The organism is Ihuprevotella massiliensis (assembly GCA_900095835.1).
GTDB lineage: Bacteria > Bacteroidota > Bacteroidia > Bacteroidales > Bacteroidaceae > Alloprevotella > Alloprevotella massiliensis.
In genome coordinates this window covers 1,864,074-1,921,744 of the sequence record LT608321.1, presented here as the reverse complement: position 1 = coordinate 1,921,744, position 57,671 = coordinate 1,864,074, and the positions used below count along the sequence as shown (strand labels likewise).

36 protein-coding genes and 1 pseudogene (2 of these 37 cut by a window edge) are annotated in these 57,671 nt (G+C 49.2%); 25 read left to right on the top strand and 12 right to left on the bottom strand.

Annotated elements, in window-relative coordinates; all coding sequences use genetic code 11:
- Both BQ2633_RS11600 and BQ2633_RS07800 read left to right on the top strand, forming a co-directional pair.
- A pseudogene (locus tag BQ2633_RS11600) lies at positions 1-455 on the top strand (N-acetylmuramoyl-L-alanine amidase family protein); its annotated part reaches 298 nt to the left of the window's first position; the annotation flags it as partial.
- 1,024 nt (positions 456-1,479) lie between these two features.
- Entirely contained in the window at positions 1,480-2,424 is a 945-nt protein-coding gene (locus BQ2633_RS07800; protein WP_083233997.1) for an MlaD family protein, read from the top strand.
- A gap of 305 nt (positions 2,425-2,729) precedes the next feature.
- On the opposite strand, the gene BQ2633_RS07795 is transcribed toward BQ2633_RS07800, so the two are convergent.
- Complete coding sequence (locus BQ2633_RS07795) at positions 2,730-3,359, bottom strand: cytidylate kinase-like family protein (RefSeq protein ID WP_075566257.1); 630 nt, start codon at positions 3,357-3,359, stop codon at positions 2,730-2,732.
- A gap of 108 nt (positions 3,360-3,467) precedes the next feature.
- Positions 3,468-4,874, bottom strand: coding sequence for an MATE family efflux transporter (locus tag BQ2633_RS07790; RefSeq protein ID WP_075567299.1), 1,407 nt, complete (start codon positions 4,872-4,874; stop codon positions 3,468-3,470).
- A 342-nt stretch (positions 4,875-5,216) separates the two neighbouring features.
- Here BQ2633_RS07790 and BQ2633_RS07785 point away from each other — a divergent pair, with 342 nt between their 5' ends.
- Positions 5,217-6,506, top strand: coding sequence for an inositol-3-phosphate synthase (locus BQ2633_RS07785; RefSeq protein ID WP_075566255.1), 1,290 nt, complete (start codon positions 5,217-5,219; stop codon positions 6,504-6,506).
- A gap of 1,463 nt (positions 6,507-7,969) precedes the next feature.
- Here the strand turns inward: BQ2633_RS07785 and BQ2633_RS07780 are convergent.
- Positions 7,970-9,796 carry an HAD-IC family P-type ATPase gene (locus BQ2633_RS07780; protein WP_083233996.1) on the bottom strand — a complete coding sequence of 609 codons (1,827 nt, stop codon included), beginning with the start codon at positions 9,794-9,796 and terminating at the stop codon, positions 7,970-7,972.
- A gap of 207 nt (positions 9,797-10,003) precedes the next feature.
- Here BQ2633_RS07780 and BQ2633_RS07770 point away from each other — a divergent pair, with 207 nt between their 5' ends.
- From BQ2633_RS07770 to BQ2633_RS07715, 12 genes are all read left to right on the top strand, one after another.
- Positions 10,004-10,600, top strand: coding sequence for an IMP cyclohydrolase (locus BQ2633_RS07770; RefSeq protein WP_075566249.1), 597 nt, complete (start codon positions 10,004-10,006; stop codon positions 10,598-10,600).
- A gap of 92 nt (positions 10,601-10,692) precedes the next feature.
- Positions 10,693-11,730, top strand: a complete 1,038-nt coding sequence (locus tag BQ2633_RS07765) for a rod shape-determining protein (RefSeq protein ID WP_075566247.1) — start codon at positions 10,693-10,695, stop codon at positions 11,728-11,730.
- A 173-nt stretch (positions 11,731-11,903) separates the two neighbouring features.
- Positions 11,904-12,755, top strand: a complete 852-nt coding sequence (mreC, locus tag BQ2633_RS07760; RefSeq protein ID WP_075566245.1) for a rod shape-determining protein MreC — start codon at positions 11,904-11,906, stop codon at positions 12,753-12,755.
- 73 nt (positions 12,756-12,828) lie between these two features.
- Positions 12,829-13,344, top strand: coding sequence for a rod shape-determining protein MreD (gene mreD, locus BQ2633_RS07755; protein WP_075566243.1), 516 nt, complete (start codon positions 12,829-12,831; stop codon positions 13,342-13,344).
- 240 nt (positions 13,345-13,584) lie between these two features.
- Positions 13,585-15,435 (top strand): penicillin-binding protein 2, encoded by a 1,851-nt coding sequence (mrdA, locus tag BQ2633_RS07750; protein ID WP_075566241.1) that lies wholly within the window; start codon positions 13,585-13,587, stop codon positions 15,433-15,435.
- On the top strand, positions 15,416-16,882 hold the full coding sequence (gene rodA / locus BQ2633_RS07745; RefSeq protein WP_075566239.1) for a rod shape-determining protein RodA: 1,467 nt from the start codon (positions 15,416-15,418) through the stop codon (positions 16,880-16,882). The genes mrdA and rodA overlap by 20 nt, the downstream gene beginning before the upstream one ends.
- Before the next feature lie 69 nt (positions 16,883-16,951).
- Positions 16,952-17,656, top strand: coding sequence for a prolipoprotein diacylglyceryl transferase (locus BQ2633_RS07740; protein ID WP_075566238.1), 705 nt, complete (start codon positions 16,952-16,954; stop codon positions 17,654-17,656).
- 86 nt (positions 17,657-17,742) lie between these two features.
- Positions 17,743-18,348, top strand: a complete 606-nt coding sequence (locus BQ2633_RS07735; protein ID WP_075566235.1) for an HD domain-containing protein — start codon at positions 17,743-17,745, stop codon at positions 18,346-18,348.
- A gap of 220 nt (positions 18,349-18,568) precedes the next feature.
- The gene (locus BQ2633_RS07730; RefSeq protein WP_075566234.1) at positions 18,569-21,508 is read left to right on the top strand and encodes a putative LPS assembly protein LptD; all 2,940 of its coding nucleotides are present in this window, start codon (positions 18,569-18,571) and stop codon (positions 21,506-21,508) included.
- Positions 21,509-21,669: 161 nt separating this feature from the next.
- Positions 21,670-22,470 carry a BACON domain-containing protein gene (locus BQ2633_RS07725; RefSeq protein ID WP_075566232.1) on the top strand — a complete coding sequence of 267 codons (801 nt, stop codon included), beginning with the start codon at positions 21,670-21,672 and terminating at the stop codon, positions 22,468-22,470.
- A gap of 192 nt (positions 22,471-22,662) precedes the next feature.
- Positions 22,663-24,996 carry a S8 family peptidase gene (locus tag BQ2633_RS07720; protein WP_075566230.1) on the top strand — a complete coding sequence of 778 codons (2,334 nt, stop codon included), beginning with the start codon at positions 22,663-22,665 and terminating at the stop codon, positions 24,994-24,996.
- A gap of 213 nt (positions 24,997-25,209) precedes the next feature.
- Positions 25,210-27,513, top strand: coding sequence for a S8 family serine peptidase (locus tag BQ2633_RS07715; protein ID WP_176720104.1), 2,304 nt, complete (start codon positions 25,210-25,212; stop codon positions 27,511-27,513).
- Positions 27,514-27,691: 178 nt separating this feature from the next.
- On the opposite strand, the gene BQ2633_RS07710 is transcribed toward BQ2633_RS07715, so the two are convergent.
- The 5 genes from BQ2633_RS07710 to BQ2633_RS07685 form a co-directional block, all read right to left on the bottom strand.
- The gene (locus BQ2633_RS07710) at positions 27,692-28,096 is read right to left on the bottom strand and encodes a hypothetical protein (protein ID WP_075566226.1); all 405 of its coding nucleotides are present in this window, start codon (positions 28,094-28,096) and stop codon (positions 27,692-27,694) included.
- A gap of 11 nt (positions 28,097-28,107) precedes the next feature.
- The gene (locus BQ2633_RS11660; RefSeq protein ID WP_428829835.1) at positions 28,108-28,506 is read right to left on the bottom strand and encodes a cysteine peptidase family C39 domain-containing protein; all 399 of its coding nucleotides are present in this window, start codon (positions 28,504-28,506) and stop codon (positions 28,108-28,110) included.
- Between the two features lie 2 nt (positions 28,507-28,508).
- Positions 28,509-30,491, bottom strand: a complete 1,983-nt coding sequence (locus tag BQ2633_RS07695; protein ID WP_141700163.1) for an outer membrane beta-barrel protein — start codon at positions 30,489-30,491, stop codon at positions 28,509-28,511.
- 12 nt (positions 30,492-30,503) lie between these two features.
- On the bottom strand, positions 30,504-31,394 hold the full coding sequence (locus BQ2633_RS07690; protein WP_141700162.1) for a hypothetical protein: 891 nt from the start codon (positions 31,392-31,394) through the stop codon (positions 30,504-30,506).
- Between the two features lie 80 nt (positions 31,395-31,474).
- A complete protein-coding gene (locus BQ2633_RS07685) occupies positions 31,475-31,756 on the bottom strand; it encodes a hypothetical protein (RefSeq protein WP_075566222.1) in 282 nt (93 codons plus the stop codon).
- A gap of 1,590 nt (positions 31,757-33,346) precedes the next feature.
- Between BQ2633_RS07685 and BQ2633_RS07675 the strand changes: the two genes are divergently transcribed.
- Together BQ2633_RS07675 and BQ2633_RS07670 are read left to right on the top strand one after the other, a co-directional pair.
- Positions 33,347-35,143, top strand: coding sequence for a BspA family leucine-rich repeat surface protein (locus BQ2633_RS07675; RefSeq protein ID WP_083233995.1), 1,797 nt, complete (start codon positions 33,347-33,349; stop codon positions 35,141-35,143).
- A 539-nt stretch (positions 35,144-35,682) separates the two neighbouring features.
- Positions 35,683-37,110: an alkaline phosphatase gene (locus BQ2633_RS07670; RefSeq protein ID WP_075567295.1), complete on the top strand. Its 1,428-nt coding sequence runs from the start codon at positions 35,683-35,685 to the stop codon at positions 37,108-37,110.
- A gap of 217 nt (positions 37,111-37,327) precedes the next feature.
- Here the strand turns inward: BQ2633_RS07670 and ndk are convergent, their stop codons facing one another.
- On the bottom strand, positions 37,328-37,795 hold the full coding sequence (gene ndk, locus BQ2633_RS07665; protein WP_075566218.1) for a nucleoside-diphosphate kinase: 468 nt from the start codon (positions 37,793-37,795) through the stop codon (positions 37,328-37,330).
- Positions 37,796-38,160: 365 nt separating this feature from the next.
- On the opposite strand from ndk, the gene BQ2633_RS07660 reads away from it, so the two are divergent.
- Together BQ2633_RS07660 and feoB are read left to right on the top strand one after the other, a co-directional pair.
- On the top strand, positions 38,161-39,213 hold the full coding sequence (locus BQ2633_RS07660) for a metal-dependent transcriptional regulator (protein ID WP_346048405.1): 1,053 nt from the start codon (positions 38,161-38,163) through the stop codon (positions 39,211-39,213).
- Positions 39,214-39,383: 170 nt separating this feature from the next.
- Complete coding sequence (gene feoB / locus BQ2633_RS07655) at positions 39,384-41,540, top strand: ferrous iron transport protein B (RefSeq protein ID WP_075566214.1); 2,157 nt, start codon at positions 39,384-39,386, stop codon at positions 41,538-41,540.
- A 251-nt stretch (positions 41,541-41,791) separates the two neighbouring features.
- On the opposite strand, the gene BQ2633_RS07650 is transcribed toward feoB, so the two are convergent.
- From BQ2633_RS07650 to BQ2633_RS07640, 3 genes are all read right to left on the bottom strand, one after another.
- Positions 41,792-45,100: a glycoside hydrolase family 84 protein gene (locus tag BQ2633_RS07650; protein WP_083233994.1), complete on the bottom strand. Its 3,309-nt coding sequence runs from the start codon at positions 45,098-45,100 to the stop codon at positions 41,792-41,794.
- Between the two features lie 127 nt (positions 45,101-45,227).
- A complete protein-coding gene (locus BQ2633_RS07645) occupies positions 45,228-47,375 on the bottom strand; it encodes a GEVED domain-containing protein (RefSeq protein ID WP_075566210.1) in 2,148 nt (715 codons plus the stop codon).
- Between the two features lie 18 nt (positions 47,376-47,393).
- Positions 47,394-48,890: an alpha-L-fucosidase gene (locus BQ2633_RS07640; RefSeq protein WP_075566208.1), complete on the bottom strand. Its 1,497-nt coding sequence runs from the start codon at positions 48,888-48,890 to the stop codon at positions 47,394-47,396.
- 1,329 nt (positions 48,891-50,219) lie between these two features.
- On the opposite strand from BQ2633_RS07640, the gene BQ2633_RS07630 reads away from it, so the two are divergent.
- From BQ2633_RS07630 to BQ2633_RS07605, 6 genes are all read left to right on the top strand, one after another.
- The gene (locus BQ2633_RS07630) at positions 50,220-51,017 is read left to right on the top strand and encodes a hypothetical protein (protein ID WP_075566206.1); all 798 of its coding nucleotides are present in this window, start codon (positions 50,220-50,222) and stop codon (positions 51,015-51,017) included.
- Positions 51,018-51,186: 169 nt separating this feature from the next.
- Positions 51,187-51,975, top strand: coding sequence for a hypothetical protein (locus tag BQ2633_RS07625; protein WP_075566204.1), 789 nt, complete (start codon positions 51,187-51,189; stop codon positions 51,973-51,975).
- 196 nt (positions 51,976-52,171) lie between these two features.
- A complete protein-coding gene (locus BQ2633_RS07620; RefSeq protein ID WP_083233993.1) occupies positions 52,172-53,137 on the top strand; it encodes a DUF4249 family protein in 966 nt (321 codons plus the stop codon).
- Between the two features lie 360 nt (positions 53,138-53,497).
- Positions 53,498-54,292 (top strand): hypothetical protein, encoded by a 795-nt coding sequence (locus BQ2633_RS07615; protein ID WP_141700161.1) that lies wholly within the window; start codon positions 53,498-53,500, stop codon positions 54,290-54,292.
- Positions 54,293-54,474: 182 nt separating this feature from the next.
- Positions 54,475-55,437 carry a DUF4249 domain-containing protein gene (locus BQ2633_RS07610; protein ID WP_083233992.1) on the top strand — a complete coding sequence of 321 codons (963 nt, stop codon included), beginning with the start codon at positions 54,475-54,477 and terminating at the stop codon, positions 55,435-55,437.
- Positions 55,427-57,671, top strand: the 5' portion of a protein-coding gene (locus tag BQ2633_RS07605; protein ID WP_176720103.1) for a TonB-dependent receptor. Its footprint extends 83 nt past the window's final position; the window shows 2,245 of its 2,328 coding nt (coding positions 1-2,245); the start codon lies at positions 55,427-55,429; the stop codon falls past the right edge of the window. Before BQ2633_RS07610 ends, BQ2633_RS07605 begins: the two co-directional genes overlap by 11 nt.

Below are 57,671 nucleotides of genomic sequence, written 5' to 3'. Positions count from 1 at the left end.
TGCACACCAACTCTTCGCCCGTGGGGAAAGCGGCTCCGATGGGGGCAGAGACTTACACCTTGGGTATGCACCGCGCAGCGGACAATCTCGAGGTGGCAAAGCGAGAAAACAGTGTCATCACGCAAGAAAACAACTACAAACAAACCTATCACAATTTCGATCCTCGCAAGTCGGAGAGCTATATTATCTTCGAATTTATGCAAGATCGCAATATGCAGCAAAGTGTAGACCTTGCGCGCGCCATCCAGCGGAACTACACCTCATCGGGTCGCCACAATAAGGGCGTGCATCAAGCTGGTTTTCTCGTGCTCCGTGCCACTTCCATGCCTTCGGTGCTCACCGAATTGGGTTTCATTTCCAATGCCGAAGAAGAAAAATTCCTACACTCTCGCCAAGGGGTGGAAACTCTGGCACGCGCCATCTTCGAAGGGTTTAAGGCTTATCGCCAAAAGCATCATGCCGAAAATGTGCTTTCTCCCGAAAACACGAACGATGAAGGCGAAGCCCAACCTTTGGTGGCAGAAACAACTCCCATAGCAGAGCCTGTGTCTCCACGAGATGCCGTGCGCAACTCAGTGGCAGTGCCCCAACCCGTGGATGTTTCCACACTCAAAGCCGAGGTGGTGCCCGTGCCCACGCGCCCTTTTGGGCAACCGGCAACTCCAGTGGAGAAAACGCATGAAGAAACTGCTAAGGTCATCTCCTTGCCCGAACTTCCCCCTGCTGTTGCCACATCCACACCTGCCAAGGCTGGAGCGACGGTTCACCAAGATTCATTGGTGCCCGTGCTTCCCGTGGAGGTCACCACTCCGCAACTCAACACCACCACTCCCCTTGTGGCAGAACAGACCTCCCAGCCCATCGACATCATGGTGCCTCCTCCCACCCAAAAGCTCGCCAAGACTGCATCAACAGCCGCTAAGACTGTAGAAGCGCTCTCCGTCGCGGCGAACCAAGACCACAAAACAATGAACCAAGAGGTCAAGGTGGTCGAGCAAACAGTCAAAACTCAGAAGCAAGAAGTCAAAACTGCAAAACAGGAAGTCAAAGTAGTTCAACAAGAAACAAAGAGAACTCAACCTGAGATTAAGACGCAAAAGCAAGAAACTAAGACTGAAAAACAAGAATCCAAAACAGTCACAAAGGAGACCAAGGAGAAGCAGAAAAAAGAAGCCCAGACTGCTCCCAAAGTCCCAGAAAAATCCAATAACCAACGCGTAGTATTTAAGCTACAACTCTTCACCATCGACCGCGCACTTCGCAGTGACGACCGACATTTCAAGGGACTTTCTCCCGTGGAATACTACGAAGAAGGTGGACGCTACAAATATACTTACGGCGCAACTACAAACTATGACGAGGCAAAGCGCCTGCAAAAAGAAATTGCAGATCGTTTTCCAGATGCCTTTGTCGTAGCATTTCTCAACAATCAACGCACAGAACTTGCCGAAGCAATAAAGCTCTCTAAGCTTACGCCAAATGGCAAAAACTAAACTTCTCCACATGTTCAAGATTACTCGCGAAATCAAAATCGCACTCACCGCTATCGCTGCGGGCATCTTGCTCTTTGTAGGCATCAACTTCCTCAAAGGCATCAATATTTTCGAGTCGAGCAATTCCTACTATGTCAAGTTTAAGGACATCAAAGGGCTTGCTGTCTCCAATGCCGTTTATGCTAACGGCTATCCTGTGGGCATCGTCCGCGACATCAACTATAATTATAGTGACAACGATGGCGTAGTCGTACGCATCGAGTTGGACCAAGACATGGCTGTGCCCCAAGGTACGACAGCGGAACTCGAAGTGGCGCTCATGGGTGGTGTGACAATGAACCTGCTCCTTGGCGCTAATCCTACTGCCGTGGTTGCACCTTTCGACACCATCTCCGGCGGACTCCACCAAGGCGCCATGGAACAAGCTAGCGCGATGCTCCCACAAGTACATCAAATGTTGCCCAAGATTGACAGCATCCTCACCAACCTCAACCGCTTGACTGCCACAGCAGAACTCCAACAAACGATTGTCAATGCTGCCGAAATCACGGAGCACCTCAAGCACACCACCGCACGTCTGGATGGACTTATGGCGAAGGACGTACCTTTGATGATGGCACATCTCAACCGCACTGCAGGCAATGCCGCTACCTTGAGTGGCAATTTGGCAAAGGTAGATGTGGACGGCACGATGCAAAACGTCAATGGGACGCTCCAAGATGTGCGACACATGACGGGACAACTCACCAACGTGATGAGCGATATGCAGCAGAAGCTCAATTCTAAAGACAACAATCTCGGTGCCTTCCTCCATGACCGCGCACTCTATGATCGCCTCAACCAGGCTGTACTCAACGCAGACTCTCTCCTTTATGATGTGAGAAAGGCCCCCAAACGCTACGTCCATTTCTCTATCTTCGGACGTAAGTAAACTTCCACCTCGCAGACTGTTGTGAGTGCATCTTCTGCTATTGCAGATGCCTACTTTACCTTGTTTCGCAACAATCCAGCACACGCTGCGATACATCGCAACAAAGCAACAATCCCACCTCAAGACGCTTTCTTGAGGTGGGATTATTTTTGTAAAAAAGGTCCCTTTGGCACCCACTTTTTCCCAAGGCAAGTAATGGCTTTCAGCAGGTTCTAGGGAACACTTCCCAAAGTCCAACAACGGCCATACAGAAAGTAGGGAAGTGTCTTCCTAAAACACGAAAAGTCCGTGCGATAGGGTGGCTTTTATTCTTGGGAAAAACCCAGATGTTCAATGAAGTTGGCAATAAAATCCACCGTACCTTCTATGCCCAAAAGGGAAGAATTCACGCAAAGGTCATAGGTATCTGCTGCGCCCCACGTGCCAGAAGAATAGAAGTTGTAGTAAGTGGCGCGTTCATCGTCGGCTTCTTCGATGATGCTTTGGGCAGCTTTGGGCAAGACATTGCGACGCTGTGCCACACGACGTATGCGGTCATCGAGATTAGCAGTAATGAAAATGTTCACATGACGAGGGTGCTCGCGCAGAATGTAGTCGGCAACACGTCCGATGAACACACAAGAGCGTTCAGAAGCGATGCGTTGGATGACACGACTTTGGATGATAAAAAGGTTTTCCTCGGAGAGTTGGTTGTCGTAGAAGTCACCACCGCCCCCGAAAAAGGGCTGTACCACGTGGAAAATGCTACGAAAAAGACCTTTCTTCTCATCACTCCGTTCGAAGAGTCCTTGACGCAGTCCACTCTCTTGGGCTGCCAGCGACAGAATCTCCTTGTCGTAATAAGCAATGTTGAAACGCTCGGCAAGGCGCTTGCCAATTTCACGGCCTCCACTACCAAGTTGGCGACCAATGTTAATGACGAAAGGGGTAGACATTATAGATACAGCAATTAGAAGTTATACATGATTTGATAAAACATTCTGGCATTCCACAAAATGGGGCAGACCATCCATAGAAATTATAGCCAAACGACGGCAAGGAGATTAGAGGCGCTCAGCACTTTTTTGGCGCAATTTGCGAATTTGTGCCACAAGCATCACCACAGAAATCAGTGCTGCCACACCATCCGCTGCAGGGAGCGAATACCACACTCCGTCGATGGGTGCAGCTCCAGAAAGGAAATTGGGTAAAATGCGAGGCAAAGTGAGTACCAAGGGGATGAGGAAAATGAGTTGACGCGTGAGCGAGAGGAAAATACTCTTTGCTGGAGATCCAATGCTCTGAAAGAAGGCAGAGGAAACAATCTGCATCCCTATCACGGGCCAAAAGATACTCACCACACGTAGCCCATGTTCGCCTGCCGCAGCGAGTTCGGGAGCATCTTTCACGAATAGTCCTACCAAGGCTCCGGGGAAGAGATGGCTGGCGGCAAAACTTAAGGTAGTGACCACCGTGGCAGCCACGAGGGTGTATTTGACCACACTTTCCAAACGATGAAACTTCTGTGCCCCAAAGTTGTAACCTGCGATGGGGAGCATGCCTTGGTCGAGTCCCATCACCACAAAAGCCATGAACATGGCTAGGCGATTGACGATGCCATACGCACCAACAGCAGTGTCCCCTCCATATTCTGCCATAGAGCGCATGATGGTGATGGCGACAAGACTTGTGGTGGTGTTGATGAGAAATTGGGGAAGTCCGATGGTGAGTACCTCTTTCATGATGCGCCCTTGCGGACGAAGATAGCGACGCAATAGACGCACAGGACTATCCTTCCTACTAAAGAGCCAGAATTGCCAACACAGGGCGCACATCTGTGCGATGAGGGTGCTCCACGCTGCCCCTGCAATGCCCCACCCTAGGCGCATCACAAAGAGATAAGCCAAGACGGTATTTATCGCCACCGTGCCGATGTTGGCATACATGGCATACATCGGGCGACTGGTCGAACGCAGTTGAGCATTTAAGCCATAATACATGTGGGTAAACACATTACCGAAGAGCAAAATTTGCATGTAAGCTCTAGCATGTGGGAGTGTGCGATCGGAAGCACCAAATAGGCGGAGGATGGAATCAAGATTTAGCTCCAGCACTAAGCCGAGTGTAAGTCCAATCATCACATTGAGCACAATAACATTGCCCAAGATGGCATGCGCCGCTTTGTAGTCTTTCTGTCCCAAACGGATGCTCATGAGCGTAGACCCACCGATACCGACCATTGCTCCAAAGGCAGCCGAAATCGCCATGAGCGGATTGGTCAGTGCCAAACCAGAGATGGCATCCGCTCCCACTGCTTGTCCGATGAAGATGCCGTCGATGATGTTGTAGAGCGACGACACCACCATGGCAATAATGGCAGGGAGGGAGTATTGCACCAAGAGTTTAGGGATGGACTTTTCGCCAAGTGCATTGAATTTATTGGAAGTGTCTAGAGAAGTCTGTGAGGTCATAAAAGGAAAGATGCGTGGGGCTGGAATACAAATGCCAATCACTGCGCGATATGTCGCACAGCTGTAGTAGACCACCATCAAATGGTTACTGCAAAAGTACGATATTTTTTGAGGGCAGTCCGATAGTTTGCCGCAAAATTGCGCTCCTTTTGCTCAAATAGGGAGAGAAGGGTCTTTTTTAGTATGCAATCTACACCTAGGATTGTGCATTTTCGCCGATTTTCTTCGCACTACCGCAAAAGAATGTGTAACTTTGAACTTTGTAAACACGGCTCATCCTCCTTGATATGAGCCACAGACTTGTAGAACGCTCTGAAAACTCTACAAAATTCATCTCGACACATGAAAGAAGCTACTGGAAAACTCGGCGTAATGATCGTTGGTCTTGGCGCCGTTAGTACCACTTTTATTGCTGGTGTGCTCTCAGCACGCAAAGGACTCACCAAACCTGTGGGCGCACTCACCCAATATGATAAAATCCGCGTTGGCACAGGCGAAACCAAACGCTACCTCTCTTATCCAGAAATCCTCTCACTTCCTTCGCTCAACGACCTGGAGTTTGCCGCGTGGGACGTATATCCCGACAATGCTTTCGAGAGTGCAGTAAACGCTGATGTGCTCCGCGCCAAAGACCTATTGCCCCTTCAAGCCGAACTTGAGGCGATTCGTCCGCTCCGTGCGGCTTTCGACCGTCACTATGCCCAACGTCTAGACGGCACCAACGTGCTGCCCGAGATGACGCGATGGGAGATGGTGGAACACTTGCGCCAAGACATCCGCCAATTTAAGACTGAACGTGGTGTGGATCGTGTGGTAGTGCTGTGGGCTGCTTCTACCGAAATCTATGTACCTGTGGACAAGGTGCACGAATCTGTGGCTTCACTCGAAGCTGCCATGCGTGCCGATGACCGCGAACATGTGGCTCCCTCCATGTGCTATGCCTATGCTGCCCTCATGGAAGGCGCGCCTTTCGTCATGGGTGCGCCCAACACCACCGTGGACATCCCAGCCATGTGGCAACTGGCAGAACAACAACGCGTGCCCATCGCAGGTAAGGATTTCAAGACTGGACAAACCCTCGTGAAGAGTGGCTTCTCGCCCATCCTCAGCACACGCTGTCTGGGACTCAACGGTTGGTTCTCCACCAACATCTTGGGCAACCGCGATGGTCTTGTCTTGGACGAACCTGAAAACTTCAAGACGAAAGAGGTGTCTAAACTCTCTACCCTCGAGACCATTCTCCGCCCCGAAGATCAGCCCGACCTCTATGGCGACTACTATCACAAGGTGCGCATCAACTACTATCCCCCACGTGGCGACGACAAAGAAGGCTGGGACAACATCGACATCTTCGGATGGATGGGCTATCCCATGCAGGTGAAAATCAATTTTCTCTGTCGCGACTCCATCCTTGCCGCACCACTCTGCCTCGACTTGGTGTTGCTCATTGATGCCGCTGCGCGCGATGGGCGCTACGGCACACAACGCTTCTTGAGCTTCTACCTCAAGAGCCCTCAACACGACTATACCGTGGGCGAAGAACCAGAAAACAATCTCTATCGCCAATACGTACATCTCAAGAATGCCATCCGCGAAATGGGTGGCTATCCTGCCGATGAACTCGTAGACTAATGCACTTTTCACATTGACCCTCAGAGATTTGCAGAAAGGCGACAGACAAACCTGTAATTTTCTGCACTTTACTCTCAACCCCAATTCGGGAGAAGAAAGGCTTTTTGTATTGTCCGAGAAACTATATGAGTTTCTAAAAGGAAGCTTGTCTCTGGTATAGGATGAGGAATCCTTCTTCTTTTAAGATCGAAAGCGAAGGAATGTCCAAATATAACCCCCAATCGGTCGTTAGACCGTTATAGTGCAATTCGTTATAGAGAAGATATCTTCTGGTCCTCTTTCATTCTCTTGTTGGCTCTTGTTTCTCGTTTGTTCTCGACGTGGCACGCTACACCAAAGGCTAATGAGAAACAATCTGCTCAACGATGGAATGAAATCTGGTCAGGATCTAATGACCGATTGGAGTTTTAAGGAATTCCTTTGCGATTTTGAGAATATGTTGGGTTGGCTCTTGCCGTGAAAGTAGATGAGTAGGGGAGGGGGCTCGTCCTATGCAGAGCGTGTAGCGTTGATGACGCCCCCTATCAGTATATGGGAGGATAAGTGTCCAAAGTGAGAAAAAATCGCAGAAAACTGCACTTTTTTCTTTAGTGATAAGTTATTTTGCTATGTGTAGTTGTCAGTATCTGATTTTGGGTTGCTTTCTTTCTTATTTCTCGATGGGATTTGACTTTAACGGAAGTGGCAGTTTGAGGTTGTTATTTGAGGTTGTTGGCGTGTATTGATCAGAAAAGGGCGATGATGCCTCTTGGTCTTGGGCAGTTTGCTCGTACGCGCATGACCCGCGCGCGCATTCCCTGGAAATTCTGATTTTTTGCTTTCACAACCTTCACAATATCCTTCGTTTTTGGGGAGAAATGTAGGGCGGAAGATTGCTTTTGGTAAGGAAAGAAAAAGGGCTCAACTAGGGCAAAATCTGCGTGAGAATACGAATTTCGTTAAAATATGTCCGAAATACGCTCCTTATTCCCTGAAGGACAAGTCGTTACACAGAAATCCGTGAAGGTTGTGAAAGCAAAAAGTGCAAAATCGCTGTAGTGTGCGCGCGTACGCACGCACGAGGAATGTCATTGAAAGCCTTTTTAACAATGAATAATTCCGCTCGTTGAAAGGAGTTTGCTGGCGCTGCTGTTATCATCTCCGACGCGTCTAAAAAAGACTCCCACGTTTCTGGAAAAACGTTGGACATTTTCAAAATTATCTCCAACGTTTTTTGAAAAATCTCCCACGTTTTTTTTAAGCCACTCGGAGCTCCTCTTTCTTTCGCACGATAAACAACTCACTTTAAGCCATTTACCCTTTCCAACTCTATAGCACAGATTTCTTACACAAGCGAGGATAGAGCGCAAAGGGCAACACATCGCTCCACTCCCTGCCCACTGCGCTGGGAAAACAAAAAAGGGTGCAAACCATCTGACAGAGATGATTTGCACCCTTTGAGGGAAAAAAGAGTAAGCCTTGCGCTATCGTCGAGGACGAAGCACATTGAGCACGCAGAGCAATACAACACCTGTGTCGGCAAACACGGCAGCCCACATGCCGGCTAAGCCGAAAGCGGAGAGCAACAACACGATAGTTTTAATGCCAATCGCCAAGATGACGTTTTCCCACACTAAGCGGCGGGTGCTACGACCGGCACGAATGGCATCTGCCACACGGAGTGGATCATCGGTGGCGAGGACTACATCGGCAGTTTCCACCGCAGCATCTGTGCCACCAGCTCCCATGGCAAAACCGACATGAGCACGAGCCAACACTGGCGCATCGTTGATGCCATCACCCACAAAGGCAACCTTGCGCCCTTCGCTCATGAGGCGTTCCACATGATGTAGTTTGTCTTCGGGCAACAAGCGCGAATGCCACTCATCGAGCCCTAACTGTTGCGCCAGTGCATCCACCGCTTCGGTATAGTCGCCTGAGAGCATCACGGTGTGAATGCCCATCTGTTGGAGCGTCTCTACCGCAGCTTTGGACGTGGCACGCGCCTCATCATTGCTCACCGAGAAGGCTCCTTCTGCACCGCTGTCCATGCCGTCTTGCAAAGTCACAATACCTGTGGTGAGGGTACCTGTTTTGTCGAAGACCACTGTGTCGATTTGCGTCACCGCATCTAGGTGCAAACCACCCTTGAAGAGGACACCACGCTTGGAAGCTCTACCAATGCCGGCAAAATAGCTCAAGGGGATGCTCAGCACCAAGGCGCAGGGACAAGAAGCCACGAGGAAGACGAGGGCACGATACACCCAATCGCTGAGGACGATGTCGGACTGAGGTACAACCCATTGCACCAAAGCTGGCACCACCACGAGCAAGGCAGCGAGTGCCACCACCACGGGAGTGTAGATGCGTGCAATTTTGGTGAGCATCTGTTCGGCTGGAGCTTTGCGCGTTGCGGCATCTTCCACCATTTGGAGGATGCGCGAGAGGGCATCTTCGCCCAAAGTGCGGTCGGTGCGGAGATAGATGGATCGATCCATCACAATGTAGCCCGACATCACGCGCTCACCTACAACCACTTTGCGCGCCACGCTCTCTCCGGTGAGAGCTGCGGTGTCGAATTGTGCCGCAGTATAAGGATTCCCCTCCGTGATGACAGCAGGAACTTCGCACAACACCCCATCCAGAGGAACGCGTGCGCCGCGCTCTACATGGAGCAAACTGCCGAGCGCTACATCTTTAGGGCAGCACATTTGCGTGACGCCCGAGGTTTCATTGACCAAGGTGCAGGTGTCGGGACGCAAAGCCACGAGCGATGCGATGCTCTTACGCGCACGCCCCACGGCTAGACCTTGCAGGTTTTCACCCAACAAATAGAACAACATCACGCCCACCGCTTCGGGATAATCCCCAAGGGCAATCGCTCCCACAGTGGCGATGAGCATGAGAAAGAACTCGTTGAACACCTGACCTTTGCGCAGTCCATTCCAAGCTCCCTTGAAGACGGTTTGCGCAGCGAAGAAATAAGCCACTAAATAACCATAACGCGTCCACTCACTGTGGGGAAAGACGAGAAAATGATGCTCTACCAGGCTTTGGAGTATCCAGGTGACGAGCGCCACGGTGGCAGCAATGGCAAAAAGCACCCATTGCCGCGCTGCTCCGTGGGCATGGTCGTGACCGTTTTGCGCGTGACATCCACAGGCGCAGCCGCAGCTGTCGGATTCTTCGTGATGAGGATTGTGTTCATCGTGGTGATTGCAACAGCAATGGTCGTGGCAGCCACATTCCTCTTGGTGAGAGGACGATGTAGCGGTATTTTCTTCATGATGAGAGTGACAATGCTTATCCATAATTCAGAGAATGTGTGATGATTTTGATGCTGCAAAGATATAGAAATTCGCGTGCAACTGGGTTGCAAATAGAGCAAATTGGGCAGTTTATAGCAAAAGTGGAAATAAAAAGGGCTAAACTCACGCGGTATCACAGAGATTTATGGGGATAATCCAAAACTTTATTGTAATTTTGCGCACACGTATTATTTTTCCTCGAACAACCCTATGGCTACTACGCGCAAAATCAAAACTGCTCTCGTGTCGGTGTTCCACAAAGATGGGCTCGATGCACTTCTCAAAGCCCTTCACAACGAAGGTGTTCAATTTCTTTCCACTGGTGGCACGCACGACTTCATCGTGTCGCTCGGACTTCCCTGCCAACAAGTGGAAGATTTGACGTCTTATCCTTCTATCCTCGGTGGACGTGTGAAGACACTTCACCCCAAAGTATTCGGTGGTATTCTCGGCAGACGCGATTTGGCAGACGATCGTGAGCAAATGGCGCACTACGAAATCCCCGAAATTGATCTCGTGATTGTCGACCTTTATCCCTTCGAAGCTACGGTGGCTTCTGGTGCTTCTGATGCCGACATCATCGAAAAGATTGACATCGGTGGTATTTCTCTCATCCGCGCAGGTGCGAAAAATCATAAGGATGTGGTGATTGTTTCCTCTAAAGCAGACTACCAACCCTTGCTCGACATCGTGAAGGCGCAAGGTGCGGAAACCACTTTGGAACAACGCAAACAATTTGCAACCAACGCTTTCGCTACTTCTAGCCACTACGACACGGCTATCCACGCGTGGTTTAGCAAAAACTAAACGAGGACAAACGTATCTAGTTTAGATTTCTCCTTACACAGTGCCCAAAGGGATGCGTCCTATTGGGCAATGAATCAAGCAAAATATTGACAATGGGAATTTTTTCTTCCTTTTTCTCTATGAAGCGTGAGCTTGCCATGGACCTCGGCACAGCAAACACCATCATTATCTCTGATGGTGAGATTGCCGTGAACGAGCCTTCTGTTGTGGCACTCGACCCAACCACTGAGAAGACTATCGCAGTGGGTGAGCGTGCGAAGCTCATGTATGAAAAGACCAGCGAGAAAATCCGTGTGGTTCGCCCTCTGCACGATGGCGTGATTGCGGACTTTAACGCCTGCGAACAAATGATGCGCGGCCTCATCAACATGGTGCGCACCAGTCGCCACCTTTTCACCCCCAGCATCCGCATGGTGATTGGTGTACCTTCGGGTTCTACTGAAGTGGAGCTCCGTGCAGTGCGCGACAGTGCCGAACACGCTGGCGGCCGCGATGTATATCTGATTTTCGAACCTATGGCAGCTGCCATCGGTATTGGTCTTGATGTAAACGCCCCCGAAGGCAATATGGTGGTGGACATCGGTGGTGGTACTACCGAAATCGCGGTGATTTCTATGGGTGGTATCGTATCGAACAACTCCATCAAGATGGCAGGCGACGACTTTACTGCCGACATTCGCGAATATATGAGCCGTCAGCACAACGTATCTGTCTCTGAACGTATGGCGGAACGTATCAAAATCAACGTGGGTAGTGCCTTGGCTGAATTGCCTCCTTCCGAAGCTCCCGAAGACTACGTGGTGCATGGACCTAACCGTATCACTGCGCTCCCGATGGAAGTGCCCGTGTGCTATCAGGAAATCGCCCACTGTCTCGAACGTTCTGTGGGACTTATCGAAACGGCGGTGCTCAATGCGCTCTCTAACACTCCACCTGAACTCTATGCCGACATCGTGAAGAACGGTATTTATCTCACCGGTGGTGGTGCCCTCCTTCGTGGTTTGGCACAGCGTTTGAGCAATAAGATCAACATCCCCTTCCACGTAGCTGAAGAACCGCTCCTCTGTGTGGCAAAAGGTACGGGCAAGGCGCTCGCCAACATCGACGAATATCCCTGCTTGATGCGATAAGTCCATGTGCCTTTTAGGCTTTTGTCATGATGACCTCCCTGCTTTCTGAATGAATTCTCGCTGAACACAGCGTTCGTCCTTTGGAGAGCAGCCCGCATCCTTGCAGTAAATACTGCGCAACCTTCGCCCTGTCTCTTCTGTAGGCAGGGCTTTTGCCCATCATATCCCCAACGATGCAAATACTCCTCGACTTCCTTCGCCGCTACAACTATCTCTTTCTCTTCATTCTCTTGGAGGGTATTAGTTTGACGCTCCTTTTCCAGTTCAACAACTACCAAGGGAGCGTGTGGAACACTGCGGCAAACGAAAGCGCAGCAAAGACCAATGAGACCTATGCTGCGCTCGAAGCCTATTTCAAACTCGGAGATATCAACGCGATTCTCACCACAGAGAACACGAAACTGCAACAAGAAAATGCGGTGCTGCGCGCTGCACTAGACTCTGCAACGCACGACACCACATTTACCGAACGTAAGGTGCGACAAGAACTTGCGGGCTTCCAGTTGCTCCCAGCGCGTGTGGTGAGTAATGGAGTGCGCCGTGGGCATGATGGATATTTGGTGATCAACCGCGGACGAAAAGACGGTATCCGCCCAGAGATGGGTGTTGTGGGCGGTGGAGGTGTCATAGGGATTGTCTACCTCGTAGGCGAAAACTATGCTTTAGTACTCCCAGTGACGCACACCAAATCGAGCATCTCTTGTCGGGTGCGTGGAAAGAACTATTTTGGTTATCTGCAATGGGACGGCGGTAGCACTCGCATGGCGCAACTCGATGATGTGCCACGCTATGCCAAGGCGCGCGCAGGAAATGTGATCGAAACTTCGGGATATTCTTCGGTTTTTCCTCCCGGCATCTTCGTGGGTCGCGTGCACAAGGTGAGCAACTCATCCGATGGACAGAGCTATCGCTTGGACATTGTCCTTGGCACTGACTTTGCCAATTTGCGCGATGTCAATGTTGTGGTAACTCCTTACAAAGCAGAAATCCAACAATTACAAGAGAAAGCCGATAGTCTTCAATAAATACCAAGAGAAGGTCCATCATCTCTTGTCTGCTCTTGCCAACCCCGAACCAAGCTATAACGACGCATATCAAATGTTTAACGTCATCCTCCCTCGCATCCTTTGGATATTGGGTCTCATTCTCGCCCAAACCTTAGTGTTCAACCATATCCACTTGTTGCAATATGCCACTCCAATGCCGTATGTCTATGCCCTCATCATGCTACCTCATGGCACTGCGCGATGGATATACGTAGTGTTGGGCTTCGCCCTAGGGCTCGTTGTCGACACCTTGAGCAACACCGTTGGCGTCGCTGCTGGTGCTCTGACACTCGTAGGGCTCATCACACCACTTTTATTGCGTGCCTTTGCGCCTGACGACAAACTAGAAGAGGAGTTCACGCCCTCCATCCGCACCATGCAATGGAGCGGCTTTCTGAAATTCGCTATCTCTGTGACGTTTCTTCACATGCTGGTCTTTTTCCTCCTCGAGACTTTCTCGCTCTTCGACCCACTTCGCCTGCTGATTGAAGTGTTGAGTAGCACGGCATTGACCGTGATATTCATGGCAACTTTTGAGAAACTCAGAAACACATCTCGAAGTGTCTAGCGCACGAAAAGCCCTGCAACACAAGGAAAAAGTCACGCTGTGCAAAAATTATCGCTAAGCAGGCGAAAGAAGCAAGCGATGCTACACACTGATAAAGCCATGTAGCGTTAGTTTCTCATGAGCCGAAAGGCTACAGGATAAGCATTATTCCTTATATTTCACGGATTTCACCTTCGGTTTTACGAAGAGCAATAGCGGAAACGCTCGAAAGTCTAATCTCTAACGACCAACGTCTAAATTATGTCCCAAGATTACAGTTATGAAAAGCGAAGATTTGTAGTAGGCGCGGTGGCGGCAGTCATCATCGCGGTCTACCTCATTCGCTTATTCACGCTGCAACTCATGAGCGATGACTACCGCAAGAGTGCCGACTCCAACGCTTTTCGCAAAGAAATCATCTATCCCTCTCGCGGTCTCATCATGGACCGCAACGGCAAACTCCTCGTCTATAACGAGCCTTCTTACAACATCCTTGTGACGATGCAAGACCAACATGGCATCGACACCCTAGACTTCTGCACCACCGTTGGCATTACCAAAGAGGAATATATCGCACGGATGGCGGAAATCAAAGATTCCAAGAAAAATCCAGGCTATTCGCGCAACACACCTCAGCTCTTTATGAGCCAAATCCCCGCACAAGACTTTTCCAAATTCCGCGAGAAACTCTTTCGTTTCAACGGATTCAGTGTCGAAAAACGCAGTGTGCGCCGCTATGCCAGTGGCATCGGTGCGCACATCTTAGGCGACGTGGCAGAGGTGAACCAAGCAGACGTCGACAGTGATGCTTATTATAAGAGCGGTGACTACATCGGCAAACTTGGGGTAGAACGCAGTTACGAGAAAGCCCTTCGTGGAGAGAAAGGCATGCGCATCATGCTCCGCGACGTACACGGTCGCACACAAGGCAGATATATGGATGGAAAATTCGACACGCAAGCCCATCCTGGTCGCAACTTGACGCTAGGCATCGACCTTGCCACTCAACAACTCGCAGAGCGTTTGTTGGAAGGAAAACTCGGAGCCATCGTAGCCATCGAACCTGCCACGGGAGAAATCATTGCCATGGCTTCGGCACCCACCTACGACCCACGTAGCATGGCAGGCCGTGATCGCAGCAAACACATGAGTGTGCTCATGCGCGATGAGCGAAGACCTCTCCTCAATCGCGCCATTGGTGGGCTCTACCCTCCAGGCTCTACCTTCAAAATCTCCCAAGCTCTCCTAGGACTGCAAGAGGGAAGCATCAATCCTAGCGTGGCTTTCCCCTGCCATCATGGCTTCAACTACAAAGGGCTCCACCTCGGATGTCACGGACACGCCTCACCCATCAACCTTGTTCCTGCCATCGGCACGAGTTGTAATGCCTATTTCTGTTGGAATCTCCTGCGCATGTTTGGCAACAAAGGGAAATATGGTAGCGTGCAAAATGCCATGACTCACTGGAAAGACCATCTCGTGGCGATGGGTTTTGGCTATAAACTTGGGATAGACCTTCCCGGAGAACGTCGAGGCATGATTCCCAACGCGGCATATTACGACAAAGCCTACAAAAAATCGTGGAATGCACTCACCGTCATTTCCATCTCCATCGGACAAGGTGAGGTCACTTCCACTCCACTGCAGATAGCCAATCTCGCAGCGACCATCGCCAACCGCGGACATTTCTACGTGCCTCATGTGGTGCACAGCGTGCAAGGTGAGCGCATCGACACTACCTATACCAATATGCGTCGCACAAAAGTGGACCGACGCTACTATAATTACGCAGTAGCAGGCATGCGCCGCGCAGTGGAACAAGGTACCTGTCGAGGTGCAGATTTCCCTGGCGTGCAGGTTTGTGGTAAAACTGGCACAGCGCAAAACCGCGGTCACGACCACTCGGCATTTATGGGCTTTGCTCCGATGAACAATCCCAAGATAGCCGTCTGTGTCTATGTAGAAAATGGCGGATTCGGTGCCGACTTTGCCGTGCCGATAGGCTCTCTCATCATGGAGCAATATGTAAATGGTAAACTGTCTGCGTCGTCAGAAATCAAAGCCAACACCTTCCAACATCGTCACATCAGTTATGGCAGACAAGCGCGATAATCTTCAACTCAACCCCGCTTTCCGAGCAGACGGATGGGTGTTGCTCATCTTCCTCACCCTCCTAGCCTTCGGCTGGCTCAGTGTGTGCGGAGCTAGTCACAGTTTCGGTGGCATAGACTTCTTGTCGTTCGACACACGTCCAGGCAAACAATTAGTTTGGATTTGCTGCTCTCTCGGACTGGGAGCCGTCATTCTCATGTTCGACGACCGCTATTTCGACATGCTCGCCGACTTGTTCTATTGGGGTATGATGCTCTTGTTGCTGGTCACCCCATTTATTGCGCATGACATCAAAGGTTCGCGCTCGTGGATATCACTGGGTCCTGTGTCGCTCCAACCGGCAGAATTTGCCAAATGTGCCACCTCGCTCATGGTGGCAAAACTCATTGGACAATATGGATTCACCCTCAACGAACGGCGAAATTTTCTCCGTGCTGCTGGCGTGGTGCTTCTACCTTTTGCCCTGATTATCTTACAAAAAGAGACGGGGTCTGCCCTAGTCTATCTGTCGTTTTTCCTCATGTTCTATCGTGAGGGCATGCCAGGAAGCATACTCTTCTGCGGAGTTGCCGCAGTAGCCTATTTTGTCATCGGCATCGGTCAAGGCGATGTTGCCTTACCTGGCACATTGTCCTCCTTGGGCGAAGTGATTGTCATGGCACTCATTTGGATTTTCACCATTGGCATGCTCCGAGTCTACTGTCCCAAACAACCCGAACACGCCCAGCGCATCCTCCTATGGGGCATCTTGCTCCATGTCATTGCTTATGCCGTTTCCCTTTGGATTTACCCCTTCGACATCAGTTGGGCACAACTGGCTGGAGGAGTCGCCATGATCAGCTACATCGGTCTGCAATGGTTGGGACAACGCATGCGCACCTTCCTCCTCATCAGTGCCTTCTCGCTCGGAAGCATTGGTTTTCTCTATGCTTCTGACTACGCCCTCAACAATGTAATGAAGGACTATCAGCGCACGCGCATCCGTGTACTACTCGGCATCGAGGAAGACAGAGATGCGTCCTACAATGTGACGCAGTCTAAGATAGCCATCGGTTCTGGTGGACTACAAGGCAAGGGCTTCATGAACGGCACGCAGACCAAGCTTGACTATGTGCCAGAACAAGACACCGACTTCATTTTCTGCACCGTAGGAGAAGAAGAAGGTTTTTTGGGAGCAAGTGCAGTACTCCTGCTTTTCCTAGCCCTCATCTGGCGTCTCATTTATCTAGCCGAACGGCAAACTACCAGGTTTGGACGCGTCTTTGGCTATTGCGTACTGTCGATCTTACTCTTCCACGTCTTCATCAACATTGGCATGGTGCTCGGTGTGGCTCCAGTAATCGGCATTCCACTACCCTTTTTCTCCTATGGTGGTTCATCATTATGGGGATTCACCCTCCTGCTCTTCATCTTCCTCCGCATCGACGCAGGACGCAAGCGCAGATAGGCGCACAAGCTAGACTAAACTTGCTTCGATTCTACTTCTAACAAAGATAACTCTCTGGGATAACACAATATGGCAAACCCATCTTCTGATCGCAACGAAACCATTATCCGCAGCATCCTCTTTATCGCTGTGGTATTGCTTGCCGTTGGCATCATCATTTTTTTGAAACGCTCTTCCGACGTACCCCTCACTCCCGAGGGGTTTGCAGCACGCGACAGCGCGCAACGCATGGCAACTCCCGACACCACAGTAGCACCAACCGAGGATTTCTCCTCGAGCGACACCAACACAGCACAACCCACCGACACCGTGTCCATGGATTTGCGCCTTCCCTCTGATGCAGGTTATGAAGATGGCTATTTTGCAGGACTACAAGATGGGCTAGACGACATGGAGCGCGCCTCTTATGATGATACATCAAAGTTTCCCACAGAGGCTCAACGCAGAAACTATGCAGATGCCTACAAGCGCGGTTATGCCCAAGGCTTTGCCGATGGACAAAACCAAGGTGAGGAAGACGCCAATGACAACGAAGAATCTGAGCGCACTCCGGCTCCTTTAGCCCCAAAACCCAATGCGCCAACTTCTGCTAAACCCAATGTGACGCCTGCAAAGCCCAATGCTCCTGCGGCTAAGTCCACTCCCGCCACGGCAAAACCCAATACTTCCACGACAAAATCCAATGCCGCTGGTAGCAATGCCTCGCACGCCAACCCTGCTCACGGCAGTAGATCGACAACCGCCCCCCGCACTGGTACGTCAACGACAAAATAATAAAAGCACAATTCTCCCGTTTTTATAAAATCGTCCGACGCTTCCGCAGGAATTTCCATTTCTTCTGCTCTTCCACCACATAGCCTATGGATTATCTCGCACTTCTCTACCGCTACTATCCCGAAGACAACGCACTGCGTCGCATGTTGCTGCACCACAGTCGGCAAGTTTGCACACGTGCGCTACAGATTGTGGATCGACATCCCGAACTAGGAGCCAATCGCGCCCTAGTGGAAGCTGGTGCCATGCTACACGACATCGGCATCTTCCGCACAGACGCACCTGGCATCCACTGTCATGGCACAGCGCACTACCTGCTCCATGGCATCATCGGGGCGCAACTCCTGCGCGAAGAAGCCGAGTTGCTGCGTCAAAAGGCGGAACACGAGGGAAGTACGTCCTCACTGCAAGAAGAAGACACATCTTTCTATGAAGCCCTTGCGCGCATCTGCGAGCGCCACACCGGAACAGGACTCACGCGCCAAGTCATCGCTCAGCGTGGTCTTCCCATGCCCGACCAAGACCTTCTGCCAGAAACCATCGAAGAGCAAATCATTTGTTACGCCGATAAGTTTTATAGCAAAAGCCACTTGGAGCGCGAACGCAGCATCGCTCAGACCATCGCGAGTTTAGAAAAGTTTGGCGATGCTGGAGTGGAGAAATTCCGCTGCTGGGCAGAGCTTTTCGAATAGAAAATCGTAACTTTGCCCCTAGTCTGCGGCAAAGCTAGCACCAGTGCAGAGAGATCACCTCTTCTGTGTTGGTCAAAAGCCATCTTTGCTAAGGGTTATTTTCATCATACATTCCTATCAGACAACTCACTTGCCACGCATCATCCATCATAGAATCCTACTCTGGGGAGTCGTTCTCCTATTGGCTAGCACCCTCGTTGGGTGCAATCTAAGCGTCCTCATGTCTGGACGACCACACCCCATAGCGACCTCCACGACGACTTCCGCTTCCGTTGCCCCTTCAGTTGCAGCGGACACCAATGCTGTGAGCACCCGCGCGCTGAACGATGCAGTAGAAGACACCGCACAAGTGCTCAGCACGCTTGCCTCATCCGACAGTGCACTCGTGGCGAAGGCAGATCGCAATTCCCCTTTGCCACAAACACTCGACAGCGTGCACCGCACCCCAGCCGGCAACCTCGATAGTTTGAGCCGCACCTTGCGACGCGACACCACGATTGCGGTAAGCAATGCCAAGGCTCTGGCAGATTCTGCCAAGCTCGACACCACCCGTCAGCGTTCGGGCTTGGAAGCGCCCGTGGATTACATGGCAAAGGACTCCTTGGTCTACGATGCCACCACGGGTTTTGCCCATCTTTATGGTGAAGCCAAGGTGCACTATCAAAACATGGATTTGAGTGCTGACTATATTACGCTCAACATGGACTCTACCATCGTCCATGCACAGGGGGTACCCGATAGCACAGGCAAAGCCATGAAAGGCACTCCCATCTATAAACAAGGGAGTGAAAACTATGAAAGTGAGCGCATGTCGTTCAATTTCAAGACCAAAAAAGGATTTATCGAAAAGGTAAAGACCACTCAAGGTAATGGTTTCTTGCGCAGTGTTGATTCAAAACGCTCCAACGATGGCAACTTCTATCTCCAAGATGCGCAATACACCACCTGCGATGCCGACCATCCTCACTTTTATCTCCAGCTCACGCGAGCCAAGGTGTCGCCCGGTAAGGAAACCTTCTTCGGACCAGCCTATTTGGTAGTAGCCGATGTACCGCTACCACTCGCCATTCCTTATGGATTCTTCCCCTTCAACAAGAAATATTCTTCGGGTATCATCATGCCCAGTTATGGTGATGAAACCTCACGCGGCTTTTACCTCCGCGATGGTGGTTACTATTTTGCCTTGAGCGACCGCATGGACCTCAAACTTTTGGGAGAACTCTACACCAAAGGTTCGTGGGGGCTATCGGCAGAAACCAACTATGCCAAGCGATATGCCTATCGCGGCAACTTCTACGTCTCTTATCTCACCACCATCACAGGCGAAAAGAACCTGCCAGACTTCTCCAAAACCACGAGTCTCAAAGTGCAGTGGTCGCACTCTTCCGATGCGAAGGCCAACCCCAACACTTCTTTCTCAGCACGTGTCAATTATGCCTCACAAAACTATGAGCGCAGCAACCTCACCTCGCTCTACACCCCCACTGCCTACACCCAGTCTACACGTGCCTCTTCGGTAAGTTTCACCCACAACATTCCTTCGCTCGGCATCTCCCTTTCGGGATCAAGCAACATCACGCAAAACATGCGCGACTCTTCGCTCGCCATCACCTTGCCCGACCTCTCCATCAATGTCAATCGCTTCTACCCCTTCCGCCGCAAGAAGGCGGTGGGTAAAGAGCGCTGGTACGAGAAAATCAGTCTTTCTTACACGGGACAATTCACCAACTCCATCAACACCAAGGAAGACAAACTCTTCCACACTCCCCTACTCAAGTGGAGAAACGGTATGCAGCACCGCGTGCCCATTGATGCGACTTTCCAGCTGTTCAAATACATCAACATCTCTCCCTCCATCAACTTCAGCGGTCGCACCTATCTCTCACGCGAACGCCTCAGCTGGGACAACAATTTACAAGCCGAACGACGCGACACCACCTATGGTTTCTACAACCTCTATGATTGGAATGCCTCTATGTCGTTCAACACCACGCTCTACGGATTCTACAAACCTTGGAGCAAACTCTTCGGCACTCGCATTCAAGCCATTCGCCACGTCTTCAAGCCCAACGTAAGTTTCTCTTACGCACCTGACTTCACCACACGCAGCTATGGCTATGTCACCAACTATGTCTACACCGACCGCAATGGAAAGGTAACAACAAAAGAATACTCCCCCTACGCTTCAGGTGCTTTTGGATACCCCTCTGGCAAACGACAAGGAAGCATCAACATGAGCGTTTCCAACAATGTGGAAATGAAAATCAAGTCGGATGCCGACACCAGCGGATTCCGCAAGATTTCTCTCATCGACGAGCTTTCAGCTTCGATGTCCTACAATCTAGCCACAGACTACCAACCGTGGAGTGACCTCTCCACCAATGTACGTCTGCGCTTCTCCCCTCGCTACACCTTCTCCATGGCTGCACGTTTCGCCACCTACGCTTATGAGTTTGACGAAAAGGGCAATGTCATTGTGGGCAATAGCACTGAGTGGAGCCATGGTCGCTTCGGACGCTTCCAAGGCATGAGCCAAAACATCTCCTACACCCTCGACAACAAGAAGATGATGACCTTCTTCGGCTTGCTCGCAGGGCGTGGTTGGGACAAAGTTTGGGAAGGCATCATCGGAAAATCCAAAGAAGAGGATAAACGTCCTGACCCCAAAGAAGATTCCGACGATTTGGACGAAGAAGAAGCCAACACCGATCCCATGCTCCGCAAAAATAAAGACAAAAAGAATGAGAAGAAGGTGGCTGCCGACGTCGACGAAGATGGATATCTGGCATTCTCTCTGCCCTGGACGCTCACTTTCAGTTATGGTGTCACCATGGCTGAAGATCGCTCCAAGCCCATCAACACGCGCAACATGCGCTACCCCTACTCCTTCACACAGACGCTCAACTTCTCGGGCAATATCACGCTGGCTAAGGGGTGGAACATCAACTTCTCTTCGGGCTACGACTTCAACTATAAGAAGCTCTCCATGACCACAGCCTCGCTCTCTCGCGATTTGCACTGCTTTGAGATGTCTTGTAGCATCGTATTGTTGCCCTACTCCTCGTTCAACTTCTCCTTCCGCGCCCGCGCAGCAGAGTTGGCAGACGCTTTGAAATATGAGAAGCGAAGCAGTTACTCTAGCAACATCGACTGGTATTAACCACCGTCCTTTGCAGAGCACGCTGACGAAAGTCTGAAAAGCACATGTCCATAGCGCGTCATGCAACCTTTGATCATCAAACATTATCCTACTAATCCATAAACTCCCAACCTGTGGGAGGAAACTCCCTCTCACAGGTTGCCCCAACATCCCCCCACATCATGAAACAACACTTCTTTTATGTAGCGTCCCTCATCTTTGGTGGCATCACTCTTCTCACTGGGTGTAATTCTAAATCCGAGGTTGAAAATCATCAGATGGAACTTCGCACTCGTGACAATAGAACAGCAACTACTTTCTTTGCAGACAAAACCACAGACACCGTGTGGGTAGTCAGCACAGAGTCGTGGAAGGCGCGTGTGGAAATGGTGAAAACAACCCCCGAAAATAGCAATGCCACCACGCAAAGCTATCTCCCTGACACTCCTGATGCTGTGAGTGGAGCTACCAAGCCCTCTTTCTTCACCATCACACCACAAGAAGTAGAGGTTAAGTCAGGATATTTTATGACAACGCCCGTAGTGATTACAGCCACTGCACCTGCCACTCAACTTCTTCAACACGGCTATCTCCGCATCCTCCCCACTGGTGGTCCACTTAATGGGCTTTCTCACCACATTTATCAAGTGGGCTGGCTCAACATTTCCTACCCCGTCGTGGCTAAGCAAGACAATTCCACTAGTGTGATGCCCAACTTCAGCGAAGTGCTTCCACAAAAGGGAGGAACCACCTACTTGGTGTTCGATCTCTACGACAACCAACTCTCCACCCACTCCCTCACTTCAGATGCCGACTGGCTCACCGTTCCCGAAGAGGCAAAACAACCTGCCAAGGGACATCATGTCGTAAAACTCACCTTCGGAGAAAACACCAGCGAGAAAGCTCGCACGGCTACTTTCCAACTCTCTTCGGGTGGTGCGTCAACCGTGATTACCTACGTACAATCAGGCCGTGGCAAGTAATCACCACCTCTTACAGCACCCAACAAGGTAAACTCCAATTATAAAACTAGACTACAAAATTCTTGAAACAAGAAGGTCTTCGCCTATCGCGCCTCCTTCTTGTTCTCACCACACATCGTCTAAGGTGCAAAAGGGGCAGATGCTCACTTAAGTAGCCCTCTTTTGCGCCTTTTTTTTCCAATACCATCTTGCATGAAGCGTTCGTTACCCTTAATCAGCAGCCTTCTTCTAGCCTCCGCGCTTGCTGTCTCTGCACGCATCTTTGTTCCTGCCCCAGCTACCACGCCCACCCGTGGTGCAGTGGTCAACAGTCCTTCTTCATTCATTGCTCCTTACGAGGCACTGCCCAAACTCGATGCCACACTCACCCTCCTGGCAAATGGCTATCAGCAGGCAACGCAATTCATAGCCACTCGTGGAGCCACCCAAGTAGACAGTGCTTCCCTGCAGCAAACCACCCCCGATGGCACCTTCCAGTTGCTCAACACCGTAGCGTTCAATATCCAAACCACAGAGAACAAAGCTGAAGCTGTGGCACAGCAAATCCAACAACTCGGTGGTACTGCTCGTGTCATCACCGAAAACTTCCTTTTGGTGGAAATCCCCATTGCCCAACTTCAAACCCTATCGCAACTGGCGGACGTGGTGGAGATGGCGATGCCTCAGCGTGCATATCCCTTCTTGAAAGAAGCACGTAGCATGTCGCACGTAGACGAAGTGCATGCAGGCAAAGAACTCTACACTCCCTTCAGAGGAAAAGACGTCATCATCGCCGTCATCGACCAGAGTTTTGAGTTCCGTCACGCTGCCTTTCTCGACAAAGACGGCAACTCCCGTGTGAAATGGCTTTGGGACCGCTCAGGCTATTCCACCCAAGCCACTTCCAACCGTTCCAAATCTGCCACACAAAAAGTCCCTGTAGGTACTGACTTGCAAGACCATGGGGCTGGAGGTCACGGCACCCACACCACTGGCATCGCTGCTGGTAGCGATGTGGGCAACGGACAATATGGCGTAGCCCCCGAAGCCGACATCATCATGATTCCTTCCACCTTCCTCGACACAGAAGTTTTGGAAGATGTGCGTTTCGTGCGCACCCAAGCGAAGAAAGCCCAAAAGCCTTGGGTGGTCAACATGAGTTTTGGCTCACAAGAGGGACCACATGATGGATCTACAGGCTATGACCAAAATATGTCACTGGTAGGTAAAAACAAAGGTGGCATCCTTGTCGCATCAGCAGGCAATGATGGCGACCGAAATATCCACATGAAGCGCAACATCGCTGTCGGCGATTCCTGCTTCATCCTCTTTGACTACTTAGAATACGATAAACTCACCGACGATCAGAAGAAGTCAAAGACTTTCACCTTCGACCTTTGGTCGCAAAGCACCGACAAGGTAGACCGCATCGAAGTCACCCCCTTCCTTTTCATCAACAACAAAGTGGTGTATAAGGATGCAAGCTATTGGAAAAGTCATGCTTGGTTTCATGATGGGCAAAGCAAATTTACGCACAAATACCAAAGCAAGTTTTGGATCAAGTTGCCTCAAGTCCGCATGGAAGAAAACGATGCCACCATCCTCTTCGGTCTGAGATTGAAGAATATCTCAAAAGACCAAGCTGAACTGGTGCACGGTTGGGTGTCACAGAATGGAGCTTACATCACAAAGACGCTCCCCAAGGTCGCCAATAGCCGCATAGTCAAAGGCGACAACGACTACACCGTGGCTGATGCCGGTGGTAACATTCCTGCAGCCATCACCGTAGGCGCCTACACTAGTCGCAACACGCACACCAATAAGATTACCAAGAAGAGCTTCAATTTTCCTGACGCCATCGGCAAGCGTAGCTATTTCTCTAGCATGGGTCCTGTGCTCAATGACAAGGTGAAAAAGCCCACCGTACTCGGCCCTGGTGCACAAGTGTGCAGTGCGATGAACAAGCTTCATCCTGGTTTTGATGAAACCTTTTGGTTGATGTCTGAAAAGGTGAAGGTCAATGGCGAAGACTACTACTATGCCGATATGCAAGGCACTTCCATGTCAGCTCCCTTCGTGTCGGGCGTGATAGCGCTGTGGTTGGAGGCTAATCCCAACTTGGATCATAATGACATTGAAGAAATCATCGACAAGACTTCCTATAAAATTAGCAAGGGCTCTATCAACAACTGGACCAAACAAGAAGGCTATGGCCGCATCGATGCTTACAAAGGTCTGAAGATGGCTTTGGAGATGGCAGGAAAAGATCCGCTCACCTCTATCGAACGTGTGTCGGGCTCTGCGCAGCCTGTCACCCTTCAAGGAGACGGCAGCGTGTGGAACGTGCTCTTCAACAACCCCGAACGCTCAGCCACCATTTCGTTGGTAGGCACGGATGGTCGCGTGGCTCTCCAGCGCAACCTCCAACAGGTGTCGCAAGGTCATGAAGAAACCTTCGATCTCACCACCCTCACCCCCGGAGTCTATCTCCTTCGCATCGCCACTCCGGGTGCACAAATCACCCACAAGGTGGTGGTGAATCACTAATCCCAAAAAACAAAGACTCGGACTTCAGTAACTCACATTCTGGAGCATTCTACCCTTCTTTAACCACTAAAAACTGAGAATTCGTGCGCGATATTCTCAGTTTTTTGTATATTCGCACCTCAAGTTTTTATGGGCAAGAACTATCCAACCGTCTCCTCCTCAGTCGGGGCTCATGCACATAGACACATCTTTCCACAAAACGCTGACTTCCCTATGAAAAAATATATGCTCTCGGTGCTGTTTTGCGCATTAGCACTCTCCAGCTCTGCACAGACCACCTCTACACAAGAGACGACTTCCAACACGAAACTCGACCGCTCACTCCGAGCGGTGAAGCGCCAACAAGACGCCTTCGCCCTTTCCCACCGCGCCACACGTGCTGGCGGTGCCCTCACTGCTGCCGACTCACTCGCAGCACCCACCATCAACTACAATGGCACGCGCCAATCCATCCTCGCCCCTCTCTCACTCATCATCACCACGCAGCTCAATGCTTCGACCGATGTGGCTGAGATGCTCCAACAGGCTGGACAGCACGCTACACGCATCAGCGCAACCACGGTGACTGCGCGTGTGGCTCCACAGTGGCTGACACGTCTGGCAGAAGATCAGCGCGTGGTGCAACTCACCGCTTCAAAGCGTTTGCGCCCTTTTCTCCAAAAGGCACGCGCTGCCACCGGCGTGGACCGCGTGCACCAAAAAGATAATCTCTACACTCCCTTCACCGGAAAAGGAGTCATCGTGGGCGTCATCGACCAGAGTTTTGAGTTCAAACACATGGGCTTCTTGGATGAAAACGGCAAGTCGCGCATCAAAATGCTTTGGGATCGCTCCAAAGACATTGAGAAAGACATCCAGAGCAAGGCAGCTCCCATTCTCGATGTGGATGTCAGCAAACAGACCCACGACACCTACGACTCTGGCAGCGGACACGGCACCCACGTCACCAACATCGCCGTAGGTTCAAAGCACGACAACAACCCTTATTATGGAGTTGCTCCCAATGCCGACATCATCATGGTCCCCTCTTCCTTCGCGCAAGATGAGATTATCGAAGATGTGCAAAAGATCAAGGAATATGCCGAAAAACAGCATCAACCTTGGGTGGTGAACATGAGTTTAGGTAGCGTCATTGGTCCGCACGATGGTAGCACCGACTACGACCAAGCGATGGACAAAATGGCGCGTGACAAAGGTGGCATCATCACCGCTGCCATGGGCAACGAAGGAGATTTGTTGCTCCATGCTTCCTCCACCTTCCAACCTGGCGAGACGAAATTCCTCTTTGTGGACTACACTAAAGACCCAGACGGTGAGGAAGATGACCTCACCTACATCGATTTTTGGGGATTCGACAAGACCACCAAAGAGCAGTTCACTGTCACCCCTATCTTGGCGCTCACCAAAAACGGCAATAACAACCAAGATGCAGTGCCTCAAATTAGCAGACGCACTACCACTTTCTGGAAAAAATATCTCGAAGAAGGGGAAATCTTTAGCGAAATCGCTGCCAACAACAACCGAGAAAACCACTATCTTGCTGTAAAGATCAACAAACTCTTGGCAGACATAGGCAAGAACTATGACGATGTGGTCTTTGGTCTGGAGATAACCGCCAAAAAGACCAACGCTTCTGCTGCCACACTCCACGGCTGGATCTATGCCGATGCCCCCAATTCAGCAGAGTTCACCAAACTCGCCACCAATGCTACTCACGAGAGCATCAAACCCGACAATCTCTACATCGTGGGCGAAGGCGCAGCCTCCATACCCTCTTCCATTGCAGTGGGAAGTTTCACCACCCACGTGCTCAACAAGAAGAAATCGAAAGAGAAAGAAGGCTCGCGCAGCACCTTCTCCTCCAATGGTCCTTGGCTCAATGCCAACTACACGAAGCCTGCCGTGCTGGCTCCAGGGTCTTACCTCTTGAGTGCAATCAACCAATATGCACCCGACTTTGAAAAGAGCGATGCCAAATACACGGGAAAACTGGGCACTCGCTCCTACTACTACGGCTATATGGAAGGCACTTCTATGGCAACTCCTTTCGTGGCAGGTAGCATCGCCCTATGGCTCGAAGCCAATCCTCAACTCTCCTACACCGATGTGCTGGACATTCTCAAAGAAACGTCCAACAAGCACTTAGACATGGGGGGCAAGGAATGGACACCCACCTATGGCTATGGGCTCATCAACGTCTATGCAGGCTTGAAACTTGCGCTCAAAAAGGCTGGCAAAGATCCGCTCACCGCCATCGAGCGCGTGTCGGGCAGTGCCGCTCCAGCCACTTTCCACACCACAGCCACACAGTGGCAAGTGCTTTTCAACAACCCCGAACGCTTTGCCACCCTTGAGGTGATGTCGCTCGATGGTCGCAGCCTCTATCGCCAACAATTATCTAGCATCGCACAAGGCGACGAAGTGAACATCGACACCGACCGCTTCACGCCTGGTGTGTATGTGCTGCAAGTTTCCACTTCAGGAGCAAAAATAGCCCAAAAGATGGTGCGACAATAAGCCAATTCGTCCCTCGCTGGAGCTACTTTTACCGCTCCTTCTGGATAGTAAAATCCCGCCACTCACAGTGAGAGGCGGGATTTTCTTTTGCGACGCTAGATGAGTGGAACAACAGCCGCGTAAGCCATCGTCTTGGGTGTCATCGATAGCTCTTGGGTGTCATCGATAGCGAGAATGTTTAGGCTATAAACTTCAACCACAAGACGTAGCAACCTAAGCCAACGGCTTCCGCAACGAAGAAAGTGACCACGGCTTTGCCCAGCACCTTCGCTAGTGCACCATATTGTTGACTATTGGTCCACACCTGTCCATAGGCTTTCTCAATGAAATAAGCACTCGGCAACAGCAGCACCAAAAGAATGGAGCGTTTGAACAACAAGGCTACGGCATCGGCACAAACCCATTCTCCCTTTTGGAAACTCACCCAAAAAGTGAAAACGAGTGCCAAAAGCCCAAAGACCAAACACACTACGCGACTAGTGCCTATCGTCTCACGCTTCAAGGCAAGACGCAAAAAGTGCAACGTAGCAACTAAAGGAAGGGAGGTGAAAAACACCAGCCCTAAGACAGCAACATAATCCATTTTGTTTCGTTTTAAACCAAATCTGTCATTAGATCCTGAACAGATTTTATTGGATTGTTGAGCAGATGGTTTACCGTTAGCTCGAAGGCGTAGCGAACTACGTCGAGAACAAACGAGAAACAAGATGCCAACAAGCAAATGAAAGATAGCAGGACCCTATCTTTTCTATAACGATTAGTACTATTACGGTCTAATGACCGATTTGGGTTAATGGTCAAATGTATTCCTGAAAGGGGGCATAATGCTCTATTTAGTGCATTCCTAATGCCACTTACACTAACTTCCTCTCTTGTTAAATGAGAAAAATAGCGCAGATATGACAATGGGTATTCCTTTCCGAAATGAGAGGCAACCATTTGTATGCATGCTGGACCACAGTCCATCTGATCAAATTGTCGATAAAACTTCATTATTATTTCTTTTTGGGCATAATGTGAAAGCGATACTGCACACCGAGCATCACGTAGTGAGGCAGGGCGTTAACCCACGTTTCGGTGCGACCTTGACCATTGATGCTGTATTGCAGGTTGCTGATTTGCGAGAGCATATCAATGGCGGTGAGCTTGACTACCAAGTTGCCGCGCATCAATAGTTTGGAGAGCGAGGCGTTCCACACCCAGTGGGTCGTGTTGAGCGTAGCATCATTGTAGCCACGACGGGCATAGAAGTTCATGTCACTACCGATTTCCCAATCTTGAGGCAGGTGGAAAAGACCACTGGCTTTGGCATTGTAGTCTACAGCGTCGGTGGATGGGAAGTTACGCATATCGGAGCGACTGCGTAACCAAGAGACGCGGCCTTCCAGTCCAACACGGTTTTTGCCAAACTGGTAGGTCAAGCCTAAATGCTGCGAGAGGGTGAGGTTGCGCACCACAGAGCGCGTCATCTCATCGGTGTCGGTGGTGAAGTCTGCCGAGTTGAGATAGTAGGCCGCACTCGTGCCTTGCAGTTGGAAAGCCTCCTTCTTGCCCAAGGGAGTGGAGTATTGCAGGGAGGCATTTGCGTTCCAGTTGCCGTCAATGTTTTGCGGTGTCCACTTGGTGATGCCCGTGTTGCGCTGGTATTGGCGTGCGTAGGCAATGGCGCGATCCGTGCGTCCGTATCCCGTGCTGAAAGAGATATTGCTGTGCGTGCTGTGGTGTTGATAGGAGTAATACCCATTGACGTTGTGAGATAGTGAGCGGCGCAGGTTGGGATTGTTGGCGTAGATGTTGGTTGGGTCGCTATCGTTCACTGTCGGCAGCAGATAGTAGATGCTAGGGATGCCTTCGGAGAAAGCATAACTTATTTTGGCTTCCTTTGCACTAATGCCAGTCTTGTATCTATATTGGAGCGAGAGCGCAGGAGAGAACTCGTGTGCCCATCGAATGAGAGTAGTATCTAACTGGTGCTTCAGATAGTGCAATGACTCACAACGTACATTGCTCGCCAATTTGAGATTGACGTCATATCGTCTTTCTACGTTGATGTCGGGTTGATACACATAATCCATTTCCACTCCTGGGGAATAGGTGTCTCGTGTATAAACGGAGTGTACACTATTATTCAAATCTTGTTGCAATACCTCAGGACGAATGGCAGAAGGGGGTAAGAGTGTGGCCATCGCTCCATTGGCAAGTTGTTCGCGTAACTTCCAATAGTTGTCGTCTTGCTTATTGTATTGGCGACCATAAGTAGCACGGAATTGTACGATTCCATAGTGTCCGTTTTGAGGATTATAAGGCATCAAAGAGAGAGAGTATGCAGCTCCTCCATTGATGTTGTAGGAGGTGGAAACCCCATCTTGACGTTGGCTAAGACGATCGCCCGTGCCATCGGCATGCGTCTGAAAGTCTGAGAAACGATGCGTTGCCATGAGTGGTCGGTCTGTGTTGTGTCTGTACTCTCCATTCATTCCTATCTCGAGATTATCCCCCAAGTCGGGGAAGGAAATAGTAGCACCACCATTCAGTCTTCCAATGAACCATCCTGAGCGTCCTTCTTTCTCTTGATTAGTACTATTGAGCAGATGTTGCGCCAGGGAAGCGCGTAGACCGAGAGGAGAGTAGAGAGAGTCGAGGGATGCCAATCGGTAGTTTTCATGGATATTAGCCTTGAAGCTTGCTGTGCGCAAGAGAGAAGTGTAGTCATTGCGCAGATAGTCAATGGAGGGAGCAAGCTGAAGATACATCTGTTCTCCAAAGTGCTGCAGCGTGTGCGACGAAATCAAGTGAAATTTCTTGTCAGTCTGCTGTGAGAGTGTACGTCCAAACACGTTGCCACTGTTATAGTAGTTCACACTGCTTGTATGTTTTTCGATGTTCACATCTTCGTGGGTGAGCATAACGTTGCCAAACACCTTAGTCTTTCTCACCTTATAGAGATAGTCGAGACCACCCATCTTAAGGTCGAGCAAACCGTCTTGAGGCTATCCTCCTCCCCATTGTCCTGAGACATTGCCCGCCTGCGTGTCTTTGATATTATTGATATTGACAAAGGCCGCCAGCCGCAGGCGATCGGAGTATCCTAAACCGAAAGCCTTGCCCAAATAGCGATCGTAGGGTACGCCATAGTGAGCCTCAGCATTGCCTATCCAGCCTGTGGAGTAGGCTTTCTTGAGCTGAACGTCCATCACCATATGTTCGTCTTCGTTCGGTAGCTTCTTTCCATTTGTTGCCCGACGACGAAGGTAGGCATCATTGGCTGCGCGGTCGTAGACCTTGATATTCTTCACGGTGTAAGCAGGTAGATTTTCCAGAGCTACCTTTGGTGTTCCAGCAAAGAAGTCCTCGCCATTGATCATTAGGCTCTCAATATGCTTGCCGTTCACTTTGATTTGTCCGTTTTTGAGTTCTGCACCAGGGAGCTGTGCCACCAGCGCATCGAGCATCGAACCATTGGCCAACTCAAAAGCCGCAGCATCGTAGACCAAGGTATCACCACGCATCACCATTTTAATGTGCGTAGCTTTCACTACAGCCTCGCCCAGCTTGTAGTCTTTGGCTTTGCTCATTTGGATTGTACCGATGCCCAAAGCTGAATTGCGGCGTGTGCGCACCAGAAATTGTTTCTCTGTATTTTGGTAGCCCTCTTTGCTGATTCGCAGTGTATACCACCCTGGTTTATATTCAAATTCCAAAGAGTGCACACCGCTATTGGGGTCGTGAATAGCGAATTCTTGAAATGGCACCGCAATGCTGTCTTGAAAGAATAGCGCGAACTTGGGTTGCACGATTACTTCCTCTGTTACCACCTGTCTGAGTTCAAAAGTGACGAGTGCTTTTTGCTGTGCATAGCTACTGCCAAAAATCATCCACATAACGACGATTGTTATGGAGGCTAAAGTATTAAAGTGACTTTTCATCTGACGAAAAAAATTGTTTACAAAAGCAGATATGGCTATAGAGAAGCACTCGTATATTTGGGGTTGTAGAGTCTGAACAGCAGCACCAAAAGAATGAAGCGTTTGAACAACAAGGTCACAGCATCAGCACAAACCCATTCTCCCTTTTGGAAACTCACCCAAAAGGTGAAAACGAGTGCCAAAAGTCCGAAGAGCAAACACACTACGCGACTAGTGCCTATCGTCTCACGCTTCAAGGCAAGACGCAAAAAGTGCACCGCAGCAACTAAAGGAAGGGAGGTGAAAAACACCAGCCCTAAGGCAGCAACATAATCCATACTGTTTCGTTTTAATTTTTACTACACTTTTCTAATGCAAATATAACAAAAAAAATCTTTCTACCAAATACTATCCACCTCATAAGCACCAATGCAAAGGGAGAAGTGGGTTCTCCGTCAACGATAGTCTACAAGCAACCGTCTTAGTGGAACAAAAGAACTTCTCTCTAGTGACTCTCTTACCCCAATTCGGGGTTGCTCACCCTCCTTTGTCCACCCTGCCATTGTGGTGCTTAGCAAGTCCCCTACTATATATGGGTCGATAAGGAGGGAAAGTGATAAAAAACGGCAAAAAACTGACATTTCACATTCAAATACACCAATATTTGACATCTACACATAGCAAATCAAACATGTTACACGTGTTAAGCTATGAGCAAACCAGCATTGTCTCCCTCTTCCCCCACTCATCTAGGACGACTCATTACGCGATGTCCTAAAGGCATCCACACGGCAGTGGTTTTCTCACGCGCGGGTTACACGCGCGCGCATCCCTGGACTTTTGCACTTTTTGCTTTCACAACCTTCACAGAGAAACGAAAAATCAGGACTATTTTCAACCCAAAACCGAAGACAAAAACCGCGCAAAAAAATGTCCGACACTTCCACAAAAACGTCCGAGATTCTCACAAAAACGTCGGAGGTTTTTGGAAAAACGTGGGAGATTTTCCCGAAAATGTCGGACGTTTTTCTTGAAACACTCGGAAATCCTCCCAACCCAACCAAGACACTTCGTCCTCTCAGCCACAAAAATCGAGGGAAAGAGTCCCATCTCCCTAAAACTTCCCTCCTTCCATCTACTTTTTCTATCGCAAGCACAGAAAATCCGTCAGTCATTCTCTGCCCCAAAATCCCCCATTTCAGCCCTCGATTTCCCCTTTTCAAACAGCATTCCCTTAACGTCTGCTAAAAAACACGCTTAAATCACTAGTTGCCAAATATTTACTTCCAATTCTGTGAAGGTTGTGAAAGCAAAAAGTGCAAAATCTCTGTAATGCGCGCGCGTACGCGAGGGAAGAAGGAGTGATTACACATAAATTAATAGTTGTTTTTGCACTACATTTTGGAAGCTATCACTAGATTCACTACCTTTGCTATATCTAATAAGAATCCCCATCATTTCTTTGATGGACATAGCTACCTAAGGGTAGCTTTTTTCATACTACAATGAACGAACGTGTGACATTTATGTAGGTCGTTTCAATTTCTATTATGGACAAAGGTTTAGGAAAAGGATGAAAAATACACCATTTCAGAGGAATGGGATAAGAAAAAAAACATTAACAACCTAATTCAAGGGAGAAATAAGTTTGTTCAACCCATGTGCACTTTAATGACCGATTTGGGATTATCCGCGCAAAAAACAGAGTTTTGCAAAAAATATTGTAACTTTGTCGCATAAATCCTCATCATCAGTATGTGTAGATTCGAATACGCTGTAAACAGACTATTCTTTTCTGCTCATTCCTATCAATGATTGGGTAGAATTTACATTCTATCTTTCACCACAAGTTACCAGTTTAGAACTCCTCGTTATCCTTTTCTCGGTTAGCGTGAGGAAGAATGTGGAGAAACAAAAAGTCTCGCCTTATGACAAAAGCTCTTTTTCATCTTCGACAGTTCCGTCTACTGCTCCTAGTCCTGCTGTGCGCATTGTTTTCTCTTCCGCTCAGTGCGCAAGAAGCCTATGTCGCGGAGAGCGAAGGTGGAAGCACCCTCACTTTTTACTATGATAACAACCGCAGTTCGAGAAATGGTAAAACTTGGGGTATTGATGAGAAGTCAAGTAGTTCAAAACCTGTCTGGGCTGGAACATATGAACACCCTAATGGTGTGGTCACCAAAGTAGTATTTGATGATTCTTTCAAGAATTACCGCCCTATAACTACAAATTATTGGTTTTATTATTTCTCATCCCTCACGACTATTGAAGGACTTGAAAACCTCAACACCTCTGCGGTGACGGATATGGGTGGGATGTTCTTTGGTTGCTCTAATTTGACATCTCTGAATCTTTCCAACTTCAACACCTCTGTGGTGACGGATATGCGTTGGATGTTTAAGGGTTGCTCTAGTTTGACGTCTCTGAATCTTTCCAACTTCAATACCTCTAAGGTGACGAATATGTATGGGATGTTCTCTGGTTGCTCTAGTTTGACGTTTCTGAATATTTCTAAATTCAACACCTCTGCGGTGACGAATATGTATGGGATGTTCTCTGATTGCTTTGGTTTGACGTCTCTGAACCTCTCCAACTTCAACACCTCTGCAGTGACAGATATGAGTGAGATGTTTGTAGGTTGCTCTAAATTGACATCTCTGAATCTCTCCAATTTCAACACCTCTGCGGTGACGTATATGAATGGGATGTTTAAAGATTGCTCTGGTTTGAAGGAACTCAATGTTTCCAATTTCAACACCTCTGCGGTAACAAATATGAGCTGGATGTTCAAAAATTGCTCTGGTTTGACGTCTCTCAACGTTTCCAACTTCAACACCTCTAAGGTGACGAGTATGAGGAACATGTTCTCTGGTTGCTCTGGTTTGAAGGAACTCAACGTTTCCAATTTCAACACCTCTGCAGTGACAGATATGAGTGGGATGTTTGAGGATTGTCGGTATTTGAAAGAACTCAATGTTTCCAATTTCAACACCTCTGCGGTAACAAATATGATTGCGATGTTCTCTGGTTGTCCTGGTTTGAAAGAACTCAACGTTTCCAACTTCAATACCTCTAAGGTTACTAATATGAGGTCTATGTTCTATGATTGCTCTAGTTTGACATCTCTGAACCTCTCCAACTTCAACACCTCTAAGGTGACGAGTATGTGGAACATGTTCTTTGGTTGTTCTGGTTTGACCTCTCTCAACGTTTCCAATTTCAACACCTCTGCGGTGACGGATATGGGCGGGATATTCTATGGTTGCACTGGTTTGACATCTCTGAATCTCTCCAACTTCAACACCTCTGCGGTGACGAATATGGGTTTGATGTTCTCTGGTTGTTCTGGTTTGACATCTTTGAATCTTTCCAAATTCAACACCTCTGCGGTGGCGTATATGTACGAGATGTTTAGAGATTGCTCTGGTTTGAAGACAATAATCAACACCCAAACATGGCAATGTGAGAAGTCGCAAGATATGTTTAAAGGTTGCACACAACTGAAAGGTGCGGTGAAATACGACGAAAGCAAGGTGGACGCCACGATGGCGAATCCCACAACGGGATATTTCTCTCAGAAGATGCCAAGTGCTATAGGGCGAGTGGTCTTTGATGACAACAATGCCACACAGATATACAACCTTCAAGGGAAGCGCGTGAATGCCAACCAACGACATCTCCCCCTGCTGGTTTCTACATTGTCAATGGAAAGAAGGTTTATCTAAACGAGAAACCTTAACATTGTCTGGAGAAATGCTGACAAATCTGAGCTTGGTCTTGGTGACGCATCTTTCTGTGTCTATAAATTCAAAGTTTAGCTTCGTTCTGGGGGATTACACCGACAAAAAGGTGACAATGATACAGAAGAAAATCAATCATAGAAACTCAATTTTGAAACACCCCAAAAGAGTTCTATAAAAGTTTGTTGTAGTTTTGCACTTGCTGATTGACTCTACGTGTTACTTTCTTGCTTGATTGCTTGGAGATTTAACCCCAATCGGTCATTAGACCGTTATAGTGCAGTTCGTTAGTTTCTAATAAGAAAAGCGTACTTTTGCCACATTGATGGCTTGCTCGCGATTCAGCGCGGATTGTATTTCCGCTCCCCTGTTTCGCTGAGCAAGTCATCCTTCTTATATACCTTCACTTTGTCAGAAAGACACACCCCACCAAATTCCTACACACAAAATAACCTATCTACTTCGTCGATTTGGCAGAAAATGGTAACTTTGCCCTTACGGACTTCACAAACATAGATTCTGATATGAAAAGAACTCTCCTTTCCCTAGCACTTGGCGTGGTGTTTTGCGCGAGTGCTTGGGCGCAAAATGCACCCAAATATGTGTTTTATTTCATTGGTGACGGCATGGGCGTCAACCAAGTGAATGCTGCCGAAACCTTTGGAGCTGCCCTCGAAGGGAGCATTGGTATCAAACCTCTGATTTTCCCTTCTTTTCCTCACGTGGCTTTGGTAAACACGCAAAGTGCGAGCCACGGCATCACGGATTCCGCAGCTGGTGGTACGGCACTTGCCACTGGACGCAAAACTTACAACAACGCAGTTGGCGTACTCACCGATAGCATCACCCCCGTGACTTCGATTGCAGTATGGGCGAAAGAAGCAGGCGCAGCCGTGGGCATCGCCACGAGTGTGAGCGTGGACCACGCCACTCCTGCCTGTTTCTATGCTCACCAAAAGCACCGCAAGATGTATGCTGAAATCGGCCGCGACCTCGTGGCTTCCAACTTTGACTTCTTTGCAGGGAGTGACTTCTTGAAACCTGCTCCCCTTCACGAAGGCGAAGCTGACCTCTACGACCAAGCTCGCGCCAAGGGCTTCACCATTGCCAATGGATACAAGGAATTTGCGAAACAATATCGCAAAGCCGACCGCATGATTCTCTTGCAAAACAAAGAAAATAATGCGCGCGACAATGCCTCTATCCCTTATGCACTCGACCGCAAAAAGGGCGATTTGACTTTGGCAGACATCACGCGCGCCACGATTGCTTTCTTGCAAAAGAAAAATCCTGAGAAGTTTTTCTGCATGATTGAAGCTGGCAAGATAGACTGGGCTTGTCACAACAACGACGCTGCGCCTATGGTGCGCGAGGTGATTGACGCTGACGAAGCCATTCGCGTGGCTTACGAGTTTTATCGCCAACACCCCGAAGAAACACTCATCCTGATCACGGCTGACCACGAAACGGGTGGTATCACCTTGGGCAATGGCGGCTACAATCTGAACCTCGCTGCTTTGGCAAATCAAAAGAAGAGCAGCTATCTCTACACCACTCGTTTGAAGGAGCTCCACAAGCGCATGGGCAATAAGTTTACTTGGGACTTTGTGCGCCGTGACCTCCAAGACTACTTCGGATTTGGCAAAAGCATCAAACTCACAGCTGAAGAAGAAAAGACGCTGCACGATGCCTTCGACAACTTGATGTCGGGCAAAGACAAAGGTTTCCAAAGTTTATATGCTTCAGAGAGTGGACTTTCATCGGCAGCCAAACAGATTGTGAGCAAGAATGCACGCATCGGTTGGACCACTTTGGGACACACCGATGGCTATGTGCCTGTCTTCGCCATTGGTGCTGGTGCGGAGGCTTTCCATGGTCGCATCGACAACACGGAAATTCCTAAAACCATCGCTCGTTTGGCAGGGTATACTATGCCCGAAGATTTGAAATAACAGGGTTCTGTCTAATAAAGGGCAAACTGCTGCGTTATTTTCGATATTCAGCTTTGGTCACGTACTTGGAGTACGCTCCCTTCAGCCTCAACCTCAATGCCTTGCATTTTATCCCTTTATTAAACACATCCTATTGATTGCATAGAGCCCAAAAAAGCGTCCGCATCAGAGTAAACTCTGGTGCGGACGTTGTTTTTAGAATAGAGCAGATGGAAATCTAAAACTCATCATTGGCATAGAGGAAATCGAAAGTGGCAGGACGATACTCAAAAATCTCTTCATCGCGGAAGAAACGTTTGAGTTCGATGGCTGCTGTCTCGAGACTGTCACTGGCGTGCACAATGTTTTCTTGGAACGACATGCTGTAATCACCACGGATGGTGCCTGCAGGAGCTTTGCGACCGGTGGTAGGACCGGTGATGGTGCGCACGGCTTCCACTGCGCCAACGCCTTCGAGCGCAATAGCAACTACGGGGGTGACCATCATGCTGTCCTTGACGCGTTGGAAGAACTCTTTGCCAGCTAAGTGGGCATAATGCTCTGAGAGCACCTCATCGGTGAGTTGCATCATCTTGAGACCGCATACGCGCAAACCTTTTTTTTCAAAACGAGAGAGGATTTCTCCCATGAGTGCACGCTGCACAGTGCAGGGTTTGAGGAGAACTAATGTCTTTTCGAGTGCCATATTTCTGTGGTTTTTATGGTAAATGGATTTATGGGTAGGAAACAAATTCCGCTTTCTAGCAGAGGCACACACTCAGGTGCGCATGCCCTTGAAAGGTGGTGGACGCTCCTTCCATGATTATCGAGGTAAAGTTACGCCATTTTCCAGAAGTCACCAAAGATTTTGGACACAAAAATGTGGTTTATAACGAAAACACAGCAGCGAGTGAAGGGTGAAGATGCAGATATTGAAAGAGGCGAGCATTGATGTGACAAATCAACAAAGCCCCGTCTATCGAGGTATAGATAACTTTTATCAGAAATCGTGAGGAGAGCTACAGAAATTATTGTATCTTTGCTTGTTAATGATTCATGTTCTCGACATTTATGGCAACACTACTACATAAATTTTGGGCACGCTGCCAGCAGGCATGGCGCGTATTGCGTGGCAGTTTAGGACGTCCTTCTCCCAAAATGCGCGAGATTCGTCGCACCGAAGCTGGAGAAGACTTCTTGAAATATGTCTGCGATGCAGGAGGAAGCCTTCCGCGCAGAAAGATGGCGAAGGCAATGCGTCGCCTCAACCTCGACGAAGCTACACTTGCCTCAGCAATCGGCCGATTGGCACTCGATGGCATGCTCACCGTGGGCGAGCAATTCACACTCACCCCAAAAGGTAGAGAAGCAGCGCTGAAGTTGATTCGTGCCCACCGCATCTACGAACAATATCTTGCGGAACACTCTGGCTATGCCCCCACCGAGTGGCACCAACGTGCGCACCGCATGGAGCACCACATCAGTAAGGATGAACAAGAACGCTATGTTTCGCTCTTGGGCAATCCACTCTATGACCCCCATGGTGACCCCATTCCCACGGACTCTCTGGCGATGGCACCTGCACGCCACACAGCGCAGTCGCCACTTCCCAACACATATTGGCGCATTGCTCACGTGGAAGACGACGATGAAGACATTTTTCAACGCATCCTTCAAACAGGATTGGCGAAAGATGCAGTGATTCATGTGCTCTCGATCAATGGAAAACATTTTTCGTTCCGCTATGAAGGCGAAGCGTTTCAACTTCCCACCAAGACTTTAGGCGCGCTCGACTTGCTCCCACTCACCGAAGAGGAAGCTCTTGCGGAATCGCCTCTCGAGACCTTCCGTTTGTATCATTTGAAACTTCACCAAAAGGCACGTATCGTTGGACTTTCTCCTGCTTGTCGCGGAGCGCTGCGCCGCCGCCTCCTCGATTTAGGTTTTGTGCGCGGCAGTCGGGTGGCAGTGGCGATGCACAGTCCGATGGGTAACCCCACAGCTTATGTGGTGCGCGGCACGACCATTGCCCTGCGCCAAGACCAAGCGCGCTACATTCTGGCGGTGCCTGCCTCTAGCGAGGGGACACAAAAGAACGAGCAAAGCTCTAAATCTAAAGTCTAAAATCTAGACTCTAACGTCTAAATAGCTCGATCCACCTCTAAGTGTAGAGCAAAAAGGGATGATTCTAAGCACAATAGTATGAACAAAGCTCTAACATCTAAGCTCTAATGTCTAACGTCTACCCTCTAACGTCTATTGTCTACCCTCTAACGTCTAATGTCTAGCCTCTAATGTCTAATAAATCCCTCCCTTCTCATTGTGCTGTCTGTCCGCAAGCCACGCTCCATACCTTGGTGCGAAAAGGCGAAACGGAGCATGACGAAGCACAACACGTCATCGCTCTCGCTGGAAATCCTAACACCGGCAAGAGCACGGTCTTCAATGCACTCACGGGATTGAAGCAACACACGGGCAACTGGCCCGGAAAAACAGTGGGTAAGGCGGAAGGTTTCTTTGAATATGAAGGAGAAACTTACCGCATTGTCGACTTGCCGGGTACGTATTCTCTATCCTCCACCTCTGAAGATGAAGAGATCGCACGCGATTTCATCCTCTTCGGACAACCTGATGTGACGGTGATGGTGGCAGATGCCACACGACTGGAGCGCAACATGAATATGATTCTCCAAGTGCTCCAAATCACCGACCGCGCTGTGCTCTGCGTGAACTTGATCGACGAAGCCAGACGCAACAAAATTGAGCTGAATCTAAAAGCCCTCTCGCGCCGATTGGGCATTCCTGTGGTAGGAGCTTCAGCACGCTCCGGACAAGGTTTGGCAGAACTGCTTCTCGCTATCAAAGAAGTGGTGGATGGTAAGTTTGTGTGCCAGCCTTATCGCAATTTTTCGCTTCCTAAAGACACGAAAGAGAAGGTGGCACGCCTCACCACTGCCATCGAAGCGGAGCATCCTCACCTGAACAATGCGGAGTGGATTGCCTTTCGTTTGATAGAGCGCGACCCTAGTGTGCAACAACAGTTTGCAACTCCCGAACTCTCTGCGCTTGCTGAGGAGATTCACCTCAACATCGGACACAACTTTCACGACCAGTGGATGGAAGACATCTACATTCAAGCAGAACGCATCTGTTCGGAGGTGGTGACTCAACCTGGAGAAGGCGGACAGTTGCCCCTTGACGTGAAGTTAGATCGCATCCTCACCCACCGCTTTTGGGGATTCCCCATTATGATAGCTTTGCTGAGTGGTGTATTTTGGCTCACTATTGTGGGGGCAAACTACCCTTCTTCATGGCTCGATTCGCTTCTTGTGGGCTGGGGGCATCCCTTCTTGCGACATCTGTTTGAAATGGCTGGTTCTCCAGAATGGCTCACAGGTTTTGTGGTGGATGGTGTCTACCTTTCCATGGCTTGGGTGGTGTCGGTGATGCTGCCACCGATGGCGATTTTCTTCCCCCTTTTCACCCTTTTAGAAGACTTCGGCTATCTCCCTCGTGTGGCGTTCAATCTCGATGAACTTTTCCGTCGCTCTGGTGCACACGGCAAACAAGCACTGACGATGAGCATGGGTTTCGGTTGCAACGCTGCTGGAGTGGTGTCTACACGCATCATTGACAGTAACCGCGAACGACTCATTGCCATTATCACCAACAACTTCTCGCTTTGCAACGGACGGTGGCCGACGCAAATACTTTTGGCGACGTTGTTTGTGGGCGCAGCCGTTCCCAAAGAATATAGCAGCGTTGTGGCGATTGCAGCCGTGATGTTTGTGGTATTACTGGGAGTAGCCTTCATGTTTGGCAGTTCGTGGCTCCTCTCCCGCACGGTGCTGCGTGGTGAGGTTTCGACCTTCCACCTCGAACTTCCGCCTTATCGTCCGCCTCAATTCTGGCGCACGCTCTACACATCGCTCATCGATCGCACCCTCATTGTGCTGTGGCGCGCGGTCGTATTTGCTGCTCCAGCTGGCGGTGTGATTTGGTTGTGCTGCAACATCACGATTGGAGGCGAAAGCATAGCGCAATATCTCATCACATTCCTCGAAGTTCCAGGTTGGTTGATGGGACTCAATGGTATTATTCTCCTCGCCTACATCCTAGCCATTCCGGCTAATGAGATTGTGATACCTACGATTCTCATGCTCACCGTGCTGGTGCTCGGACAAGATGGCGCAAGCGCTGGTGTATTGATGGAAGGCGGTGATGCAGAAACCTATCGCATCCTCACCGCTGGCGGATGGACACTCCTCACTGCGGTGAATCTCATGCTCTTCTGTCTGTTGCACCATCCTTGCAGTACGACGATTTACACCATCTACAAGGAGACCCGAAGTGTGCGCTGGACCACCCTTTCCGTAGTCCTCCCCATTGCGCTCGGTGTTTTGGTGACCGTGCTTGTAGCCGCTGTGTGGCGCGCAGTGGGAGGGATGTAATGCTCTTCTTTGTCGCAGGAAAAACGCTTATACTGAGTATTGCTACAATCTCTCATACGAAGGATTTCTACAAACTATCAACTGAGTATTGCTACAATCTCTCTAACTGAGTATTGTTACAAAAGAAGCTCGTGTCAATCTCTAAGGATTGACACGAGCTTTTATCATGTACAGAGTGGAGTTTCTCTATCAAACCTCACGAGCAACATTCAGTGATGCGGAGGGAGAACTACACTCAGTCCATCGGATGCTTAGTATTGTTGCAACACTTGGATGCGCTGTCCGTTGACAATGTAGATTCCAGCAGGAAGTCCGAGCGTACTGCCATCGGTGCGGCGCACACGTCCTTGCAAATCGTAGACCTTGCCTTGTTGCTGTTGAGACTGTTGCAGCAACTTACGGAGGGAAGTGAGTGTTGTAGTCGCGTGATCATCGACAACGGCTTGGATTTGGTAAATTTGTGGAACATTCTTGCCTTCCCACTGCACGATCAACTGCGTAGCCTTGGGATGATTCGCCAAATCTACTTGTGTCACACCAGTGCTGAGGGGAGCTAGTGCGATGGTGTTGCCATTTTCCACAATGGATAGTTGTGGAGCAGCCCCTTCCCAACTTGCAGCATCCCAATAAATCGAGAGGGATTTAGGACGGAAGAAGTCGTCGATTTTGTAGTTCACTTGGTTGCCACTCACATTTTTCAAAGGTGTGCGCCCCTGACCATCCACCAACTGTGGCTGACCATTCTGCTGATTGTCCACTACAGTAGGGGCGAATTGTTGGGCATAATGCTGGGTATTTACCAAGATTTCAGAGAGACGCAGCCACTTATTCGTCAGAGGTTGCGTCACCACCAAACGAACATACTGCGCAGTGATGGGAGTTTTGGCGACAAAATCCACGGCATAGAGGTCTTCGTCCAACTTCTGTCGGCGTGCTGGGCTACTCTGTGTGCTAGAAGTACCTTTCACCATCAAGGATTGCCATTTCTTGCCATCGGCACTCACTTCTACCTTACCACCTTTGAGTTCGTCACCATTGGTGGCTTTAAAGCAAATGCGCACATCTTGCACCTCCTCAGCCTTAGCGAGAGTGACCATGTAGGTGTCGCCATTGGCTTGGTTCTTCTTTCCAGCAAAGAAGGTGTGGATGTCGCCATCAATCAATGCAACTTTGCCCTTGTTGCTACCATCACCCAACACTTCCGTAGGTACAGAAATGTCTTTAAGAGTGGTGGGTTGTGGCAGTTTCAGCGAGAAATTCTGTTCTCCGAGCTGAAGCGTTTGAGGAGTTTCCGAATTGTTGTAGAAAGCCACGTGCTTCACAAACATTTCATTGGGGAGGGTAGCCGATTGCAAACGTGTCCAATTCACCCCATCTTCGCTTACCTGCACGCTCCACTGCTTGAGCAGAGTCTCATCCACCTGCAAAGCAGTAGGTTTGAAAGCCGTGGCAAAGCTCATCGCTACATAGTCTTTGGGTTGGAGTTCTTGATGATTCACCACGAGATAAGCATGTTGTGCATCAAGATGTCCCTTTGCTGTCACAGTCGAAGCACTAGTTTGCACCACAAAAGGTGCCTTCTCTCCGAAAGGTTGCGCTCCCAAAGCCGTATTTTGCAACACGCCCAAGAAGGGGAAGAAGGATTTGTGCGAGCAGTTGGCTTGTCGGTGCGACACATTCACTCCGCTACCCAAACCTTCCAATGCAGCGGCATCAAAACGCTTGTCTGTTTCCAGAGAAGCATAGGCTTTTGTGGCTTGCACGAAGGACGCCCAACCTTGTGCCACATCATTCTGCTTTTGAGTTTGCACAAATTGTTGTGCCGCAGCCACCATCGTTTGCAATTTCAGCAACCAGGGTGCAATCTCTGTGTAGAGCAATTGCTCGTCTTCGTTGGCAGAAGTCTTGCACTGCGCCACCACCTCAATGTTTTGTTGCAAGTCGGTGAGCAACTTCTCGAAGGCAGCACGATTGCCGCTCTTATATTGCTCCACCGCCTTCGCCATATCTTCGTGATCATTCCAGCGGAGATAGGGAGAAAGGGCTTGGTAAGCCTCGCGCAACGCTGCATTTTCGGGGAAAGCATACTTAAATGCCTTCTTCCAAGAGGTCATGTTGTTAAAAGCCGCATTGTTCCACGCATAGTCCGCCACAGAGAAGAGTGCGATGCGCGACACCATGCCTTGTTGCATGGGATTGGACACCACACCGAGGCCATTTTTCAACGACTTCTCCATACGCGCATTGTTGTCCACGGCACGCATCTCCATGAAGTTGGTGTACATGTCGGAGGTATAAATCTGCTCATCGGCGTTGTCGTTGCAAGGATAGTTCCACCACCAAGCCACGGGGCGACCGAGTTCTTCGTTCATCGTTGCCAAATCGCGGCTATTGGGCACCGTCCACACACCCCATCCCGTGGTGTAGATGGTGATGTCGGAAGGCACAGCCGACAAAGCCTTGAAGAAACGCTTGCGATCGGCTTGTCCCACCCAACTCAGCGTATAAACTTGTGGCACAAAGTGCAGCGGACGCACGCGATCTTCGGGGGTGCTGCCTGTCTTGTTCCACTTCGCATCAATGGCTTTCTGCACTGCCGTCAGGTGATCCGCATTTGTTTTGCAGTCTGCTTCCGAAGTCGGCACACCCACGTCGTCCACGAAGATGGCAAACTGGCGCACGCCTAAGTCGTACATGCTCGAAAACTTCGTCATGATGCGGTTCACCACATTAGGTTGATTCACGAAAGCATTGCCAGGGTGAATCGCCCAGATGAAATTCACCTTGGTGGCTTGCGAAGTCTTCGCCAAATCCTTCACCATGTCTTGCGACATTCTGCCATATTCGAGGTCCGTTTGGGTCAACGTCTTAGGATAAGGTTGTTCCCACTTCGCAGAGTGATACATATCCGATTTCGCCCCATACATGTAGGTGTTCATCTTCAAGCGCATCATAAAGCGCATCAGCGTCTTCTTCACCGCCAGACTATAAGGATAGCCGTAGTAGCCTTCCACGAGTCCGCGGCTTTGTTGGTCGGCATAGTCGAAGAGCGTCACCGCAGGCAGTTGTTGTGTGCCGCGTTCAAAGATTTGTTCCAATGAAGCCAATCCGAAGAATGTAGCATCGCTGTGTTCACCCAGAATCACCACTTCTGCCTTGCCCTCTTGAGCATGGAGGTGCACGATGTGGCGATCATACTTGCCAGTGCGTTTGAGCACATCGCGCTTCAGTTGCAAAGATTGTGCATAGCGGTCTGCCACGCCGTCACTTCCTGCCACGCTCAAATAGAGGGTGGAATGTCCTTGGCGAGGAGCATCGGCAAAGACAACTTCTAATTTTGCCTCTTGGAGCACCTGCTTCGCACGTTCGCGTGTAGCAGCATCCACAGTGGCATCACACACCACCGTCACCGAAGGTGTGAAACTTACAACCCCTTGTCCACTTTGTTCTTGTTGTGGTTGGGGGTAGATGTCATAGACTCTTGCCCAAAGTGAGGTAGGCGCGAAAAACAGTGCGCAGCCCAACAAGCAGCAGCCCAAAACTCTTTTGAGTGTTTTCATATTCAAATAGGATATATCAATTATCTCGAACTTTTCGGGAGAAAATAATAACAAGGCACAAGACGCGCCAATCTCTGACACGGCTTATGCCTTATTATTTATGCTAGCGCACTAGCCATCGGTGAATTTATCTCACCACTTTCTTCCCATTCATCACGAGGACACCTCGTGCTGTTTTTTCTGCGTGACGACCAGAGAGGTCATACACCTCTTCAGAAGCGATGTTGGTAGAGGGAAGTGCAATGGCAGTGACGGCAGTGTCGGTCACTGTCACTGGGCGAATCACAAAAGTAGAACCTGCATCTGCACCACCGGTCCAGAAAGAGAGCTTACCATCGCGGTTGTTGACCTTGTTGGCAGGGAGTTTATCTTCATACATATACACCACTTGTCCATCAGTAGCCTTGACATTCTTAGAGTCCATGAAGCGCCACACCGAAGTGTAGTTCTTAGGCACCTTGTCAGCAGGCACGAGGCGCACAAAAGACGAACCACCTTCCTTGCCACTCATGGTGGTGGGAGCAGCGAGCACATAGTCCGTGCCAAAGTAGCGATTGTAGAGCTGGTATCCCTCATCATTGTTGCCCACGAAGCACCACAAGTGTTGCTCGTTTTGAGCATCTACCGCCGTTGCGCTAAGAGAGATTTGCGCGTCTTTAGTACCTTCAATCACATAACCTTGCGCACCGAGTTGGAGGGAATACCACTGCGTGTGGGGAGCAAAGTATTTGCCATCGAGGCTCGTCACATTGAATCGTGAAAACCATGCAGGCACAGGTTCGGGCACATAGCGACCTTCTTGTACGAAGCGGCCTTCGATGAGCACATTGCCATCCATCCACTTACCGGGGATGGTGAAAGTGCCATCAGCCTTGAACAAAGAGCGAGGGATGGTGATGCTTTCCCACTGCACATTGTCCTTAACGGTAGCTTCTCCTTCGATATTCACACCATGCTTCAGCACAAAACCATTGTGTTCAAAACCATCGGCAGGGTGCATCTTGAGGGTGAAGTCTTGTCCATAGGGCACTTTCAAGCTCGTCAATTCCTTGCCATCGAGAGTCTTCACCGCACCATTAAGGTTGTGGTCGTTCACCACAGCAAAGCCATCGTGCACATTGAGGAAGAAGTCTACAAAACCACCACCGTTCTCAGGAAGCGTTTTATTACCCATGGGGTCCAAATCATTGTAATCCACCTTGAGGCGCATGCGATAGACGCCAGGCTTCATATCTTTGGGAAGGGTAAACTCAGGCGATTGGAACGACATGCCACCATTAGCAAAAGTCTTTCCAACACTGTTTTTACCATCTTTGTAAGAATAGCTCACCACCTCTTCAGGCTTGAACTGACCATCTTGGTCAAAATCCACATAGAAGAACGTGTGCATCCATGAGCCCTTATACTGCACCTTAGGAGTGACCACATCACCAGCCTTAGCAAAAATGCGATGACTGCTGCCTGCCTCATTGTAAAGCATGCGCGGCTGTGGCAGCACATAATTATACTTTTGTTGACCCACCGTAAGGTTTACCGCTTCAATGTAACGATCCTTACGAGTTTGTGGCTGCGCTTTATCGAAGTTGATAGGATAGTATCCTCTGATAAGGGTAGGAGAAGAAACGTTATTGACAGACACATTGTCGATGTATGCCACAAAGTCTTCCTTCAAATCGTGAGGGCTCTCGCAGTCGGGCACAATGAGGAGGCTATGGAGCTCCACGCCTTTATTGGCTGCGGCAGGCACCACAATTTCTCTCCATTGGTTCACCTCAAGGGGAGAAGTGGTGATATGTGCCACTTGCACCACCGTGGGCAATTGATCAGCACGTTCTTTGCGCTTACCCAATCCAGCGATGAGCACACGTCCAGCCTTTGGACTGCGCACCCAAGCGTGAATGTAGAGAGAGCCATTAGGCGTTAAAGCGATGGGCTCATTCAGCTTAATCCAAGCTCCGAAAGTGTTCGAACCGAAGCGTGAGCGTTGGAGAGCAAGTACCTTGCCAGAGGGGTTCACAGGCTCGCCTGTGAGAGGGTTGAGTTCATCGAGCGTAGGGTTATCCACTACTGCTACGTTGCCCACCAACTTTTGTGTGCGGAAAGGCGAAGCCTCCCAAGTGTCATATACCCCAAGTTCTCTCCAGGGATTAGCAGGATTAGGTTCAAAGTCAAATTGCACATTTACAGCAGGTTCTTCAACTTTTGTTGTAGTTTGTGCAGCGACTGCCAAGGGCAAAGCCAAAGCAGCCAAGGGAAGAATAGATTTCAATGTCATGGTGTTGGGCTTTGCAGATTAATAAATAGCGACACTCTTAAGCAAGGGGCAAGCCTTAGCATCTTCAATAGTGATGCGGAGGGCCTTCGCTTGAATGCCTTGTGCAGAATAGCTGTTTACTGTCGAACCATTGAGAGGAATGATGCGCTTATAACCGATGGTGGTTTGTGCCACGTTTTCAGCTACAGGCTTAAAATTGGTGCCATCTTGTGAGATTTCCAGCTTAAACTTCTTCACACGCTGACCCTTTGCCACCAATTCCATGAGCGACACATAGCGCAAAGCTTGAGGAGTGTCCCAAGTGAAGGTGAGCGTAGCTTGCTTCGTGCCGTCATTGGTAGCCCAATACGTAGTAGTATTGCCATCCACGAGGTTGTCCACTCCATAAGTGCGATTCGCACCAGCCGCGCGAGTTTCGCTAGCTTCGATTTTTGCATTCTTAGCTAAATCAGTGCCCAAACGCTTCTCGATCATCTTGCCCAATTCTTCGAGCACCTTCACGTCAGAAGCAGGGAGCACACCCGCCTTGTTGGGAGGCCAGTTGAGAATCAAGGTTGCATTGCGACCCACTGTTTCGAGATACATTTGGAACAAGCGTTCTGCAGAATGAGGAGACTCATAGTCGTGATAGAACCAGCCCTTGTTGGTAGCCTTCGCATCACTCTCACCTGGGTGCCAATACCAGCCGTTGATATCACCATCTGTGCCATGTCCCATGCACCAGTTGGTTTCTCCAGCCCATCCGGCTTCGTTACCGATCCAGCGAGCCTCGCCACCTACGCCCCAAAGCACACAGTTGGGTTGCACCTTGTGCACCGTGTCGCGAAGATTGGGCACATCGTAGTAGATATTGGCATCGCCTACGTTCACCGTACCACGGCGACCGCCATAATAGCCGTCACCACCATTAGCACCATCAAACCACATTTCAAATTGGTCGTTGCCATATTGTGCCAACTCAGCACACTGGCGCAAGAACACCTCGGGCACATAGCGGTCAGTACCGTAGTGCACAGAGTTGCGGTCCCAAGGTGAGATGTAGAAACCATATTTCAATCCCAAATCCTTTGCAGCTTCTGCAAAATCTTTAGGAATATTCATATCGGCAGTATAAGGATTTCCTGCTTTCGTAGCATTATGATCCGTAGTTTGAGTAGGCCACAAGCAGAAACCATCGTGGTGCTTCACCACGGCGATACCCCCCTTCATGCCTGCCTTCTTCACGGCTTCGAGCCACTGACGAGGATTGGGCTTTGCCGTTGGTCGGAAAATCTTCACATTTTCGTCACCATTACCCCACTCCTTGTCGGTGTAGGTGTTCATGCCATAGTGGAAGAAGGCGTAAAATTCAGTTTCTTGCCAAGCCACTTGACGTGGGTGAGGCACTGGATGCACGGGCACTGGTTCATTGTCGGGATTGTCCAGTGTCTGCTGCACGAACTTAAACGTCTGTCCCATCACCGTGGTGGGGAAAGCCAAGACGCAAGCAACAGCTAAATGATTGAGTAGTCTCATGGGCTTATTTATTGTTTTTATTTGCCACGCAAAAATAGCAATTTTCCGTTATACTACCAACTATTCGGGCTTTTTTTGCCATATCTATCTTTCAAAAGGACTTTTTCGCCTGATTTCTACGATTATTCGCAACTCATCATCTACTCCACTCCATGCAGCCCTCTTGTTTTTGCGCCCACCTTGACACTTGCCTTTGAGCATGGCACAGATACTCTTGCGCTACAGCACACACTTCTCACCCCTGCTTGCGCTTATCCCCTCCGACCTGCGCCTCAAAAACGTCCGAGATATTCCCGAAAATCTCCAACGTTTTTCAGAAAAAGTCCAACGTTTTTCAGAAAATCTCCCACGTTTTTGGGAAAAGCTCCGATGTTTCAGAAATACGTTGCAACCTCTCTGTCCACATCTCCCGCTCTTCTCACCTTCCACCTCGCCCATAACCGCTCCTTGCTTTCTGCTTCCTCATGCTTCTGTTGGCACTTTCCACTTCCCCTCCCAAAGGGGCTTACTCTCCCTTCAGCCCTCTTCATTAACATCTCTACACAATCCCCGTTTTTATCAAGGTTTTCCTACACGCGCACGCGCGTATACTGGGATTTACATCTTTTCTCTTTCACAGCCTTCACAGACATCCCTTATAACCTACTATAAATCAGCAATTAGCGCAAATACTTCGGACATTTTTTAACAATCGCGATATTATCAAGGATTTTCACCCCATTTTTATCCAACATCGCCACCGCGGGCGTACCCTCTTTTCTCCCTCTTTTTCCATCCTTTTTCTCCCCTTCTGTGAAGGTTGTGAAAGCAAAAAAGCAAATTTCCCAGGGAAAGCGCGCGCGTGACGCGCGCGAGGGGGCTTTTCGCCCCTTCCTCTAACACGCAAAACTTTAACCCCAATCGGTCATTAGACCGTTATGGTACGAATCGTAATTGAAAAGATAACTTCCTGTCATCTTTCATTTTCTTGTTGGCATCTTGTTTTGCGTTCGTTCTCGCCGTAGCCCACTACGCCTTCGCACTAACGGTAAACCATCTGCTCAACAATCTAATGAAGTTTGTTCAGGATCTAATGACCGATTTAGGTTAAACATTCCTACCGACAACATTTTTTAGCGCGATTTTTCTCACTTTTGCCCCTTTTCCTCCCACTATATAGGTAGACATCATCCGCAAAAGACATCCTTTTCATGAACCGTCATAAAAGCCTACCCACGAACCGACACTAATTCATCAAAAAAACACCTAACCCTTGTTTTTTACAAAATAATTTTTCAAATTTGCACATAATGGCTTCACCTTCCACAAACTTCCCTAAATACCCCTATCATGAAGACTAACCTTTTCCTTCTACTTCTTTGCACTCTTTCCATCTTCTTCTCTTGCAAGCAGGATTTGTCCGACATTAAAGAAGATTACTCCTTGGTCTTTTATCCAAGACATTGTGAGTGCATCACCACAAAAATTCTTTCTCACAAAGAAAGACTACAAAACTGGATTACTTATCATCCACAACAGGAGCTTCAGGCACAAGATGCAGACCTTTGGGTCGTTACTGGTACGGACTCCCTAGCACGAATACCCGCTTTCAAAATGAGCTACAGTCCAGCTTATTACTTAGATATCATGCAAAAAGCCTCATTCCCACTTGCAGAGAGGAATCGAAAACTTGAGCAACAACTTGATTATGACTATCGCACGGAAACCAGCTACTCTACCAGAAGCCAACAGCACACCAGAGCCAGTGACATGATGGTATCAACCAACCTTATATCTTGGGAATATCGTGTGACGGGAGTCAAGGATTTCAACATCGTCGCCACAACTCCGCTCTTCGGACAAGCTGCAGGAACATCTCTGAATCGTCATTTCATCATTTCTGAATTTTTACCAAAACAGATTATTTCCTATCGCACTCAGTCCTTGGTATGGGGCTATCGGTCAAAGAAGAATGTGGAAACCATTGCGAAATGGCTAGCTCTCCAACCAATGGCTCCCCCTGCCATCGTATTTCGCCTCAACGCCACTCCCCCGGAAGTGCCAGCGCACGTGAAATTCGTGTCGATACTAGAAACCACAGACGGAAAGGTGCTGAGAGATACCACGGAAATGTATCTTAGACGTTAGAGGGTAGACATTAGAGATTAGAGGTTAGACGCTAGAAATTAGAAGGCTCACGCGACCGGGTACTCCCTTTGGCTGCATAGTGCTAAGCTCTAAATCCAATGATCTAATGTCTACATTCAAACGTCTAAAGTCTAGCCTCTAAAGTCTAACGTCTAATATCTAACATAGTATGATGAAATATCTTTTCCTTTTAGCATGTGCATTAAGTCTATGCACTTCTTGCAAGAAAGAAGAAGTGCAGCTTCGGGACACAGGTCTTGGTTTCGAATATTATCCAAGACTGTGCAACAACATCGCTACGCTCGCTTTGGAAAACCACCAAGGATACTTCTGCGAGCCGATTCCAAAAGTTGGGCAACCAATAAAGGCACAAGACTTTCTACTATGTCTGTTCACAACTAATGGTCCACTTAAAGCACAGATAGCAGAATACCCCAATCTATTTCCAGAAACCTATTCTGAGATGGGGCAGAGAGACACCTCTAACTATCCCATTGCGCCAGGAAACAAAAAGTTGGAAAACCTGCTAGGGGATGATTATTACAGAGGGGTAGTCAAGACACGGAGCACCAATCAAAAAGGGCTAGATTGGTTCTTTATCAAACCTTGGGAATATCGCATGACGGGTGTCAAGGATTTCAACATCATAGCCACAACTCCGCTTTTTGGACAAGCTGCAGGGACATCGCTCAACCCCTACTTCTCTATCTTTGAGTTCCATCCCAAACAAATTATTACCCATACCACTCAGTCCTTGGTATGGGGCTACCGCTCGCAAAATAAGGTGGAAACCATTGCGCAATGGCTAGCTCTTAAACCAATGGCTCCCCCTGTCATCGTATTTCGTTTCAACGCCATTCCTCCCGAAGTGCCAGCGCACGTGAAATTCGTGTCGATACTAGAAACCACAGACGGAAAGGTGCTGAGAGATACCACGGAAGTAGAGATTAGAGATTAGAGGTTAGACGCTAGAAATTAGAAGGCTCACGCAACTGGGTACTCCCTTTGGCTGCATAGTGCTAAGCTCTAAGTTCTATAATCTAGAGTATAAGGTCTACATTCAAACGTCTAAAGTCTCTAATCCCTAACGTCTAACCTCTAATGTCTAACGTCTAATCTCTAACGTCTAATTTCTAACGTCAAATCCCTAATTCATGTACAAAAAAAGAAACGGCTGGCGGCTACTCTTAACCTGCTGGGGTCTACTCACCATGCTCACGGCTTGCGTGGAGGATTTAACCCTATCTCCCAAGGAGGGAACACGAAAGGTAGTGGTATCGTGTGTGCTGCACAACACTAAGGTGCAGAAATTACAACTCACCTACAGCCAACCTGTCAACGAAACTTCATTTTCAGAAGAAGTGGAAGTGGCTACCCCAACCCTCTACGAGGAAGACAAAGCAGTGGGCACTTTCTCAAAAATAGGATATGGGGAGTGGGAGTTGAACTATACCCCTCAACGCGGAAAGGCTTATCGGCTTGTTGTGGAAGTGCCTGGACATCCCACCATCACAGCAACCACTACCATGCCCATCCCCGTGGGCATCTACCATGGAGAGCCACGCAACAGAAATCGCACTAAGCCATTTCTACAAGTGAATCACACTGCTCCCTTTTGGATTTGTGCCCTATTCTCTAGTCTAGATGAGCCCCAATACTTTATCAAGCCTCCCAAATTGGAAGACGATCCCAAGGCGAGTTTGGCGGGCATCATAGCAACGACCCACAAAGATGCCGATCGCTTCACCCAAAATGAGACCGTAAATGAATATAACACCTTTGACGATGGCGCAGTTCCCTACGAGCAATACATCAGAGTAGTCCCCAACCCAGAAATTACTCGTGAGCATCCTTATGAATTTACAGTCGCAGAAAACGCAGGAGCTTTTGTATTCATCGTGATGCGCTCAGCCTCTGCAGAATATGATCGCTATCTAAAATCGATACTGGAGAAATTGAAGTTTTATGAAGACCCTGACGACCCTGCACGCTGGTTTGACGAAACGGTGATTTTCTCCAACATCGAAAATGGTCTGGGCATATTTGCCGCTTACTGGCAACAGGATTTCTATTACAATAACAATATTTTTTCTAGTGGTTCCACCCCCATTGTCCCATGATGAATAGATAAATCTTCTTGTCGACAACATTTTTTAGCGCGATTTTTCTCACTTTTGCCCCTTTTCCTCCCACTATATAGATGGGCATACGACACAGACATCACCCAACCCAACAGAATTTTATTTTACGTTTTTACCTCAAAAAACACTGATTTTATTTGGCAACCAAGAAAAAAGGATTAAATTTGCCACATAGAACAAAACAACCACAAAAAACAACACTATCATAAAACATTTCCTCCTCACTCTTCTAGCATGCTTAGCAATTGCTAGCTGTTCTGCTTTTGATGACGACTATTTCGCAGAACATTTGAGCAAAATACTAGTAAAAAAATCATCCACAACTTCAAGTTTTAACTTATGAGATACATTCACTTCGTCATATTGCTGTTGATAAGTTGCTTCTTTGGAGCTTGCCGAGAAAAAGAAGACATTCGTGAAGGCGGAATCTCCTTTTACTTTCATCCCAGAGAATGCCAAAGCATCACTACGGGAACGTGTGTTCTGACAGGTCAGAGATATTATGAATGGGAATCCCCCAATGTGGATAGTTCTGGAGTTGAAGCTAGTAACCTTGGACTCTGGATGATGACAGGCGAGAAAAACCTTTCAAAGTTGATTACAAAAGAACCTCATCGTGAGTTGTCCTACTTAGAAAGCCGCTATCAGGATGTAGCCTTTCTCACAGGCAAAGCACCTAGACTATACCGCTTGGAAAAAAAACTCCAGGACGATTATTTGGAAAAATGGGGAAACAGCAGGGGTTCACGATCTTCGGGATTAGACTTCGTATATGCTCTGCAATGGGAATATCGTGTGACGGGGGTGAAGGATTTTAGGATTGAGGCGATGTCTCCTCTCTTTGGTCAAGCGGTAGGAACGTCGCTGAACCGCTATTTTTCGACCCTTGAATTCCGTCCGAAACAAGTAATCAATTATCGCACTAGAGGACTAGTGTGGGGCTATCACTCAAAAAATAAACTAGAATCTATCGACAAATGGCTTTCTCTCCAACCAATGGCTCCTCCTGCTATCATCTTCCGCCTCAACGCGACTCCTCAAGAGGTGCCTGCACGCGTAAAATTTATCACTGTCCTCGAAACGACAGAGGGAAATGTGCTGCGCGACACAACGGAAGTAAATATTAGACGTTAGAGATTAGAAGGCTCACGCGACTGGGTATTCCCTTTGGCTGCATAGTGCTAAGCTCTAAATTCTATAATCTAGAGTATAATGTCTACATTCAAACGTCTAAAGCCTAGCCTCTAAAGTCTCTAATCCCTAACGTCTAATGTCTAACCTCTAATGTCTAACCTCTAACGTCTAATCCCTAATTCATGTACAAAAGAAGAAACGGCTGGTGGCAACTCTTAACCTGTTGGTGTCTACTCACCATGCTCACGGCTTGCGTAGAGGATTTAACCCTATCTCCCACGGAGGGAACACGAAAGGTAGTGGTGTCGTGTATGCTGCACAACACTAAGGTGCAGAAACTACAGCTCACTTACAGCGACCCTGTCAACGAACCGAGTTTTTCAGAAGAAGTGGAAGTGGCTACCCCAACCCTCTACGAGGAAGACAAAGCAGTGGGCACTTTCTCAAAAATAGGATATGGGGAGTGGGAATTGAACTATACCCCTCAACGCGGAAAGGCTTATCGGCTTGTTGTGGAAGTGCCTGGACATCCCACCATCACAGCAACCACTACCATGCCCACCCCGGTGGACATCTACCGTGGAGACCCACGCAACCAAAATATAACCAAACCTTTCACTCAAAGCAGTCATTCAGCTCCTTTGTGGATTTGTGCACTGACTTCGAGTTTAAAGGAAGCTCAATATGTGCTCAAAAAGCCCAAAGTTGAAGATGATGCTCAGGCTAGATTGATCAGCGTCATCGCGACCAACCACAAAGACGCAGACCGCTTCACCCAAGATGAAACAGTAGATAGGAGCAACACCTTTAATGATGCATCTACACCTTATGAAAACTACATCAGAGTGGCACCCAACCCGGCAATCACTCGCGATAATTCCTATGATTTCACGATTGCATACGGTGAAGCATGGGCTTCCTTTATTGTGATGCGCTCAGCCTCTACAGAATATGATCGCTATCTAAAATCGATACTGGAGAAATTGAAGTTTTATGAAGACCCTGACGACCCTGCACGCTGGTTTGACGAAACAGTGATTTTCTCCAATATCGAAAATGGTCTGGGCATTTTTGCCGCTTACTGGCAACAGGATTTCTATTACAACAACATTTATCCTTCCACCCCACTGCCCCATGATGAATAGATTGCGATACTACTTATTGACGATGCTGTGCTGCCTACCACTCACAGCACTGGCGGAACATTTCGGAGGAGTGGTGCGCGATGCACACTCTAGAGTGCCCCTGCCGAAGGTGGAAATCATGAACCTTCAAGGAAAGGTGCTGACACAAACAGACTCCATCGGACGATTTGAGCTAGAACAAGAAGCGAAGCAACTGGAAATCATCGCTTTCTTGCAAGGATATGCGCAAAAGAAAGTGGTGCTTCACACTGGCACTCCTCACGACATCTCTTTGTCTCCGCTGGGCAAGAGCCTTAGCACGCTCACTGTGACAGCGGTGCGCGAACGACGGGGCAACAATGCCTTCACCTACAGCACGAACGAGGTGAAAGGAATAGCCACCCTCACTGGCGAAACTGACGTGATGCGCTACATGCAAGTGCTGCCGGGTGTGGCGCAAGGCATGGAAGGCGGCATGGGATTTTATGTGCGTGGAGGGGGCAACGGCAACAACCGCGTGGAGCTAGATGGGGTGACGATTAGTGCTCCAACACACCTGTTCGGGCTTTTCTCCACTTTCCATGCAGACATCGTGGACAAATCGACTTTTCAGATGGGCGGTATCTCGGCAGCTAGCGGAGATTTGCTCTCATCGCTGCTGAAAATCGAAACTCCCAAGCCTAATCTGGAGCGATATCAACTTTCTGCCTCCCTTTCTCCTCTCATGGTGGGTGCTTCGCTGCAAGGCTATCTCGTGAAGCACAAACTCTCCTTCCAACTGGCAGGAAGAACTGCCCTGCTTCGTCCTGAATATCTGCTCGCGAAGAAGATAGCTGGTGCGGAAAACGTGTCGGGCGACTTCGACCCACAAGTGCAAGATGGCTATGCCAAACTCTTTTGGGCGATTCACCCTAAGCACTCGCTGGAAATGATGCTTTATGGGAGTCACGACAAACTGAAATACGAGCCGGAAATAGATGAAGACGTGACGAGCAACAGCATCCATCTGGGCTGGGACAACAGTGTGGCAAAGTTGCAATGGAACTATCAACCCACCCTTGAGACGCGACTAGTGACCACAGCCTACTCCTCCAAGTTCACCAGCATTCAAGAACAGCGAGAGTTTACCATCAGAGGCTTGAGCGGCGGCATGGGACTGGGCTCGGAGAAGCACGAGCGGGCTATTCGCAGCCAGTTGTTCACCCGTTGGAGAAGTATAGCGATAAACGGAGGTGTGGATGTACGTGCGCTTACCTTCAAGCCTGCGATGCAGAAGACCTATCTGAACCTATATGATGCTGTCGTGAGACAAAGCGACTACCGCACCGCGCAATCTTCGCTCTTCACCGAAGCGGAATATCAAGACAATCGCTACAAGCTCAAAGGTGGGCTGCGCTACACGTACTATACAGATGCTGCAAAGCATTCATCACATCACTTGGATGTGAGACTGCAAGGCTCTACCTTCCTCACGCGCAATGCCGGTGTGGAAGTGACGTTCGACCGCCTCTCACAGTTTCAGCACAGTCTGGAAGGACTGCCGGTGGGCTGGGCACTCGACTTGATGGTGCCTGCTTCACAACAACTCCCCACGGAGGTGTCGCATCAATACTACGCTGGGGGATTCTGGGGCAACGACACGTTCTATGCCACCCTCGGTGGATATTACCGCCATCTCTCGAACATGACCAGCTATAAGAGTTTGCTCAATCTCTTCTCGGTGCACAATGTGTCGTGGGAGGAAGATGTGGCTACTGGAAAAGGGGCTTCTTATGGTTTGGAACTGTGGTTGGAAAAGCGCAAAGGACGCTGGACGGGTTCGATGGCATACACCCTCTCTCGCACCACACGGCAGTTTGCCGAAATCAATCGCGGTCTGCGCTTCCCCTTCAAGTTTGACCGCACACACAATCTCAACGTGCAATCGCAATATCTGCTGCAAGCGAGTGAACGACGTGAGCAGCGATTTCACACGGGGCTTTACTTCTCGTCGGGACACAACATGACCATCCCTGTGGCAACCTACTCCGCTGAAGATTTGCCCTTCTGGGAAACGACTAGTTCCTCTTCCACCCACAACCATCTCTATAGCTTCCATGCCAACTACCGCACGCAGATGAGTAAGGTCAATGAGTATCGCGTGGCGAACTACCTGCGACTGGATGTGGGGTACTCCGTATTGTGGAAGCGACGCACTTGGCAACACGAACTCACCTTCTCGCTCTACAATGTGTTGAACCGAAAGAACCCTTATT

Bases quoted from the DNA above. Each gene is read 5' to 3' on its own strand.
- BQ2633_RS07785 (WP_075566255.1), top strand. From the start codon at position 5,217: ATGAAAGAAGCTACTGGAAAACTCGGCGTAATGATCGTTGGTCTTGGC.
- BQ2633_RS07795 (WP_075566257.1), bottom strand. From the start codon at position 3,359: ATGTCTACCCCTTTCGTCATTAACATTGGTCGCCAACTTGGTAGTGGA.
- BQ2633_RS07725 (WP_075566232.1), top strand. From the start codon at position 21,670: ATGAAACAACACTTCTTTTATGTAGCGTCCCTCATCTTTGGTGGCATC.
- BQ2633_RS07685 (WP_075566222.1), bottom strand. From the start codon at position 31,756: ATGGATTATGTTGCTGCCTTAGGGCTGGTGTTTTTCACCTCCCTTCCT.
- BQ2633_RS07650 (WP_083233994.1), bottom strand. From the start codon at position 45,100: ATGAAAACACTCAAAAGAGTTTTGGGCTGCTGCTTGTTGGGCTGCGCA.
- BQ2633_RS07790 (WP_075567299.1), bottom strand. From the start codon at position 4,874: ATGACCTCACAGACTTCTCTAGACACTTCCAATAAATTCAATGCACTT.
- BQ2633_RS07670 (WP_075567295.1), top strand. From the start codon at position 35,683: ATGAAAAGAACTCTCCTTTCCCTAGCACTTGGCGTGGTGTTTTGCGCG.
- BQ2633_RS07620 (WP_083233993.1), top strand. From the start codon at position 52,172: ATGTACAAAAAAAGAAACGGCTGGCGGCTACTCTTAACCTGCTGGGGT.
- BQ2633_RS07615 (WP_141700161.1), top strand. From the start codon at position 53,498: ATGAGATACATTCACTTCGTCATATTGCTGTTGATAAGTTGCTTCTTT.
- BQ2633_RS07720 (WP_075566230.1), top strand. From the start codon at position 22,663: ATGAAGCGTTCGTTACCCTTAATCAGCAGCCTTCTTCTAGCCTCCGCG.
- BQ2633_RS07645 (WP_075566210.1), bottom strand. From the start codon at position 47,375: ATGACATTGAAATCTATTCTTCCCTTGGCTGCTTTGGCTTTGCCCTTG.
- feoB (WP_075566214.1), top strand. From the start codon at position 39,384: ATGTCTAATAAATCCCTCCCTTCTCATTGTGCTGTCTGTCCGCAAGCC.
- BQ2633_RS07800 (WP_083233997.1), top strand. From the start codon at position 1,480: ATGGCAAAAACTAAACTTCTCCACATGTTCAAGATTACTCGCGAAATC.
- mreC (WP_075566245.1), top strand. From the start codon at position 11,904: ATGCAAATACTCCTCGACTTCCTTCGCCGCTACAACTATCTCTTTCTC.
- BQ2633_RS07765 (WP_075566247.1), top strand. From the start codon at position 10,693: ATGGGAATTTTTTCTTCCTTTTTCTCTATGAAGCGTGAGCTTGCCATG.
- BQ2633_RS07710 (WP_075566226.1), bottom strand. From the start codon at position 28,096: ATGGATTATGTTGCTGTCTTAGGGCTGGTGTTTTTCACCTCCCTTCCT.
- BQ2633_RS07735 (WP_075566235.1), top strand. From the start codon at position 17,743: ATGGATTATCTCGCACTTCTCTACCGCTACTATCCCGAAGACAACGCA.
- BQ2633_RS07610 (WP_083233992.1), top strand. From the start codon at position 54,475: ATGTACAAAAGAAGAAACGGCTGGTGGCAACTCTTAACCTGTTGGTGT.
- ndk (WP_075566218.1), bottom strand. From the start codon at position 37,795: ATGGCACTCGAAAAGACATTAGTTCTCCTCAAACCCTGCACTGTGCAG.
- BQ2633_RS07740 (WP_075566238.1), top strand. From the start codon at position 16,952: ATGGCAAACCCATCTTCTGATCGCAACGAAACCATTATCCGCAGCATC.
- rodA (WP_075566239.1), top strand. From the start codon at position 15,416: ATGGCAGACAAGCGCGATAATCTTCAACTCAACCCCGCTTTCCGAGCA.
- BQ2633_RS07730 (WP_075566234.1), top strand. From the start codon at position 18,569: ATGTCTGGACGACCACACCCCATAGCGACCTCCACGACGACTTCCGCT.
- mreD (WP_075566243.1), top strand. From the start codon at position 12,829: ATGTTTAACGTCATCCTCCCTCGCATCCTTTGGATATTGGGTCTCATT.
- BQ2633_RS07780 (WP_083233996.1), bottom strand. From the start codon at position 9,796: ATGGATAAGCATTGTCACTCTCATCATGAAGAAAATACCGCTACATCG.
- BQ2633_RS11660 (WP_428829835.1), bottom strand. From the start codon at position 28,506: ATGAAGTTTTATCGACAATTTGATCAGATGGACTGTGGTCCAGCATGC.
- BQ2633_RS07660 (WP_346048405.1), top strand. From the start codon at position 38,161: ATGGCAACACTACTACATAAATTTTGGGCACGCTGCCAGCAGGCATGG.
- BQ2633_RS07690 (WP_141700162.1), bottom strand. From the start codon at position 31,394: ATGTGGATGATTTTTGGCAGTAGCTATGCACAGCAAAAAGCACTCGTC.
- BQ2633_RS07770 (WP_075566249.1), top strand. From the start codon at position 10,004: ATGGCTACTACGCGCAAAATCAAAACTGCTCTCGTGTCGGTGTTCCAC.
- BQ2633_RS07715 (WP_176720104.1), top strand. From the start codon at position 25,210: ATGAAAAAATATATGCTCTCGGTGCTGTTTTGCGCATTAGCACTCTCC.
- BQ2633_RS07630 (WP_075566206.1), top strand. From the start codon at position 50,220: ATGAAGACTAACCTTTTCCTTCTACTTCTTTGCACTCTTTCCATCTTC.
- BQ2633_RS07675 (WP_083233995.1), top strand. From the start codon at position 33,347: ATGACAAAAGCTCTTTTTCATCTTCGACAGTTCCGTCTACTGCTCCTA.
- mrdA (WP_075566241.1), top strand. From the start codon at position 13,585: ATGTCCCAAGATTACAGTTATGAAAAGCGAAGATTTGTAGTAGGCGCG.
- BQ2633_RS07625 (WP_075566204.1), top strand. From the start codon at position 51,187: ATGATGAAATATCTTTTCCTTTTAGCATGTGCATTAAGTCTATGCACT.
- BQ2633_RS07640 (WP_075566208.1), bottom strand. From the start codon at position 48,890: ATGAGACTACTCAATCATTTAGCTGTTGCTTGCGTCTTGGCTTTCCCC.